The sequence below is a fragment of the Aquitalea sp. FG25 genome (genome assembly GCF_057809375.1).
This window is the reverse complement of the sequence record NZ_JBMDJV010000030.1, coordinates 1-56,835: the sequence shown is the minus strand read 5'-3', so window position 1 is coordinate 56,835 and position 56,835 is coordinate 1. Positions and strand designations below refer to the sequence as shown.

General features: G+C 57.5%; 52 protein-coding genes and 1 pseudogene. 30 read left to right on the top strand and 23 right to left on the bottom strand.

The genetic code is table 11. The features are described from left to right. Both ACODR9_RS21165 and ACODR9_RS21160 read left to right on the top strand, forming a co-directional pair. Positions 1-848 (top strand): MBG domain-containing protein (locus tag ACODR9_RS21165; protein ID WP_488812074.1); only part of this gene is annotated, 848 nt, incomplete at its 5' end. Between the two features lie 155 nt (positions 849-1,003). Further along, on the top strand, positions 1,004-2,611 hold the full coding sequence (locus tag ACODR9_RS21160) for a ShlB/FhaC/HecB family hemolysin secretion/activation protein (protein ID WP_488812072.1): 1,608 nt from the start codon (positions 1,004-1,006) through the stop codon (positions 2,609-2,611). Positions 2,612-2,770: 159 nt separating this feature from the next. Here the strand turns inward: ACODR9_RS21160 and ACODR9_RS21155 are convergent, their stop codons facing one another. The 5 genes from ACODR9_RS21155 to ACODR9_RS21135 all read right to left on the bottom strand — a co-directional run bounded on the left by ACODR9_RS21155 (position 2,771) and on the right by ACODR9_RS21135 (position 9,782). Continuing rightward, the gene (locus ACODR9_RS21155) at positions 2,771-3,577 is read right to left on the bottom strand and encodes an oxidoreductase (RefSeq protein ID WP_488812070.1); all 807 of its coding nucleotides are present in this window, start codon (positions 3,575-3,577) and stop codon (positions 2,771-2,773) included. A 94-nt stretch (positions 3,578-3,671) separates the two neighbouring features. After that, positions 3,672-4,859, bottom strand: a complete 1,188-nt coding sequence (locus tag ACODR9_RS21150) for a thiolase family protein (protein WP_488812068.1) — start codon at positions 4,857-4,859, stop codon at positions 3,672-3,674. Between the two features lie 28 nt (positions 4,860-4,887). After that, on the bottom strand, positions 4,888-7,968 hold the full coding sequence (locus tag ACODR9_RS21145) for an efflux RND transporter permease subunit (protein WP_488812066.1): 3,081 nt from the start codon (positions 7,966-7,968) through the stop codon (positions 4,888-4,890). Next, positions 7,965-9,080 (bottom strand): efflux RND transporter periplasmic adaptor subunit, encoded by a 1,116-nt coding sequence (locus ACODR9_RS21140; protein WP_488812064.1) that lies wholly within the window; start codon positions 9,078-9,080, stop codon positions 7,965-7,967. The genes ACODR9_RS21145 and ACODR9_RS21140 overlap by 4 nt, the downstream gene beginning before the upstream one ends. An 84-nt stretch (positions 9,081-9,164) precedes the next feature. Further along, positions 9,165-9,782, bottom strand: a complete 618-nt coding sequence (locus ACODR9_RS21135) for a TetR/AcrR family transcriptional regulator (protein ID WP_488812062.1) — start codon at positions 9,780-9,782, stop codon at positions 9,165-9,167. 91 nt (positions 9,783-9,873) lie between these two features. Between ACODR9_RS21135 and ACODR9_RS21130 the strand changes: the two genes are divergently transcribed. Further along, positions 9,874-11,334 carry an efflux transporter outer membrane subunit gene (locus tag ACODR9_RS21130; RefSeq protein ID WP_488812060.1) on the top strand — a complete coding sequence of 487 codons (1,461 nt, stop codon included), beginning with the start codon at positions 9,874-9,876 and terminating at the stop codon, positions 11,332-11,334. A 41-nt stretch (positions 11,335-11,375) separates the two neighbouring features. On the opposite strand, the gene ACODR9_RS21125 is transcribed toward ACODR9_RS21130, so the two are convergent. Next, on the bottom strand, positions 11,376-11,936 hold the full coding sequence (locus ACODR9_RS21125) for an Lrp/AsnC family transcriptional regulator (RefSeq protein ID WP_488812058.1): 561 nt from the start codon (positions 11,934-11,936) through the stop codon (positions 11,376-11,378). Between the two features lie 42 nt (positions 11,937-11,978). Here ACODR9_RS21125 and ACODR9_RS21120 point away from each other — a divergent pair, with 42 nt between their 5' ends. Continuing rightward, positions 11,979-13,007 carry a histone deacetylase family protein gene (locus ACODR9_RS21120; RefSeq protein ID WP_488812056.1) on the top strand — a complete coding sequence of 343 codons (1,029 nt, stop codon included), beginning with the start codon at positions 11,979-11,981 and terminating at the stop codon, positions 13,005-13,007. A 3-nt stretch (positions 13,008-13,010) separates the two neighbouring features. Continuing rightward, the gene (locus ACODR9_RS21115; RefSeq protein WP_488812054.1) at positions 13,011-13,142 is read left to right on the top strand and encodes a hypothetical protein; all 132 of its coding nucleotides are present in this window, start codon (positions 13,011-13,013) and stop codon (positions 13,140-13,142) included. A gap of 199 nt (positions 13,143-13,341) precedes the next feature. On the opposite strand, the gene ACODR9_RS21110 is transcribed toward ACODR9_RS21115, so the two are convergent. Continuing rightward, complete coding sequence (locus ACODR9_RS21110) at positions 13,342-14,457, bottom strand: FAD-dependent oxidoreductase (RefSeq protein WP_488812053.1); 1,116 nt, start codon at positions 14,455-14,457, stop codon at positions 13,342-13,344. 23 nt (positions 14,458-14,480) lie between these two features. After that, on the bottom strand, positions 14,481-15,875 hold the full coding sequence (norV, locus tag ACODR9_RS21105; protein WP_488812051.1) for an anaerobic nitric oxide reductase flavorubredoxin: 1,395 nt from the start codon (positions 15,873-15,875) through the stop codon (positions 14,481-14,483). A gap of 260 nt (positions 15,876-16,135) precedes the next feature. Between norV and ACODR9_RS21100 the strand changes: the two genes are divergently transcribed. After that, positions 16,136-16,591: an RrF2 family transcriptional regulator gene (locus tag ACODR9_RS21100; RefSeq protein ID WP_488812049.1), complete on the top strand. Its 456-nt coding sequence runs from the start codon at positions 16,136-16,138 to the stop codon at positions 16,589-16,591. Positions 16,592-16,690: 99 nt separating this feature from the next. Here ACODR9_RS21100 and ACODR9_RS21095 read toward each other — a convergent pair whose 3' ends face one another. Continuing rightward, positions 16,691-17,071 carry a carboxymuconolactone decarboxylase family protein gene (locus ACODR9_RS21095; RefSeq protein ID WP_488812047.1) on the bottom strand — a complete coding sequence of 127 codons (381 nt, stop codon included), beginning with the start codon at positions 17,069-17,071 and terminating at the stop codon, positions 16,691-16,693. A gap of 183 nt (positions 17,072-17,254) precedes the next feature. Between ACODR9_RS21095 and ACODR9_RS21090 the strand changes: the two genes are divergently transcribed. The 14 genes from ACODR9_RS21090 (at position 17,255) to ACODR9_RS21025 (ending at position 30,622) form a co-directional block, all read left to right on the top strand. Further along, positions 17,255-17,842: an amino acid synthesis family protein gene (locus ACODR9_RS21090; protein WP_488812045.1), complete on the top strand. Its 588-nt coding sequence runs from the start codon at positions 17,255-17,257 to the stop codon at positions 17,840-17,842. Next, positions 17,832-18,680 carry an alpha/beta fold hydrolase gene (locus tag ACODR9_RS21085; RefSeq protein ID WP_488812043.1) on the top strand — a complete coding sequence of 283 codons (849 nt, stop codon included), beginning with the start codon at positions 17,832-17,834 and terminating at the stop codon, positions 18,678-18,680. The genes ACODR9_RS21090 and ACODR9_RS21085 overlap by 11 nt, the downstream gene beginning before the upstream one ends. Before the next feature lie 6 nt (positions 18,681-18,686). After that, the gene (locus tag ACODR9_RS21080; protein WP_488812041.1) at positions 18,687-19,619 is read left to right on the top strand and encodes a flavin reductase; all 933 of its coding nucleotides are present in this window, start codon (positions 18,687-18,689) and stop codon (positions 19,617-19,619) included. Between the two features lie 56 nt (positions 19,620-19,675). Continuing rightward, positions 19,676-20,713, top strand: a complete 1,038-nt coding sequence (locus ACODR9_RS21075; RefSeq protein WP_488812039.1) for an LLM class flavin-dependent oxidoreductase — start codon at positions 19,676-19,678, stop codon at positions 20,711-20,713. 26 nt (positions 20,714-20,739) lie between these two features. Further along, positions 20,740-22,212 carry an aldehyde dehydrogenase gene (locus ACODR9_RS21070; protein ID WP_488812037.1) on the top strand — a complete coding sequence of 491 codons (1,473 nt, stop codon included), beginning with the start codon at positions 20,740-20,742 and terminating at the stop codon, positions 22,210-22,212. A 10-nt stretch (positions 22,213-22,222) separates the two neighbouring features. Further along, entirely contained in the window at positions 22,223-22,537 is a 315-nt protein-coding gene (locus ACODR9_RS21065; protein WP_488812035.1) for an NIPSNAP family protein, read from the top strand. A gap of 66 nt (positions 22,538-22,603) precedes the next feature. After that, positions 22,604-23,626: an ABC transporter substrate-binding protein gene (locus tag ACODR9_RS21060; protein WP_488812033.1), complete on the top strand. Its 1,023-nt coding sequence runs from the start codon at positions 22,604-22,606 to the stop codon at positions 23,624-23,626. Between the two features lie 70 nt (positions 23,627-23,696). Next, on the top strand, positions 23,697-24,581 hold the full coding sequence (locus ACODR9_RS21055; RefSeq protein ID WP_488812031.1) for an ABC transporter permease: 885 nt from the start codon (positions 23,697-23,699) through the stop codon (positions 24,579-24,581). 1 nt (position 24,582) lies between these two features. Further along, a complete protein-coding gene (locus ACODR9_RS21050) occupies positions 24,583-25,383 on the top strand; it encodes an ABC transporter permease (RefSeq protein WP_488812029.1) in 801 nt (266 codons plus the stop codon). Continuing rightward, positions 25,380-26,447 (top strand): ABC transporter ATP-binding protein, encoded by a 1,068-nt coding sequence (locus ACODR9_RS21045; RefSeq protein WP_488812027.1) that lies wholly within the window; start codon positions 25,380-25,382, stop codon positions 26,445-26,447. Before ACODR9_RS21050 ends, ACODR9_RS21045 begins: the two co-directional genes overlap by 4 nt. 55 nt (positions 26,448-26,502) lie before the next feature. Beyond that, a complete protein-coding gene (locus ACODR9_RS21040; protein WP_488812025.1) occupies positions 26,503-27,954 on the top strand; it encodes an NAD-dependent succinate-semialdehyde dehydrogenase in 1,452 nt (483 codons plus the stop codon). 12 nt (positions 27,955-27,966) lie between these two features. Next, positions 27,967-28,692, top strand: a complete 726-nt coding sequence (locus ACODR9_RS21035; RefSeq protein ID WP_488812023.1) for a GntR family transcriptional regulator — start codon at positions 27,967-27,969, stop codon at positions 28,690-28,692. A 382-nt stretch (positions 28,693-29,074) separates the two neighbouring features. Continuing rightward, positions 29,075-29,419, top strand: a complete 345-nt coding sequence (locus ACODR9_RS21030) for a hypothetical protein (protein ID WP_488812021.1) — start codon at positions 29,075-29,077, stop codon at positions 29,417-29,419. A gap of 150 nt (positions 29,420-29,569) precedes the next feature. Then, the gene (locus ACODR9_RS21025; RefSeq protein ID WP_488812019.1) at positions 29,570-30,622 is read left to right on the top strand and encodes a sensor domain-containing diguanylate cyclase; all 1,053 of its coding nucleotides are present in this window, start codon (positions 29,570-29,572) and stop codon (positions 30,620-30,622) included. On the opposite strand, the gene ACODR9_RS21020 is transcribed toward ACODR9_RS21025, so the two are convergent. Beyond that, positions 30,619-33,060: a sensor domain-containing diguanylate cyclase gene (locus ACODR9_RS21020; RefSeq protein WP_488812017.1), complete on the bottom strand. Its 2,442-nt coding sequence runs from the start codon at positions 33,058-33,060 to the stop codon at positions 30,619-30,621. The genes ACODR9_RS21025 and ACODR9_RS21020 overlap by 4 nt on opposite strands. A 210-nt stretch (positions 33,061-33,270) precedes the next feature. Here ACODR9_RS21020 and ACODR9_RS21015 point away from each other — a divergent pair, with 210 nt between their 5' ends. Further along, positions 33,271-33,891 (top strand): DJ-1/PfpI family protein, encoded by a 621-nt coding sequence (locus tag ACODR9_RS21015; RefSeq protein ID WP_488812015.1) that lies wholly within the window; start codon positions 33,271-33,273, stop codon positions 33,889-33,891. 34 nt (positions 33,892-33,925) lie between these two features. On the opposite strand, the gene ACODR9_RS21010 is transcribed toward ACODR9_RS21015, so the two are convergent. Then, positions 33,926-34,663, bottom strand: a complete 738-nt coding sequence (locus tag ACODR9_RS21010) for a substrate-binding periplasmic protein (protein WP_488812013.1) — start codon at positions 34,661-34,663, stop codon at positions 33,926-33,928. A 475-nt stretch (positions 34,664-35,138) separates the two neighbouring features. On the opposite strand from ACODR9_RS21010, the gene ccoG reads away from it, so the two are divergent. After that, positions 35,139-36,575 (top strand): cytochrome c oxidase accessory protein CcoG, encoded by a 1,437-nt coding sequence (gene ccoG / locus ACODR9_RS21005; RefSeq protein WP_488812011.1) that lies wholly within the window; start codon positions 35,139-35,141, stop codon positions 36,573-36,575. Positions 36,576-36,587: 12 nt separating this feature from the next. On the opposite strand, the gene ACODR9_RS21000 is transcribed toward ccoG, so the two are convergent. The 5 genes from ACODR9_RS21000 to ACODR9_RS20980 all read right to left on the bottom strand — a co-directional run bounded on the left by ACODR9_RS21000 (position 36,588) and on the right by ACODR9_RS20980 (position 41,872). Further along, the gene (locus ACODR9_RS21000; RefSeq protein WP_488812010.1) at positions 36,588-37,505 is read right to left on the bottom strand and encodes an AraC family transcriptional regulator; all 918 of its coding nucleotides are present in this window, start codon (positions 37,503-37,505) and stop codon (positions 36,588-36,590) included. Between the two features lie 203 nt (positions 37,506-37,708). Continuing rightward, entirely contained in the window at positions 37,709-38,776 is a 1,068-nt protein-coding gene (locus ACODR9_RS20995; RefSeq protein ID WP_488812008.1) for an NAD(P)-dependent alcohol dehydrogenase, read from the bottom strand. A 191-nt stretch (positions 38,777-38,967) separates the two neighbouring features. Further along, positions 38,968-39,852, bottom strand: coding sequence for a copper homeostasis membrane protein CopD (copD, locus tag ACODR9_RS20990; RefSeq protein WP_488812006.1), 885 nt, complete (start codon positions 39,850-39,852; stop codon positions 38,968-38,970). Beyond that, positions 39,849-40,214, bottom strand: coding sequence for a copper homeostasis periplasmic binding protein CopC (gene copC, locus ACODR9_RS20985; protein WP_488812004.1), 366 nt, complete (start codon positions 40,212-40,214; stop codon positions 39,849-39,851). The genes copD and copC overlap by 4 nt, the downstream gene beginning before the upstream one ends. Before the next feature lie 383 nt (positions 40,215-40,597). Beyond that, entirely contained in the window at positions 40,598-41,872 is a 1,275-nt protein-coding gene (locus tag ACODR9_RS20980) for a PepSY-associated TM helix domain-containing protein (protein ID WP_488812002.1), read from the bottom strand. 299 nt (positions 41,873-42,171) lie between these two features. Between ACODR9_RS20980 and ACODR9_RS20975 the strand changes: the two genes are divergently transcribed. From ACODR9_RS20975 to efeB, 5 genes and pseudogenes are all read left to right on the top strand, one after another. Continuing rightward, positions 42,172-44,355 (top strand): TonB-dependent siderophore receptor, encoded by a 2,184-nt coding sequence (locus ACODR9_RS20975; RefSeq protein ID WP_488812000.1) that lies wholly within the window; start codon positions 42,172-42,174, stop codon positions 44,353-44,355. 201 nt (positions 44,356-44,556) lie between these two features. Further along, on the top strand, positions 44,557-45,402 hold the full coding sequence (efeU, locus tag ACODR9_RS20970) for an iron uptake transporter permease EfeU (RefSeq protein ID WP_488811998.1): 846 nt from the start codon (positions 44,557-44,559) through the stop codon (positions 45,400-45,402). A 35-nt stretch (positions 45,403-45,437) separates the two neighbouring features. After that, entirely contained in the window at positions 45,438-46,346 is a 909-nt protein-coding gene (efeO, locus tag ACODR9_RS20965) for an iron uptake system protein EfeO (RefSeq protein WP_488811996.1), read from the top strand. Between the two features lie 109 nt (positions 46,347-46,455). After that, positions 46,456-46,809, top strand: a pseudogene (locus ACODR9_RS20960) (cupredoxin domain-containing protein); the annotation flags it as partial. 46 nt (positions 46,810-46,855) lie between these two features. Next, on the top strand, positions 46,856-48,136 hold the full coding sequence (efeB, locus tag ACODR9_RS20955) for an iron uptake transporter deferrochelatase/peroxidase subunit (protein ID WP_488811994.1): 1,281 nt from the start codon (positions 46,856-46,858) through the stop codon (positions 48,134-48,136). A gap of 51 nt (positions 48,137-48,187) precedes the next feature. Here the strand turns inward: efeB and ACODR9_RS20950 are convergent, their stop codons facing one another. Further along, on the bottom strand, positions 48,188-48,319 hold the full coding sequence (locus ACODR9_RS20950) for a hypothetical protein (protein ID WP_488811992.1): 132 nt from the start codon (positions 48,317-48,319) through the stop codon (positions 48,188-48,190). 176 nt (positions 48,320-48,495) lie between these two features. Between ACODR9_RS20950 and ACODR9_RS20945 the strand changes: the two genes are divergently transcribed. After that, a complete protein-coding gene (locus tag ACODR9_RS20945; RefSeq protein WP_488811990.1) occupies positions 48,496-48,762 on the top strand; it encodes a hypothetical protein in 267 nt (88 codons plus the stop codon). Positions 48,763-49,176: 414 nt separating this feature from the next. On the opposite strand, the gene ACODR9_RS20940 is transcribed toward ACODR9_RS20945, so the two are convergent. Beyond that, entirely contained in the window at positions 49,177-50,805 is a 1,629-nt protein-coding gene (locus ACODR9_RS20940; protein WP_488811988.1) for a methyl-accepting chemotaxis protein, read from the bottom strand. A gap of 458 nt (positions 50,806-51,263) precedes the next feature. On the opposite strand from ACODR9_RS20940, the gene ACODR9_RS20935 reads away from it, so the two are divergent. Next, a complete protein-coding gene (locus ACODR9_RS20935) occupies positions 51,264-52,097 on the top strand; it encodes a shikimate dehydrogenase family protein (protein ID WP_488811986.1) in 834 nt (277 codons plus the stop codon). Between the two features lie 10 nt (positions 52,098-52,107). Beyond that, positions 52,108-52,551: a type II 3-dehydroquinate dehydratase gene (gene aroQ, locus ACODR9_RS20930; protein WP_488811984.1), complete on the top strand. Its 444-nt coding sequence runs from the start codon at positions 52,108-52,110 to the stop codon at positions 52,549-52,551. 259 nt (positions 52,552-52,810) lie between these two features. Here aroQ and ACODR9_RS20925 read toward each other — a convergent pair whose 3' ends face one another. From ACODR9_RS20925 to ACODR9_RS20905, 5 genes are all read right to left on the bottom strand, one after another. Then, on the bottom strand, positions 52,811-53,080 hold the full coding sequence (locus ACODR9_RS20925) for a hypothetical protein (RefSeq protein ID WP_488811982.1): 270 nt from the start codon (positions 53,078-53,080) through the stop codon (positions 52,811-52,813). Between the two features lie 753 nt (positions 53,081-53,833). Next, positions 53,834-54,577: a lysozyme inhibitor LprI family protein gene (locus ACODR9_RS20920; protein ID WP_488811980.1), complete on the bottom strand. Its 744-nt coding sequence runs from the start codon at positions 54,575-54,577 to the stop codon at positions 53,834-53,836. A gap of 161 nt (positions 54,578-54,738) precedes the next feature. Next, positions 54,739-55,485: a hypothetical protein gene (locus ACODR9_RS20915; RefSeq protein WP_488811978.1), complete on the bottom strand. Its 747-nt coding sequence runs from the start codon at positions 55,483-55,485 to the stop codon at positions 54,739-54,741. A 117-nt stretch (positions 55,486-55,602) separates the two neighbouring features. Continuing rightward, the gene (locus ACODR9_RS20910) at positions 55,603-56,364 is read right to left on the bottom strand and encodes a hypothetical protein (RefSeq protein ID WP_488811976.1); all 762 of its coding nucleotides are present in this window, start codon (positions 56,362-56,364) and stop codon (positions 55,603-55,605) included. Further along, on the bottom strand, positions 56,361-56,835 hold a 475-nt coding region (locus ACODR9_RS20905; protein WP_488811974.1), incomplete at its 5' end, for a hypothetical protein. The genes ACODR9_RS20910 and ACODR9_RS20905, both read right to left, overlap by 4 nt.

Below are 56,835 nucleotides of genomic sequence, written 5' to 3'. Positions count from 1 at the left end.
CCATCAACCCGCTGGCCGTCACCCTGAGCGGCAGCCAAACCTATAACGGCACGGCGACAGCACAGGGCAGCAATCTGGCGGTAAGTAACCTGATTGGCGGCGACAGCGTTACCGTGGGCGGCACTGCGGGTATGACCGGCATGTCGGTTGGCAGTCAGCAGCTGACCGCCTTGAGCGGCTTGGCACTGAGCAATGCGGACTACACCTTGTCCGGTGGCTCCGGGAGCCTCACGGTAATGCCGGCTGCACTCACGATTAGCGCAGCGAATCAAACCACTACGCGCGGTACGGCGTATGTGCTGGCCGGCTACACCACTTCTGGGCTGTTCGGTAGCGATAGTGTCACCAGCGTGACGGAAACCTTGGCTGGTGGGGCAACGTCTACGACACCCCTGACGGCGGCTGGCAGCTATGTTATTACCGCCTCCAACGCCATCGGCTCCGGGCTTTCCAACTACAACATTGCCTACCAGCCGGGGACGTTGACCGTAAACGTGTTGCCAACCATCAATGTCCAGCAGCTACCGGCTAACGGCCAGAACAGCAATGCCTCCAATTTCTCGATGCCGGGGCTGCCTTCCAACCTGAGTGTTGCTGGTTTCAATCCGCCAGCACCGTCTAGCACCAGCACGGGTTCTGGTACGGAGTCGGCATCTAGTTCGTCGGCTAGCGGTAGTAATAGCGGTATTGGCAGCGGGGGCGTATCTCCGGGTTTGGTTACGCCCGGATCCAGTGGCGGTTTCAGCGGCAGTTTGCAACTGGCGCGGCAGGCGGGAGAGCAGCTGACAGGCTCACCGTATCCGGATAATCGCTATGTTGGTGATGCGATTCAATTCATGACGAAATAAGCGGAAAGATAATAATAATGAATACGATCAGGCCATTGGTTTGGGGAAGCATCTACGCAACCGCAGGGTGTCTGTTGACGGTAACAGTGTCTGAGTTTGCGGCAGCGGCACCTATCGAGCTTAATCCGGCACCAGTACCGCAAATACAGCGGCAAATGATTCTGCCGCCTAACGTTGTGCCGGGGTCTGAAGATGAAACCCCGCTGGGGGCGACATTGACGGGTATCGTGGTGCTAGGGGCTGAGGATATGTCCGTTGCGGATGCGGGGGGTGGCATCGATACCAGCCGTGTTGCGCGGCTGAATACGCCGGATGGCAAGGCGCTGCTCATGCCTTGGCTTGGGCGTCCGCTATCCAGAAAGCTGATTGCCGAAATCGAGGCATCCATCGCGCGTTATTACCGGCAACGTGGCTTCCCGTTTGTCTCCTTGTCGACACCGCCGCAGAATATTGGTAACGGTGTACTGCAAATCCGCGTACTGGAATTTATGGACGGGAAGGTGTCGGTACAAGGTGCCGCCGATGCCAGCACAGCGCATTTGCGCAGCTTGATTCGCCAGCAGCCGGGTGCGCCGATCGATACCTATCAGCTTACGGCGGACCTGGACTGGCTCAATCGCTATCCCTTCCGCCAAGCGCAAGCGGTATTTACGCCTGCGGCCAGCTTTGGGCGTTCTGATCTGGATATCCAGATTACCGAAACCAAACCATGGCGAGCCTTCCTCGGTTATGCCAACTCCGGCACGGAAACCACCGGGATGGATCGCTATTTTGCCGGGGCGATGGTGGGCGGCTTATTAACGCCCGATTCGGTATTGTCATATCAGTACACCACTTCGCACGATGGCGTAGATATCGACGGGCATTTTGGTGGCGAGTATGCGCATAACCGTTACCTCAGCCATGGCCTGCATCTGGATCTGCCATTTGCACCGCGCCAGAAAATCGAATTAACGTTTAACCATGTTGAAACCAATACCGATTCCGAGTCGTTTTTGGTGCGCAACTTGACCGACGAACTATCGGTTGGACATCGTTTCAGCCTCTCCAATATTTCACGTCTGCCGGGTGACCTGGCTTACGGTGTGGAGGTGAAGCGCGAGTCACAAAAAGTTTATTTTGGCTACACGGATGTACTCGATAGCAAAGTAGAGACCAATCAGATTTATCTGAACTGGAACGCACTGTGGCAAGGGGCGGATAGCAAGACCGGCGTTGATGCAACATTGCATATCAGCCCGGGCGGCTTGAACGCGAATAACACGGATCAGGCCATGAGTACGTTTACACGCGGCAGAGTAAGCAATTCCGACTACCAGTACCTCAATGTGCATCTGACCCAGCTTAGCCGCCTGCCCAAGTCGTGGAGTGTGCGTAATGAGCTGATTATGCAGTTATCCAGCAATGCGCTACCCAATACCGAGCAAGCCGGTATCGGTGGCGAGGGGCTGGTGCGTGGTTATCTGCTGGATGATGGTGCCTACGATTCGATCTTCGTAAGCCGTAACGAGCTGCATCTGCCAACCTTCAATATGTTTGGTGACAACAGCTTGTTGATGCCCTATCTATTCGTGGATGGAGGCTATGGCCGCAACCATCACAATGCAGGCTCACAGCATGCCTTGTCCGCTGGTATCGGTATGGACTATCAATTGGGCAGCACATTAAGCGCGTCTGCCTCGGTTGCTCACAATTTTTGGCAGGCCAGCCAGACGCACAGTGGGGATAACGCAGTGGAAGTCAGGCTGACGGTGGGTTTTTAGCCTTAGGCATGAAGGCTGACCGAGGACGCTAAACCGCTTAGATATTGCCTTGCGTCCATGGGCTTCTGCCTAGCTTCGGTATGTGCGGCCCCGCAATGACAAGCCCCTCAATGGCAAGCCCGTTGAGGGGCTTGTCATTGGGAGAGGGCAGCGGACGATTCAGGCCAGTCCAAACGTTTTGCGCAGGCCCTTCTCGACTGGGCCTGCAGGCATGAAACGGCGTAGCTTGGCCAACAGCGACGCTTCACCCTTGGGCGTATGGCGCATTTTCCACACACCTAAGGCGGCATTAACAATGGTGCTGGCGACCCCATCGGGCGCGGGGGCTTTGTGGACATTGTTTTGAATGGCCTGGGAAACGACGCCAAGTTCTTTGCTGTAGTCAGGGATTCTGGACGCCGTCTGCGGCGCATTGATATCCAGGTTGGTTTTGGTAAAAGAAGGCTCGACCAAGGCCACGCGGATGCCAAATTGGCGCACCTCGTGATCCAGTGTCTCGGACAGCCCTTCAACCGCATGCTTGGACGCTGAATAAAGCGCCATATAGGGTGCGGGCAGAAAGCCCAATACCGAACTGACGTTGACGATGCGTCCGGAGCCTTGCTTGCGCATATGGGGCAGTACCGCCTTGGAAACCCGCATAAGACCAAAGAGATTGGTATCAAACAAGGTTTGCGCTTCGGCAATCGAAGTTTCTTCCAGCGCGCCCAGCAGGGTCACGCCGGCACTGTTGACCAGCACGTCGATGCGCTTGGCCAGATTGATAACGGTTTGAATCCCTTGCAGAACAGATGCTTCGTCGCGGATATCCATTTCGATGAGCGTTACACCGGGGATGGCCCGCGCTGTTGTAATGTTCCGGACCGTGCCGAATACACGGCAACCTCGTTGGGTAAACTGCTCCGCAGTTGCGCGGCCTATGCCCGATGACACACCAGTAATGATGACAACCCTGGGATTCGACATGATGGTTTTTCCGTGTGTGGTGAATGCTTGGCTAATCTGTGGGCTAGATAAATGGCCCTGCCCCTGAAGCGAGGCAGGGCAAATGAAGTTGTGCTCAGTCCAGTGTCTCAAGCGCCAGGGCGATGCCTTGACCGCCGCCGATGCACAAGGTCACGATGCCGCGCCGCAGCTGGTCTCGGCGCATGGAGTGAATCAGCCGTGTCGTCAAAATTGCGCCGGTGGCACCGATAGCGTGGCCATGCGCAATGGACCCACCTTCGACATTGACAATGTCCTCGGCAAAGCCAAGTTGCTGTAAGCACACCAACGCAACGGCGGCAAAGGCTTCATTAATCTCCACGCGATCCACATCGGATGTCTTCCAGCCCGCACGTTCCATGGCAAGCTTGACCGCAGGTATCGGCCCCATGCCAAACATGCCGGGTTCAACCGCAGCAACCGCATAGGATGCCAAGCGTACCGATGGCTGTAGACCATGTGTTTCAGCAAAGCTGCGTTCTGCAATCACCATGGCAGAGGCTGCACTGTTGAGTCCTGGCGCATTCCCCGCCGTGATCGTGCCATCGGGGCGGAATGCCGGTTTAAGGCGGCGCAGTGTCTCGATCGTCGTTTCCGGCCGATTGCTTTCGTCCCCGGCAAAAACGACAGTTCCTTTTCGACTCTGCAATTCGACCGGAATGATTTCATCTTCAAATTTTCCGGCAGCTTGCGCCGCTGCAAAGCGCAGCTGAGAGCGTAAGGCCCACTGGTCCTGCTGCTCGCGACTGATCTGGAAACGGCTCACCAGATCTTCAGTATGCCAACCCGAATGTTGACCACTGAATGCATCGTTCAGTCCGTCATTCAACATGCTGTCAATGACCTGGCCGTTGCCCATGCGATAGCCCCAGCGCCCACCCGGAATCAAGTAGGGTGCTTGATCCATATTCTCCATTCCGCCAGCAATCGCGCAGTTTCCATAACCAGCCAGTATTTCGAGCGCGGCAGAGACAATCGCCTGGGCACCAGAACCACAAACACGATTCACGGTGAAAGCCGGGACATCAACCGGTAAGCCTGCATGAATAGCAGCCTGCCGGGCAGGATTCATCCTGGCACCGGCTTGAATGACATTACCCATCACCACAGCATCAACTGCTTGAGGCGAGAGGCCGGAGCGCTGCAAGCTTGCCTTAACGGCCGCCGCGCCAAGTAGCGTTGCGGGGGTGTCTTTCAAGCTGCCGCCATAGTTGCCGATGGCGGTACGTACCGGCTTGCAGATGACAATTTCTCTTTGCTTCATTTCACTTCTCCTTGTGCATCAAGTGGCATCAAGCGGCGAATCGGCTATTTGATTGAACGGGTTTGATCTTGAACCAGATCGAATACATGGCCGGCAGGAATACCAAGGTCAGGATGGTCCCGGCCAAGGTGCCGCCAATCAGGGTGTAAGCCAGCGTTCCCCAAAACACCGAATGGGTGAGCGGGATGAAGGCAAAAATGGCTGCCAGCGCAGTCAGAATGACTGGCCGTGCCCGCTGCACCGTGGCTTCGACAACTGCGCGGAACGGGTCCAGCCCGGCCTTTTCGTTTTCACGAATCTGGCCAATCAAAATCAGCGTGTTGCGCATCAGGATGCCGGACAGGGCAATCAGGCCCACCAGCGCATTGATGCCGAAGGGTTGCTGGAACAGCAGCAGCGTCGGCACCACACCGATAAGCCCCAGCGGACTGGTGAGGAAAACCATCACCATCCCGGCGATAGAGCGAACCTGCAGAATGATGATGAGCAGGGTGAGGGCGATCATGATCGGAAACAGCGGCAGCATGGCAGTGCTGGCCTTGCCGGATTCCTCAATGGAGCCCGCTTCGACGATGTGGTAACCACTGGGCAGCATTGCCATGATGGGTTGCAGCTGCTTGGTCATTGCTGTTGATACGTCTGGCGGCTGCAAGCCTTCGGCAATGTCACCCCGCACCGTGATGGTTGGCGTACGGTCGCGGCGCCGCAGGATGGGATCCTCCATGCGCACCTCGACCTTGCCGACCTGAGACAGGGGAATGCGCTGCCCGGCCGCGCCAGCCAGCGTGAAGCCGGCAATCTTTGCCGGATCAAGACGGATATCACCGGCAGCCCGGCCAACCACCGGCACGGAACGGATATCTTCACGCACCTCGGTCAGTGGCGCTCCCGAGAGCAGAAACTGCAATTGCGTTGCCACTGCGCTTGAACTCAGACCGACCGACTGCAGCCGATCCTGATCAAGCACAAAATGCAGCGTGGGTACGCGCGTGCCCCAATCGGTGTTGACGGTACGCATCATCGGGCTGGCATGCATTACCCCTGCTACTTGCGCAGCAATCTCGCGCAGCTTGTCCGGGTCTGGCCCCGTTACGCGATAGGCGACCGGGAATGGCGAGGGAGGACCAAACACGATCTGGGTGACACGTACTCTTGCCTCCGGAGCCAGGCCCTCGGCTGCCGCCTCGCGCAGTCGGAACTTGAGGGCTTCGCGTTCCTTGTCATTGCCGGTCAGCACCACGATTTTGGCAAACGACGGGTCAGGCAATTCCGGCGACATTGCCAGGAAGAAGCGGGGAGCGCCTTGTCCAATATAGGAGGTCACCACTTTTGCTTCTTTCTGTTTGGCCAGCCACGCTTCCACCTTTGCTGTTGCAGCACTGGTTTGCTGGATCGAAGTGCCATAGGGCATCTGCACTTCAACCAGCACTTCTGGCCGGTCGGAAGTCGGAAAAAACTGCTTCTTCACCATGCCCATGCCGACGATGGCCAGCGTAAACATCCCGATCACTGCGCCGGCAACCCACCATTTGCTGGCGATGACGCGCCCCAGCAGCTGCCGGAAGCGGTTGTAGCGCGGGGTGTTGTAAAGCGCCTCATGTCCTCCTGCCACCTTGTTGAAGTCTGGCAACAGCTTGACCCCGAGATAGGGCGTGAAGACCACGGCCACCACCCACGACGCAATCAGCGCAATCCCGACGATCCAGAACATATTGCTGGTATATTCACCCGCCGTTGAGCGTGCAAACCCGTTTGGCATGAAGCCGATTGCGGTAACCAAGGTCCCGGAAAGCATGGGTGCTGCGGTATGACTCCAGGCATAGGCCGACGCGGCAATACGGTCGTACCCTTCCTCCATCTTCACCACCATCATCTCAATTGCGATGATGGCGTCATCCACCAGCAAGCCCAACGCCAGGATCAGCGAGCCCAGGGTAATGCGGTCAAAGTTCTTGCCGGAAGCGGCCATGACGACAAACACGGCAGCCAGCGTCAGCGGAACCGCCGCAGCCACCACAATACCGACGCGCCAGCCCATGCTGACAAAGCACACCACCATCACCACCAGCAAGGCGACGAAGAACTTCACCATGAACTCGTCCACTGCCGAATGGATATTCACCGCCTGGTCGGTCACTTTCGACAAGCTCATTCCCTTGGGGAGTTCGGCATTAATCCTGGTGACTTCGGCCTCAAGTGCTGTGCCCAGATCAAGCCCATTCCAGTCGTCGCGCATCACCACGCCGAGCAACAACGCCGGTTCACCGCCATTGCGGACCAGGAAGGTGGCGGGGTCTTCATAACCCCGTGCCACGGTGGCCACATCGGACAGCTTCAGCGTGCGCCCCTGTACCACAATCGGGGTCTGCCGAATCTTCTCCAGCTTGTCCAACGCCCCATCGATACGAACAAACACCTCGGGGCCTTTGGTCTCAATCGACCCGGCTGGCGTCAGCACGTTCTGGCTGTTCAGCGCGGCAAATATGTCCTGCGGCGTCACCCCCAGCGTTGCCAGACGATCATGCGAGAACGAGACGAAAATACGTTCCGGCTGCTCGCCGATGATATTGACCTTCTTGACCCCGGCGACATGCAGCAGTTGCTGTCGCAGCGCCTCTGCATCGCGCACCAGCAGTCTTTGCGGCTCGCCCTTGGCTTTGAGGGCAAACAGGGCAAACGTCACGTCTGCATATTCATCGTTGACCATGGGGCCAATGACGCCTGCGGGCAGCTTCTTGGCTTCGTCACTAATCTTTTTACGGGCCTGATAGAACTCCTCCTGAACTTCCGCTGGTGGCGCGCTATCGAGCAGGGAAACCATGGTGAAAGCCAAGCCGGGGCGGGTGAAGGTTTCGGTGCGGTCATACCACCGAAGCTCCTGCATGCGTTTTTCCAGGGGGTCAGCTACCTGATCCTGCATCTCCTGCGCCGTTGCGCCCGGCCAGGCGGTCACAATCGTCATTTGCTTGATGGTAAATGGCGGATCTTCCGCCCGGCCTAGCTTGAAAAAGGCCAGGACGCCTGCGGCAGAAATCAGCAGGATCAGGAATAAGGTGATGGCGCGCTCCCGTACGGCGAGCGCAGATAGATTGAAACGGCCCTCGCTCATGGGCGGTCTCCTTCGGCAGCGCTATTGAAGACCTGCTTGGCCAGCCGAACCTGTTCGCCTTCACGCAGCAGATGGGCTCCGAGCGCGACGATCTTGTCGCCTGGTGCGAGCTTGCCGCTTACGCGGGCATGGTCATCTTCAATGCGCTGGACCACGACGGGCCGCCAGGAGACCTTGGCCGGTTTGCCATTAATGACCCAGACGCCAGGCCCTTTCCCCGCGTCGAACAAGGCAGCGATGGGTACCCGCATGCCCGCCGTGTCAAGCGCATGTCCATCTGGAATCTGGATGGAAACGGTTGCGCCCAAGGGCGCAGTGGCCAGCTCGCCATCCAGCACATAGCGTGCTTCGAAGGTACGGGTCAGGCGATCGGCAGCCTCTGAGAGCTGGCGTAGCTTGGCGGGAACACGGCGGGTATCCGATCCATACAGCGCGGCTTGGCCGATGGAGCCAACCGCCGGACGCAAGGTTTCCGGCAATTGGATGACCGCCTCGCGCCGGCCGGCATGAGCCAGCCGCACGACCACCTGCCCGGCATTCACCACCTGGCCGGGCTCGGCCAGCGTTTCCATCACCACGCCATCGCCATCCGCCAGCAGGTCGGCATAACGACTGGCATTACGGGCCACATCGGCCTGGGCTTCTGCAGCGCTCAACTGGGCTTTGGCTGCATCCGCTGCGGCTTTGACCTGGTCGTAAGCAGAGGCCGAGATGGCACCACTGCCACGCAGCTCACGGTAGCGCGCTTCGTCCTGTGCGGTCTGCTGCGCCCGTGCCCGCGCGGCGCTCACCGCCTCCTGCTGGGCATTGGCGGCCAGCCGCAGATCGACCGGGTCAATCCGCATCAGCAGTTGGCCGCGTTTGACGGTTTGTCCTGCGTCTACCAGGCGTTCCAGCACCTTGCCGGAAACCCTGAAGCCGAGATCACTTTGAACGCGGGCAGCTACGGTGCCCGTGAATGCGCGGGAATCTGCCGTGCTGGCCTGCACAAGAGCAGTACGCACCAATGGCGTGCTGCTGCGGGGGTCGGTCTGTGCTTTTTCGCCGCAAGCGACCAGGGCAAACGGCAAGGCACAGATGACGGTAGAGATGGTAAGGCGATGCCGAAGCATGAAAGTCCCTTTGACGAAGTGATCGGGACTTTCAGTATTATTCTTGTGACCAATTTAGTCAATGGTCACTATTGGGGTGTGGCTTCACGGCGACAGGCTGCGTAGTACCAGGCTGGAAAGCTGTGCCGGGGCTTCTTCGGTGTAATCAAAGTTGTATTGCAATATCAAGGGGTGCAGATAAGGCCGCATCACCAGGAAAATTGCCGTGGTGGTTTCATCCAGTGGCGTCTTGCGTTCAAAGTCGCCGCTGAGTCGGCCTTGTTGCACGATATCTTGCAGCAAGCTGCGGATGCGCTCCTCGTAGACAATGGTGGCCTGCCAGCGCTCGCCGGCTGCGGATGCCGCGATTTCGAATAGCTTGCGATCCTGAAAAAACAGCCTGAGGCTTGATTCCACAATGGTTTTAAACATGCGCCGCAGCTTTTCTGGCGGGCCTTCCACGGCGTCAATCGCCGCTTTGACATCGTTTTCAATTTCGCGCAGGCACTGACTGCAAATCATCTCGCCAATGGCCTGCTTGGATTCGAAGAACTTGTAGATATAGGCCTTGGAAAAGCCAATGGCTTTGGCCAGATCAGACACCGTGGTCTTTTCGTAGCCATAGCGGCTGAAGTGCTCGGTGGCGGCGGTCACAATCTGATCGCGTACTTCATGATCAGCCGGACCGCGCGCCGTGGTGGGGGAGGGGCGTGTATTTTTCATGGCTAGTAGCTTACAGACGTGCCCAAAAATTGACAATGAGTGACCAATATGTATTATGGTCACTAAAGTTCATTTTACTTTGGAGTCGCCCGTGCTAGCAAAACACCCTCTCGCCTTGCTTGTTGCCGCCAGTTTGTTGACCGGCTGCGCCGTTGGCCCCGATTACGTCCGGCCCAACCCGACGCTGCCGCAGCAGTATCTGGGTGCTGCCGCAGTCGCGCAGCGACAGGCAGCCACCCATGCCGACCTGGCCGCATGGTGGGCGGGCTTTGGTGATGTGCAACTGAGTCGATACATTACGCTGGCGCTGGAGCAGAACCTCGATCTGGCACAAGCCTCGGCACGGGTGGTGCAAGCACGGGCGGGCTTGGGGGTGGCCAATGCGGCGCTGTTGCCCGCCGGTAATATCAGCGGACAAGCCGCCAGAGCTTACCAATCGGTTGAAACGCCATTAGGGCAAGTCTTGAATGCGCAGCCTGGGTTCAACCGTTATGGCAATGCCTACGAGGCTGATCTCGGTGCCAGCTGGGAGCTGGATTTGTTTGGCGGCTTGCGCCGTGGCCGTGAAGCGGCGCTGGCCGAGTATCAGGCTTCGCAGGCCGGTGCAACTGCCACCCGCTTGGCGGTAGCGGCCCAGACTGCCGATATCTATATCAGCATTCGCGGCTTGCAAACCCGCTTGGCTATTGCGCGTCAACAGGTTGAAAAGCAGCAAGCCCTGCTTGATACCATCCAGCTGCTGTATAGCAAAGGCTTGGCCGCTGAACTGCAGGTGAACCAGGAAGAGGGGGCGCTGGCGCAGGTCCAGTCTTCGGTGCCGGTGCTCGAAACCGGTCTGGACGCCGCCATGAATGCCATGGATGTGATGCTGGGCTCGCCCCCCGGCACCCATCGCGCCGAGCTGGCCGCCGGGAGTGCCATCCCGACCGTTCCTCACATTAGCGCCAGCGGATCACCGGCTGAATTGTTACGGCGGCGGCCAGACCTGATTGTGGCCGAGCGCCGCTTGGCGGCATCCCATGCGCGCATTGGCGTGGCGATTGCCGAGTACTACCCCAAGCTGTCATTAAGTGGGCTGATGGGTAGTGCCACGGCAGTATCTGCAGGCAATTTGTTTACCGGCGGTGCCAGCCAGGCCTCTGGCGTACTGGGGCTGCGTTGGCGCCTGTTCGATTTTGGCCGCATCAACGCGCAGATTGACCAAGCCAAGGGGCAGGAGGCCGAAATGCTGGCCGCCTATCGACTTGCCGTGCTGCACGCAACAGAGGATGTCGAAAACGCATTCTCAGCCTTGCTTAAACGCGAGGAGCAGTCTGCCGTCCTGGCACGGGGGGTCGATTCGCTGGGCCGCGCCCGGTCCGCTTCGTTTGCTGCGTATCAACAAGGGGTGGTCAGCCTGATAGAAGTTTTGCAAGCCGATGAAAGCCTGCTGCGCGCCAGCGACGCACAAGCGCAGGCCAAAACCGAAGCCGCACGCGCAGCGGTTGCTGCTTTCAAGGCGCTAGGTGGTGGTTGGCAGCCACCGGACGCAGACGTGCTGGCAAGCAAGTAACAAATAGGCGCGTGGCCAGGCTATGCACGCGCAGTCGCTGCTCAGCTGTCCAGCGGCAGCCGTGAATTGAACTTTATTTCTTTCAGTGCCAGGTTTGAATGAATTGCGCTGATGCCGGGAATGGCCCGCAGTTCTTCGATGAAATTGCTGTAATCGTCCAGGTCACTGGCAAGCACCACCAGCAGGTAGTCCGCTTCGCCAGTGATTTTGTGACAGGACAGCACTTGTGCATGGTCCTGGATGATTGCTTCAAACCGGTTGGGCTGTTTGTCACCAATATTGCCAAAGCTCAGGCTGACAAACGCCATCACGTCCAGCCCCAGCTTGCGCCGGTCCAGATTCGCCTGATAACCCAGGATATAACCATCCTCTTCCAAGCGCTTAAGTCGTCGCCAGCAGGGCGTTACACTTAGTGACAGCTGCTCCGCCAGCTTGGGGGTGGACATCGCCCCATCGCTTTGCAGATGTTTCAGGATGGCTAGATCTACAGCATCCAATGGTGTTATGGGTTTGTTCTTCTTCATATATGGATGAAAAGTGATTTTTCTTTTCTTATATTGCCCAATTTTGGACAAGAAAAGCAAAATAATTACTTTCGCCAATCTGCATAATTTGCATCAGGACAACAGCCAAGTGATGTCAAGATGCTTACCTTTCACAACCCCGATCATCATCTGCACCATGCCTCCGAACTCAAGGACGGCAAGGTGTCTCCCTGTTTTGAACTCCCTCACCGCGCAGACACCATACTCGCCCGCGTACGCCAAACCGGCCTGGGTGACATTGCCTTGCCTGCCCACTACGCCAAGGAACGTTATGCCCGGGTGCATAGCGAGCGGTACGTGCATTTTCTGGAAACGGCCTGGCAGGAGTGGACCGCACTGGGCCATCAGCACGATGCTTTGCCGCTGGTCTGGCCGGTGCGCGATTTACGCAGTGATATAGAGCCTGAGCATATCGACGGCAAGCTGGGTTTTTATGCCATGGACGCTGGCGTTGCCATTACGGCGGGTACGTGGCAGGCAGTCCGCCGCAGTGCCGATACCGCACTAAGTGGCATGGATTACTTGCTGCAGGGCAATGGCAGTGCATTTGCACTCTGCCGCCCACCTGGCCATCACGCTGCGGCGGAATACATGGGCGGCTACTGCTACCTCAACAACGCTGCAATTGCTGCGCAATCCTGCCTGGATCAAGGCGGGAAAAAGGTGGCCATTCTGGATGTGGATTTCCATCACGGCAACGGTACGCAGAGCATTTTCTACAATCGCTCCGACGTGCTGTTCGTTTCATTACATGGCGACCCGCGTTGCTCCTATCCCTATTTCTCCGGCCATCGCGATGAAACCGGCAACGGTGCAGGCCAAGGGTTCAACCTCAATTACCCCCTGCCGCACGGTACCGACTGGGAAAGCTATGCGGTGTCCCTGCGTGATGCCTGCCAGCGCATTCGCGCTTACCAGCCTGATGCCCTCGTGATTTCCCTTGGGGTGGATACCTTTGAAAACGACCCGATCAGTCATTTCAAGCTGAGCAGCCAGGACTATTTCAAGCTGGGAGCAGCGCTTGCTTCTGTCGGCGCGCCAACGCTGTTTGTGATGGAGGGAGGCTATATGGTTGATGAAATTGGCATCAACGCGGTCAATGTGTTGCAGGGTTTCGAGGGGGATTGATGAATGAATGCATGTGCATCCGGACTCATGGCCCCCGATAGTCTGGCAAGCCCATTTCAGATGCGCTATCTCGATATCGCCGACATTCGCAGCCTGCTGCGCCGCAAAGGCGCGGAAAACGTGCTGTTGGAATGAGTGGCCTAGATTGAGTCTGATTATCGCAGCTGGCAGGATTTTCAGAAGTGCGCCCGTGTTGCCACTCACTCGCAGCAGGGCGTCATTGAGCTGATGCCGGTATCTGACCGCCAGGGTATGGCTTCTAGTATGTGAATGGCCACCCCGCCAACACCTTGCAGCAGATGCTGACGGGGGAGTCCGGCCAATGGCAAATACCCTAAGGCATCAAGCTGGGTAGCAGGCTGAAACCGTTACGACTACCGGTGGTGACGTAGCCAACCAGCTTGTTATCACGATGGGCGAGTGCCGTCAGCCCATCATCACCTTCGTTGATCTGCCAATCCAGATTGTTACCCTGGGTAAGCCCCGCCAGTTGGATGGGGTAGCGCGGTGTTTTTACTGCCACCGGCAGCGGACCAAAATGTACCGGCGTCGGTTTGCCCGCCAGGGTACTGGCCAGGGCATTGGCCGATAGTGTGATCGGCTGCAGGTAGGGGAGGATCTGCCCCTCGATTTCGGCGCAATCCCCCAGGGCGTAGACATGCGCTTGCGAGGTGCGCAGATAGGCATCGACCACGATGCCGCGCTGTATGGCCAGCCCTGCCGTCAGATCGAGCCTGGGCTTAAGGCCCGCCGTGCAGATGACGGCGTCCACCGAGAGTTTTAGCCCGTCGGCCATGGTCACGCTATAGCCCTTTGCCAGCTTGTCTATCCGCGCTACGACCGTACCAAAGCGCAAAGTCACCTGGTCCATGACGCTGTGCAGGCGCTGGCTCACCGGCTCGGGCACCAGCCGCTCAAGCAGGCGGCTGCCGATATCTACCAGGGTGACACGCTTGTGCTGTGCGATATCGTGCGCGATTTCCGTGCCGATCAGGCCGCCCCCGATCACCAGCACATGTTCACTCTGGTTAAGAGCGTCGAAGTAGCGCCGGTATTGCTCCAGATTGTTCAACGTCAGGATGTCTTGGGCACCGTCCCCTGCAATCGGCGGCACAAATGGCTCGGCACCAACTGCCAGAACGAGGTCGCTGTACGGGATTTGCGCTGCGCCCGCAGTTACTGTCTGGGCTGCAAAATCAAGCGCAGTAACGCGGGTATGCGGCCGCACCATGATCTTCAGTTCGGCAGCCATGCCGGTGGCACTGTTCTGGATCAGCTGGGCGGCATCGGTCTGGCGACTGAAGCCGTGGCTTAACTGTGGCTTGGGGTAGTACTCGCCACCGTCCTCGGTAAGCATAACCACCGGCGTGCTGGTGTCGTGTTGACGGAAGGCCCTGGCCAGGGTGTAGCCGGCATGGCCGCTACCAATGATAACAAGAGGCTTTTTCATCGAATTTCTCCTGAATGGGGGCCTTATGCCGTGACAAAGTCGCTTTTACCCATAAAGCACACCGGGCAAAGAAAGGTTTCCGGGACGTCCTGCCAGGTCGTGCCGGCAGCGACACCCTGGGCCGCATCGCCCTGTTGCGGGTCGTAGATCCACGAGCAGGTTTTGCAGCGCATCTTGTCGCTCCCCGCGCAGCTGCCCGCCGTATTTGCCGTACTCTGTCCGGTACTTGCCAATTGTTCGATGAATGTTTCGCCAAAGCGCACGCCCTGGGTGAGCGCATCGTCGGTAGGGCGCCATTCGGCAGTGATTCCGGGATTGAGCACACGAAAACCGGCATCGTCCAGGCGTCTGGCAATACGTTCCACCGCGCCGCCGTTCCAGCCGTGCGTGCCGAACGATGCTGCGGCCTTGTTCTTGAAGCGTAAGCCGGTCATTTCCTCAAGCAGGGCGGCCACGTGCGGCAACATCACATTGTTGACGGTCGGGCTGCCAACCAAAATGGCCTTGGACTTGAATACGTGGGTGAGTACGTCGTTTTTGTCGCTGTTGGACAGGTTGAACAGCTTGATCACAACCTCTGGGTCCGCCTTGCGTATGCCTGCGGCAATGGCTTCGGCCATCATGAGGGTTCCGTTCCACATGGTGTCGTAAACCAGGGTGATCTGGTTCTCCTGGTAATTGTCGGCCCATTGCAGGTATTGCTCGACAATCTGGGTGGGGTTGTCGCGCCAGATAATGCCGTGGCTGGTGGCGATCATGTCGATGGGCAGGTTCAGTTCCAGAACCTCATGAATCTTCTGGGTTACCAGCGGGCTGAATGGGGTAAGAATATTGGCGTAATACTTGATGCATTCTTCTTGCAGTTCGATCGGATCGCACTGGTCGTTAAACATCTGGGCGCTGGCGTAGTGCTGGCCGAAGGCATCGTTGCTGAACAGCACGGCGTCGTCGGTCAAGTAGGTGGCCATGCTGTCTGGCCAGTGCAGCATTGGCATTTCGACAAACACCAGTTGTTTGCCGTTGCCCAGGTCCAGGCTGTCGCCGGTTTTGACGATCTGGAAATTCCAGTCCTGGTGATAATGGCCGCGCAGCGACTTTTCACCATTGGCCGTACAGTAAATCGGGGTATTGGGGATGCGCGCCATCAGTGCCGGCAGGGCGCCACTGTGGTCGATCTCGCCATGGTTGGCGATGATGTAATCGATGGCCCCCAGGTCAACTTCCTTGGCCAGATTGGCAACAAATTTCTCGGCATAGGGCGCCCAGACGGTATCGATCAGGGCAATTTTTTCTTCTTTAATCAAGTAGCTGTTATAACTGGATCCGCGATGCGTGCTGTATTCGCTGCCGTGAAATTCGCGTAGTTCCCAGTCTTGTTTGCCAACCCACTGGATGTTGTTTTTAACAATGAAGGCCATGCTGGAAAGCTCCTTGCTCGATAAGATTCGTGTGAAATGAATCTTATCGAGCAAAACATTCATAGTAAATGAATCTTATCGATATCATTGATTGGCTTGATGTTGGTCAAGCGCAGAGTGGATGCGCAGCGCTGCAAGGCATGGCCGGGCAGTGAAATGGTGTGAGCACGGCTACAGGCAGGGGGCCGTCAGGTTAGAATGAATGCCCAATCCGTCTGCAGGTGTGCGGATGTGAACAACCCCATGAGACCCTCCAGATCGTGCGACTGACGGCTTTTACCGACTACTGCTTGCGTGTGATGATGTACAGCGCACTCGCGGGCAATCGCCTGGTGACTATCAACGAGATAGCCCAGGCTTATAATATTTCTGCCAGTCATCTGACCAAAGTGGTGTTTTTTCTCGGCCAGCATGGCTACTTGCTGACGGTGCGCGGCAAAGGAGGGGGGGTACGCCTGACTGATGAGCCGCGCCAAGTCAACTTGGGCCAATTGGTGCGGGCGGCGGAAACCGACAACGTCATGGTGGAGTGTTTCGACCCGCAGCACTCCCAGTGCCGCATCGCCTCGGTATGCCGTCTGATGAATGTGCTGCAAGGGGCGCAGGAAGCTTTCTACGCCGAGTTGTCCCGCCACACCCTGGCAGACCTGCTGGTGCCGTCGGCAGGGTTGGGGCATGCCTTGGGCATTGAAATCCGGGAAATAAAAATGTCCTGATGTGTTGCTCAGTAACAGTCATGCCAGCTGCCCTGACCTGATGGAATGCCAGCAGGCCAGGGTTTCAACATGGCATCATCCAGACCGCCGCATTCCGGCCTAATCTGCAGCGGGCTCGGCAAATACTTCCCGGGCAATACGCATGGCATCTACCGCTGCGGGTACGCCGCAGTAGATGGCAATTTGCAGGATGGCCTCTACCACTTCTTCTTTGCTGCAGCCGTTGTTCAGCGCACCGCGCACATGCAGTTTCAGCTCGTGCGGGCGGTTCAATGCGGCAATCATGCCAAGGTTGATCAGGCTGCGCGTTTTGCGTGGCAGTCCTTCTCGCGCCCACACCGTGCCCCAGCAATATTCAGTCACCAGCTGCTGTAGCGGCATGCTCAGTGCATCGGCATTGCCCAATGCCTGATTGACATAGTCCTCTCCTAGTACGGCCTTGCGGATTTGCAGGCCCTGTTCATACGTTTCCTTGCTCATGCTGTGCTCCTTCATGGTGGTAGATCGTGCTGGAAGACAAGTGCGGTGGCAGATTGTCTCTTTTTGTTTGTATTATGGTATACCAACATACAATTACCTTGATATCGGATTTTTGTTGGTATACCGTAATACCATCATATCTAAATCGATGGCCATTGCAGCCAGACAACAGGAGACAGGACGATGGATGCCGGTATTCGCAAGGTGGTGACCTATGTTGAGGAAACGCTGATCGAGGGAGGGAAGGCGGCACCTGTGCCGTTGAAGATGTTTGCCGCTGCGGTTGTCCTCAAGAACCCCTGGCATGGCCGTGGCTTTGTGGAGGATCTGAAGCCGGAGATTCATGCCATTGCGCCGGTGCTGGGTGAACTGCTGACTGGCGAAATCCTGCGCATGGCAGGCTCTGGTGCCGTGATTGAAGGCTATGGCAAGGCGGCGGTGGTGGGTACGGCAGGGGAGATCGAGCATGCCTCGGCGCTGATCCACACCCTGCGCTTTGGCAATTTCTATCGCAAGGCGGTAGGGGCCAAGAGCTACCTGAGCTTTACCAATGTGCGTGGCGGGTCCAATTGCGCCATCTCCATCCCGATGATGCACAAGGATGACGAGGGCATGCGCTCGCATTACCTGACCATCCAGTTTTCCATCAACGATGCCCCGGCCGCTGATGAAATCGTGGTGGCGCTGGGGGCATCCATCGGCGGCCGTCCGCATCACCGCATTGGCAACCGTTACCAGGACCTGCAGGAGCTTGGCAGCAATGAAGCCTGAACATGCCCCTCTGATACCGCTGATGGCTGGCACGGTTGACGGTACCGCATTCAGCGTTCATGGCACGGGCGAACCGCTGGTGCTGGTGCACGGCGTGGGGATGGGCAAGGAAATCTGGACGCCGCAGATTGCCGCTTTCAGCCGCGATTATCAGGTGATTGTCTACGACATGCTGGGGCATGGTGACAGTGCGCTGCCTGCCGCCGATGTCACGCTGCGCGACTATGCAGACCAACTGGCGGGCTTGCTGAATCATCTGGGCATTGCTGCCGCCAATGTGGTGGGGCATTCGATGGGGGCGCTGGTGGCGCTGGAATTTGCCCTGGCTCATCCGGAGAGGGTATTGCGACTGGCTGCCTTAAATGCGGTGTTCATGCGCTCGGCAGCGCAGCGTGCGGCGGTGCAGGAGCGTGCGGCAGCGCTGGCGCATACCGGGGTGAGTGCCACGGTGGACTCCACGCTGGATCGCTGGTTTGGCAAACCGGTGCCTGCCGAACTGGCGCCGTCGGCCAGCATGGTGAAGCACTTTCTGAATACGGTGAATCCGCAAGGTTATGCCCGTACCTACCAGTTGTTTGCCAGTGCCGATGCGGTACATGCAGCTGGGCTGCCATCGCTGGCCATGCCTGCGCTGTTCATGACTGGTGAGTGCGATCCCAACTCCAGCCCGGACATGTCACGTGCCATGGCGGCGCTGGCACCGCAGGGGCAGCTCGATATCGTGGCGGCAGAGCGTCACATGATGAATGTGACTGCCCCGGAAAGAGTCAACCGGCGCTTGCGCATTTTCCTGGAAACCACCCGCGTCGGGGTGACTGGCTGTCATTCGCAGGAGTGAAGAATCATGTCGAACACGATTGATGCAATAGAGTTTCGCAAGACCCTGGGTGCATTTGTCACCGGGGTAACGGTGGTCAGTACCCTCCAGCAAGACGGCACACCACGCGGCTTTACCGCCAACTCGTTTACGTCAGTATCGCTGGACCCGGCGCTGGTGCTGATTTGCATTGGTAAATCCGCTGCCAGTTACCCGGTGTTTTCTGCCGCTGCACATTTTTCCATCAGTATTCTGGCGGAGGATCAGAAGCAGGTTTCCAGCCTGTTTGCCTCCAAGGCTGCAGACAAGTTTGAGCAAGTGGCCTGGCATCCTGGCCTGACCGGCAGCCCGGTCATTGATGGGTCCGCCGCCTGGTTTGATTGTGAAACCCATCAAGTGGTGGAAGCGGGCGATCACATCATTCTGATTGGCCGCGTAGTGGACTTTGCCAATACCACGGCCAGCCCGCTGGGTTACGGGCGCGGTGCCTACCTCACCTTCAGCCTGTCGCAAGATGCGCTGGCCGCCGCCGGGCCGCGTGCCCGCGTGGGGGCCATTCTGGAATGCCAGGGTGGGGTGGTGCTGCTGAAAACAGACAAGGGTTACGCGCTACCAAGCGGAACAAGGCTGGAACCGGCATCCGATAGTCGGAGCTTGCGTGGCGTGCTGCTGCAACTGGGGCTGGATGCACAGCTGGATTTCCTGTTTGCAGTATACGAAGACAGTGCTGCCGAAGCCGGTGCCGTCAATGTCTTCTATCGGGGCCGGGTGACGGGAGAGCTGCCTGCCGCAAGCGGATTACAGCTGCTGGCACTGGACAGTATCCCATGGGATCAACTGCCCGATGAGGCGGAGCGGGCCATGCTGCAGCGCTTTGTGCGCGAGCGCACCGAAGACGCCTTCGGGATTTACATGGGTGATGCCCAGCGTGGTTCGGTCAAGTCACTGGCAAGGGCATGAGACGTCGCAATAGCAAAAAATAGCTTCAATTCGAAAGCAATGAGGAGAGTGACATCATGAAGTTTTCGCTGTTTCTGCACATGGAGCGCTACGACGCTGCCAAGCCGCACAAAGAGTTGTTTGATGAAATGACTGCCCTGGTGAAAGTGGCCGAGGAGGGCGGTTTCGAAACCGCCTGGATTGGTGAGCACCATGGCATGGAATTCACCATTGCGCCCAATCCCTTTGTCAATCTGGCTTACCTGGCCGCCAAAACCAGCAAAATCCGCCTGGGCACCGGCACGGTAGTGGCACCGTTCTGGCACCCCATCAAGCTGGCCGGTGAAATCGGCATGACCGACCTGGCCAGCAATGGCCGGCTGGATGTGGGCATTGCGCGTGGTGCTTACTCTTTCGAATACGAACGCATGTTTCCGGGCCTGGATGCCTGGGGAGCCGGTGGCCGTTTGCGCGAGATGATTCCCTGCCTGCAACAATTGCTCGCCGGTGATTACGCCCATCAGGGCGAATACTGGAGCTTCCCCAAAACCACGCCGGTACCGCGTCCGCTGCAACAGCCGCATCCGCCGCTGTGGGTGGCCGCGCGTGACCCCAATTCCCATGACTTTGCCGTATCGCAAGGCTGCAATGTGCAAGTGACTTCGCTGGCCGCCGGTGACGGGGAAGTCGCCAGCCTGATGGAGCGCTTTAATGCCGCCTGCGCCAATCACCCGGAGGTGCCGCGTCCGCAAATCATGATGCTGATGCACACTTTTGTGGGCGAAAACGCGGCCGAAGTGGATGCCGGTGTGGAGGATATGCGCCGCTTCTACTGCTACTTCAGCAAATGGTTCAAGAACGAAAAGCCCATCAATCAGGGCTTTATCGAGTCGCTCAACGACGAAGATCTGGCCATGTTCCCCAACTACGCGCCGGAGCTGATTCGCAACAATCTGGTAATCGGTACGCCAGAGGACGTGATTGCGCGGCTGAAGGGCTACGAGGCACTGGGCTACGACCAGTACAGCTTCTGGATCGACAGCCATATGGATTTCGAGCGCAAGCTCAAGTCGCTGGAGCTGTTTATCAAGCAGGTGATGCCGGCATTTGCCTGATTGGACGATTGCAAGGAGCGGTCAATATGTTGCGCAGCTTTCAGCAGTATATCGACGGGGTGTTTGACGATGGCGACACCCGTTTTGACAGCATTAATCCAGCCAATGGCACGGTCTGGGCCAGCATGCCCGCAGCCAGTGCCAAGGATGTGGACCGGGCGGTACAGGCCGCTCACCGCGCCTTTCTGGACCCGGCCTGGGCAGGCCTCACGGCAAGCCAGCGCGGCAAGCTGCTGTACAAGCTGGCCGACCTGGTCGCTGAGCATGCCGACCAGCTGGCCGAGCTGGAAACCGCGGATACCGGCAAGATCATCCGCGAAACACGCAGCCAGATTGGCTATGTGGCCGAGTATTACCGCTATTACGCCGGTCTGGCCGACAAGATTCAGGGTGCCTGCCTGCCGGTAGATAAGCCGGATATGGAAGCCTTCTTGCGCCGCGAACCTATTGGCGTGGTTGCTGCCATCGTGCCGTGGAATTCCCAGCTGTTTCTGTCTGCCGTCAAGCTGGGCCCGGCACTGGCGGCGGGCTGCACCGTGGTGCTGAAAGCCTCGGAAGAGGGCCCGGCCCCCTTGCTGGAGTTCGCCCGGCTGATCCATCAAGCCGGTTTCCCGCCCGGTGTGGTGAATGTGCTGACCGGCTTCGGCCAGGACTGCGGCCAGGTGCTGACCAGCCACCCGCTGGTGGCGCGCATTGCCTTTACCGGCGGCCCGGCAACCGCCCGCCACATCGTACGTAACTCGGCAGAGAACCTTGCCTATACCACGCTGGAACTGGGCGGAAAATCCCCGGTGCTGGTGTTTGATGATGTCGATGTGGACAGCGTCAGCAACGCCATTGTGGCCGGTATTTTTGCCGCCAGCGGGCAAAGCTGTGTGGCGGGGTCACGCTTGCTGGTGCAGCGCGGGGTCAAAGACCGTTTGCTGGCCAGGCTACAGGCCAAGGCCGAGGCCATCCGTATTGGCGATCCGCAGGACAGTGCCACCGAAATGGGCCCGCTGGCCACCCGTCGCCAGCGCGAGCATATCGAAAAAGTGGTTGCCGCCAGCGTGCAGGCAGGTGCCGCGCTGCTGACTGGCGGCAGTGTGCCAGCCGGGCGGGAAGATGGCTTTTACTACCTGCCCACCATTCTGAGCTGCCCGGACGCGCAGATTCCCAGTGTCACCACGGAGCTGTTCGGCCCGGTGCTTAGCGTGGTGACTTTCGATAGCGAGGCCGAAGCCATCGCCCTGGCCAATGACAGTGTCTACGGCCTGGCTGCCGGGGTATTCACCCGCGACCTGAGCCGGGGCCATCGGCTGACCCGCGCCCTGCGCGCCGGCATTGTCTGGGTGAATACCTACCGGGCGGTGTCACCCATCGTACCGTTTGGTGGCTATGGCCAAAGCGGCCTGGGCCGGGAAGGCGGCATGGAGTCGGTGCTGGATTACACCCGTACCAAGTCGGTGTGGATTCGTACTTCGGACGAGCCGATTGCCGACCCCTTCGTGATGCGCTGAGGAGCACACCATGTATTACGAAATTCGCACCTATCGCATCAAGACCGGGGCGCTGCCTGCCTATCTGAAGCTGGTGGAGGAAGAGGGCATTGCCTTGCAAAAGCAGTATCTGGGTGAGCTGGTGGGCTATTTCTACTCGGAAATCGGCCCCTTGAACCAGATTGTGCACATCTGGGCTTATCCCAGTCTGGATGAGCGCGAAGCGCGGCGTACCGCCTTGGCAGCTGATGCGGCCTGGCTGGCCTTTGCCCCGAAAATCCAGGCTTTGCTGGAAGAAATGGAAAGCAAGATCATGAAAGCGGCTGCCTTTTCCCCGTTGCAGTAGGTCGCTCAATCGGCATTACCACGCAAGAGAAACAGAAGCACAGACTTCTACATAGGAGATGACATCATGAACGCAGCAAAACAGATCGGTACCCGTATCGCCCTGCTGGCCAGCATCAGCCTGTTGGCCGCCGCCCCCGCCATGGCGGAAAACCTGGTGTTTACCAGCTGGGGCGGTTCCACCCAGCAGGCGCAACAGAAAAACTGGGCACAGCCTTTCAGCGCCGCCAGTGGCATTGCCGTTGCCATGGATGGCCCCACCGATTACGGCAAGTTCAAGGCCATGGTGGAAAGCGGCAATGTCAGCTGGGATGTGGTGGACGTGGAAGGCGATTTTGCCTATCGCGCCGCCAAGGATGGCCTGCTGGAACCACTGGATCAATCCAAGCTGAAGGGAATTGACCCGCGCTTTATCTCTGCCAACTCGGTGGGCAGTTTTTATTACTCCTTTGTGCTGGGCTACAACAAGCAAACCGTGAAGGGGACTGCCCCTGCCTCCTGGAGTGACTTGTTCGACCTCAAGCGTTATCCCGGCAAGCGCACGCTGTACAAGTGGTCGGCACCGGGTGTACTGGAGCTGGCCTTGCTGGCCGATGGCGTACCGGCCAACAAGCTGTATCCGCTGGACATCGACCGCGCTTTCAAGAAGCTGGACACCATCAAGAGCCAGATTGTCTGGTGGACCGGTGGCGCGCAGTCACAGCAATTGCTTGCTTCCGGTGAGGCCAGCATCGGCATGTTCTGGAATGGCCGCATCAATGCCTTGCAGCACAGTGGCGCACCGGTTGGCATGTCGTGGAAGCAAAACCTGACCGCCGCCGACATGCTGGTGATTCCAAAGGGCAGCAAGAACAAGGCCGCTGCCATGCAGTTCCTGGCCTATGCCACCAGTGCCGAGGCGCAAGCGAAATTTGCCACGGAAACCGGCTATGCCCCGGTCAATCTGCAATCCAAAACCAAGATGACCCCGGCTGCGGTCAAGACGCTGCCCGACCAGTACACCGCCAGCCAGATCAATCTGGACATGCGCTACTGGGCCGAGCACCGCGATGAAATTGCCAAGCGCTGGTATGCCTGGCAGACCCAGTAAGGCAGGAGTGCCGTGGCCTTGCCGCAGAGCAGGGCCACGGCCTGTATCGCGATTGTCTTGAGGAGTTGTCATGCCCACTGCTTTGAGTTCGGTTGCCGTACCGGCGCGCCGTCGATTCCGGCTGAGTGCCCAGACGCGGGGCATCAAGTTGATGCTGCCGGTGTTGTTGCTGTTGACGCTGTTTTTCCTGGTGCCGGTTGTTACTTTGCTGCTGCGCAGCATCATGGAGCCGACACCCGGCTTGCAGAATTACGCGGAACTGCTTGGTTCGCAAACCTATGTACGGGTGTTTTTCAATACCTTCATGGTGGCTGGTGTGGTCACCCTGATTACCTTGCTGCTTGGCTTTCCCACCGCCTGGCTGCTGGCCATCCTGCCGCAGCGCTGGTCGCGGCTGATGTTTGCGGTACTGCTGTTGTCGATGTGGACCAATCTGCTGGCACGCACTTATGCCTGGATGGTGCTGTTACAGCAAACCGGCTTGATTAACCGGGTGCTGATGGCCATCGGGGTAATCGATCAGCCGCTGACGCTGGTGAATAACCTGGTTGGCGTCACCATTGGCATGACCTACATCATGCTGCCTTTCATGGTGCTGCCCCTGCATGCCACGCTGCGCGCCATCGACCCCTCCACCCTGCGCGCCGCTGCGGTTTGTGGTGCCAGCCGCTGGCAGTCCTTGCGTCTGGTGCTGTTGCCACTGGCCTTGCCCGGCATTGCCTCCGGGGCCTTGATGGTATTCGTGATGTCGCTGGGTTATTACGTGACGCCCGCGCTGTTGGGCGGCACCAGCTACATGATGCTGGCCGAGCTGATCGCCCAACTGGTGCAGTCCTTGCTCAACTGGGGCCTTGCCGGTGCCGCTGCCTTTGTGCTGCTGGTGGTGACCCTGGGCTTGTATGCGGTGCAGCTGCGCTATCTGGGCGCTGGCCGTAGCGGAATGGGAGGGCGCTGACATGTTGCTGGATTACGACCGTTTGGGCGGCTGGCGCTGGGGCCTGGTGGGCGTAGGCACCGTCGTCATGCTGTTTCTGTTGCTGCCTATCGTGTTTATTGCCGCGCTGTCGTTCGGCGATTCGCAATGGCTGGTATTTCCGCCGCCGGGCTGGACCATGCAGTGGTATCAGCAACTGCTGACTGACCCGGTATGGGTGAATGCGCTGCTGACCAGTGCCAAGGTGGGCGTCCTTGTCACGGTACTGTCTGTCGTCCTGGGCTTGTTGGCGGCACTGGGCTTGGCACGCAGCCGTTTCTTTGGCAAGAGTGCATTGCAGGCGTTTTTCCTGACCCCCATGGTGCTGCCGGTGGTGGTGCTGGCGGTGGCCCTGTATGCCTTTTTCCTCAAGCTGGGCCTGACCGGCACGCTGACCGGTTTTGTGATTGGCCACCTGATCATCGCCTTGCCGTTTTCCATCATCACCATCGGCAATTCGCTGCAAAGCTTCGACTCCGCGCTGGAAGACGCCGCCATGATCTGTGGTGCCGGGCCTCTGGAAGTGAAGTGGCGGGTAACCTTGCCTGCCATCCGGCTGGGCATGTTTGCCGCCGCCATTTTTTCCTTCCTGATTTCCTGGGATGAAGTGGTGCTGTCCATCTTCATGGCCAGCCCCAGCTTGCAAACCCTGCCGGTCCTGATCTGGAGCACGCTGCGTCAGGATCTGACCCCGGTCATCGCCGCCGCATCCACCTTGCTGGTTGCCTTTACGGTAGTCCTGATGCTGCTGGCTTCCCTTTTGAAGAAAGGCTCACGCCAATGACAACTCCTTTCCTGCAGATTCGTGGCCTGCGCAAAACCTACGATCAGGTAGTGGCCATCGACCATGTCTCCCTGGACATCAAACAGGGTGAGTTCATGACCTTTCTCGGGCCGTCCGGCTCGGGCAAGAGCACCACGCTATATATTGTGGCCGGCTTTCAGGAGCCGACCGAAGGCCAGGTGCTGCTGAACGGCAAATCCTTGCTGGATGTCGCCCCCAATCAGCGCAACATCGGCATGGTGTTTCAGCGCTATACCCTGTTTCCGCACCTGACGGTGGGCGAAAACGTGGCCTTCCCCTTGCGGGTGCGCAGGCGTCCGGAAGCGGAGGTCAAGGCCAAAGTGACAAAAATGTTGGAGCTGGTGCATCTGGCGGACTACCGCGATCGCCTGCCCGGCCAGCTGTCCGGTGGGCAGCAGCAACGCGTGGCCATTGCCCGCGCCCTGGCGTACGACCCGCCGCTACTGCTGATGGATGAGCCGCTGTCGGCACTGGACAAGAAGCTGCGTGAGGAAATCCAGTTCGAGCTGCGCCGTATCCATCAGGAAACCGGGGTGACCATTCTGTATGTGACGCACGACCAGGAAGAAGCGCTGCGCCTGTCCGACCGCATTGCGGTGTTCAGCCAGGGGCGTATCGAGCAGGTGGGCACCGGCGAGGAGCTGTACGAGCATCCGACTTCGCGCTTTGTCGCCGGTTTCATCGGTAATTCCAACTTCCTGCCGGTCAAGGTGGAGCAAATGGGCGCAGGCCGCGCCCGCGCCATCTTTCCCAATGGCCAGGCAGTGGAAGGCGATGCCAGGGCCTTTGCCGCCGGTAGCGAGGGCACGCTGATGGTGCGTCCGGAGCAGATGCGGATTCGGCCACACGCAACGTCCGCCCAGGGCCTGGCCGTGACCGTACGCGATATGACCTATCTGGGCGACAGCATGCACTTTGCCGTGCAAACCCCCTGGGAACAGGAGCTGGCCGTGCGCATGGCGGTACGCGATGGCCAGGGCCTGTGTATCGGCTCCTCCGCTGTACTGGAGTGGGATACCCAGCACGGGCATGTGTTTGCCTGATGATATTCAGCGTCAATCAAGGTGGCGGACGTAGTTCGTCGCTGAAGGGTGAAGCATGAGTCAATTGCATGAAACCGGACTGTTGGTGCAGCACTGCTATATCAATGGGCAGTGGCTGGACGCAGCAGAACGCTTGCCAGTGTTCAATCCGGCCACCGGCCAGCAAATTGCCAGCGTGCCGCGCATGGGCGTGACGGAAACCCGGCAGGCCATTGCAGCGGCCGAGCACGCCGGTGCAGGCTGGCGGGCCTTAACCGGCAAGCAGCGGGCGCAGTATCTGCGGCGCTGGTTTGATCTGGTATTGCAGCATGAGGACGCCCTGGCCCGGATATTGACTGCCGAAATGGGCAAGCCACTGGCCGAAGCGCGGGAGGAAATTGCCTACGGTGCCAGTTATATCGAGTGGTTTGCCGAAGAGGCCAAGCGGATTCATGGCGATGTGATTCCCGCGCCCGCTGCAGACCGCCGCCTGCTCACCCTCAAGCAGGCGGTGGGGGTGGTGGCGGCAATTACACCCTGGAACTTCCCAAATGCCATGCTGGCACGTAAGATCGCCCCGGCGCTGGCGGCTGGCTGTACGGTGGTGGCCAAACCGGCGGAGCTGACGCCCTTGTCCGCACTGGCACTGGCCCGGCTGGCCGAGCAGGCGGGCATTCCGCCGGGCGTCATCAATGTGCTGACCGGCGACCCTGTCGCCATCGGCGGCGAACTCACCCGCCACCCGCAGGTACGCAAGCTGACCTTTACCGGCTCGACTGAAGTGGGTCGCCTGCTGCTGCGCCAGTGTGCCGATACGGTGAAGAAAGTCAGCATGGAGCTGGGTGGCAATGCGCCCTTCATCGTGTTTGACGATGCCGATCTGGACGCAGCGGTTGAAGGTGCCATGGTGTCCAAATACCGCAATGCCGGGCAGACCTGTGTCTGTGCCAACCGGCTGTATGTGCAGGATGGCATTTACGATGCCTTTGTGGCCCGCTTGCGGGAGCGGGTGGCGACTTTGCAAGTGGGTAATGGCATGGACGCCGGTGTGACGATCGGTCCTTTGATTGACCACAAGGCACTGAGCAAGGTGGAGGCGCACATTACCGATGCCCTGGCACGCGGTGCCACGGTGGTGATTGGCGGACAGCGCCATCCGCTGGGTGGCAGCTTTTTTCAGCCCACCATCTTGCGCGATGTGACTTCTGCCATGCGCGTGGCGCAGGAAGAAACCTTTGGCCCTTTGGCACCGGTGTTCCGCTTTCAGGATGAACAGGATGTCATCCGGCAGGCCAATGCCAGCGAGTTTGGCTTGGCCGCCTATGTGTTCAGTCGTGACCATGCCCGCATCTGGCGGGTGGCAGATGCGCTGGAAGTGGGCATGGTTGGAATCAATACCGGCCTGATTTCAACCGAAGCAGCTCCCTTTGGCGGGATCAAGCAGTCCGGCAGTGGTCGGGAAGGCTCCCGCTATGGGATTGAGGATTACCTCGAAATAAAATACCTGTGTATGGGTGGAATTGAATAAAGGAGATGACCGATGTCATCCAAAGACGGTAGCTCGCTGAAAATAGATCGTAGCGTCAAGACACTGCGTGAACTGACGCTGGAAAAAATGCGTGACGCCATCCTCAGTGCCTACTTCAAGCCCGGTGAGCGTCTGGTGGAGCGTACATTGTGTGACGAACTGGGGGTGAGTCGCTCCATCGTGCGCGAAGTGCTGCGCCATCTGGAAACCGAAGGCCTGGTGGAATCCATTCCGCATCAGGGCCCGGTGGTGGCTACGCTGGACGCGGACAAGGCCGCGCAGATCTACGAAATCCGCGCCTTGCTGGAAGGCCATGCAGCCCGGCTGTGTGCCGAGCGGGCAGACAGTGCACTGCTGGAGCGGCTGGCCGTGATCAACAGCCAGATTCAGGCGGCCTTTTGCGCGGATGACTTCCATGGCGTGCTGGAGCAGACATCCGCATTTTATGAATTGATGTTCCAGGGCAGTGGCCAGACCATGGCCTGGGAAGTCGTGCAGTCGCTCAATGCCCGCATCAACCGGCTGCGTGCCATGACCATCAGTTCGGCAGGACGGGCAGCCGAAGCGGCAGAGGAAATGCGCTTGCTGGTTGAAGCGCTGCTCAAGCGCGATGCGCAAGCTGCGCATGATGCCTCGGTGGCGCACGTAAGACGTGTGGCAAGCATTGCCGCAAACAAGCTGGCTGAAGCCAGTAGTGAAGCAGAAGAGCAAAGCGGCAAGCTGGCCCAGGCCTTGTAGACATCAGACCTGCAGCCGTATTGGCGGCAGTTTTGTGGCGCAGGGGCGCCGGTGTTGAGCTGCCGGTGCCGAGTGCAAGGCTGGTTTGGGGGCATGGTGGTTGCGGCTGGGTTGCCTGCGGGCAGCCGCCTTGTGCGCTTGTGCCGCCAGCCGCTGACCGTGGCTGGTAGCCCTTGCAGGCCAGCCAGCATCCGCAGGCAGAAAGTGGCGCGGCGGAACGCATGCCCCGGTGCGGCAAGATATCGACGGCACTTCATGATTCAATATTTTTACTGTTATGGAAATATGGATTTAACTCACCTTCTGTAAGGCGGATGTTTGTCGCGGATGGGTTTTGACAGCACCATGACGTGGTGCTAATAATTAACAAAACACATTCAAAATGCGCTCCGTTATGTATAAAACGATTACAAATGCAATTGAAAAATACATGCCGCCAGCAGCCAGCGTGATCGGATATGGCAATGGTCATCGCACCTGGCTGTTCAATGTGAGCTGGCCTACCGAGGCCAATGCCGATCAAACCGGCATGCGGTATATCGTTTTCATCCGGATAGAACATGATGTGATCGAAGATGGCGTGCGTTTTGAGCTGGAAAATTTGGAGTACAAGATCGAGCAGTTTCTGAAGTTCCAGTTTGAACATTTCATGCCAAACAGTAATCCTTACCGTCCGGCTGGCTCACCCCATGCGCTGTGGACGGTAAGCTGCTCAGTGCTGGACTGACCGCGCAAAACCCCGTGCTGGCAGGGTGATGGTTGGTCTGGGCAATGCCTTCTCGGCAAGTGGGTATTGCTGTCTATGCAAAATGCAAAATGCCAAACTGTCTCCTATACTCGCTCTGTACCACGCGCATGGCGAAGGCAGAGTGATTGCATGGATCTCATCTTTACACAGCTGTCCTCCTCGCTGTCCACGGCGCAGACGATAGAACAATTGGTGCGGCCCATTCTCGATATGCTGGGTAGCGTAACAGGGATGGAGTCCACCTATCTCACCAGCATCGATCTGGATTTGCAGACTCAGTACGTCAGCTTTGCCAACAACAAGGACAAACTGCAGATTCCGGAAGGCTTGACCGTGCCCTGGCAGGACACCCTGTGCCGCCGGGCATTGGAGTCCGGCACGCTGGCCACGGATTGCGTGTCCCTGCTGTGGGGGGATTCGCAGGCGGCCAGCAATCTGGGCATCCGCTCCTATGTCAGTGCGCCGATTCGCAGCAGCAGTGGCGATGTGCTGGGCACGCTTTGTGCCGCAAGTACCGGACAGCATGCTGTTTCTGCGCAGGTGAAAGCGCTGTGCCAGTTGTTTGCCAGCATTGTCAGCAATTTTATCGAGCGGGAAATCCTGGTTGAGCAACTGCAAGTAGCCAACGCACAGCTGGCCTCATATGCGCTGGTGGATTTGCTGACTGGGCTGCCTAACCGGCGTGCCATGTTTGACGAGCTGGAACACCTGTTCGCCCTGGGGCGGCGTAACCATCACACCATTCTGGTCGGGGTGGTCGATCTGGATGGCTTCAAGTTGATCAATGACCAGTTTGGCCACCAGGGCGGTGATCATTTTTTGCAAGCGATGGCACAGCGGCTGAGCACGGGTTTGCGTGCTGGCGACCGGCTTGGCCGGCTTGGTGGTGATGAATTCCTGTTTATCGGGCCCGGCCCGGTGCGGGCCTCCTATGTGTTGGAAGGGCAGGCAGCTGCCGTGCAGGAGGACCCGACAGGGGTGGCGCAGCGCATGCGCCAGCGCCTGTTTGATGCGACAACGGGTTGTTTCTGTCTGGCCGAGCAGTCGGTCAGCTATGCCGGGGCCAGTGTCGGGGTGGTGGCTGTTGTACCGGACACGCTCAGCATCGAGGAGGCCATTTCACTGGCAGACCGGCAGATGTATGCCGTCAAGAACGCCCGCAAGGGCGTATCGCTGAATTAACCACCATGCATTGGCGGCTGGCTTGGTGTGCTGTGCGCGCCAGGGGCTGTCGCTGGTGTTGTCCGATCGGCGCTTCTTATGCAATTGCGGCCATTGTGTTTGGCGGTGTACAGGGCGTCGTCAGCCAGTTTCAGGGCCAGTCCTTCGGCAATATCTTCCAGCTGTGCCGTTGCCAGGCCGATGCTCATGGTGATGTTGCCCACGCCGGGCATGGGTTCGGCTTCGACGGCTTGTCTTAGCTTTTCGGCAACCCGGATGGCATTTTCGGTTGAGGTGTCTGGCAACAGCAGCAGGAATTCCTCGCCGCCATAACGCGCCACAAAGTCAGTAGCGCGCACTGTATGCACCAGCAGCGGGCCTAACAGGCGTAGCACAGCGTCGCCGGTTTCGTGACCGTAGTTGTCATTGATTTTCTTGAAATGGTCGACATCTGCCATCAGGATGGTATAGACATGGCCGCTGCGCTTCATGCGCAGAAACTCCTCACGCAGGCGTTCATTCAGCGCCAAGCGATTGTGCAGCCCGGTCAGGGCATCGCGGCGTGCCAGTTTTTCCAGCTCGCGGTTGGCCGCGATCAGCGCGGAAACATCTTTCACCACCAGCAGTAGCAGCTTCTCACCGTCATGCGGTAGTGGAATCAGCGTGACAATGGAGTCCACCACCTTGCCAAAGCTGCTGGTGGTGCTCAGCAGCAGCTGGACTTCCTGCCCCGCCAGTGCCTGCAAGGCCGCCGCATGGCAGCCGGATACTTTCCAGGATTCGAGATGGTGGAAGTTTTGCTGCAGCAGGTTTTCCACCGAGGTGCCAATGATTTCCGCTGCCGCCTTGTTGGCCAGGATGCACTGGCCGTCCTCCCGGTACAGCAGCAGGCCGTTGCCCGTGGCGTGGATGATGGCCTGGCTTAGCGCTTCTTGTTTATGCAGGGCAATTTCCAGCTCCCGCTGCTCGGTAACGTCCATGACGGCAGTACGGGACATGACAAAACGTCCGTCGGCATCAAGCACTGCCGACGAGCTGGTGCGTACAGAAATCTGCCGCCCGTTCTTGCAGATCAGCTGGATATTCAGCGGCGGCAGCTGTTCTCCTGTCAGCATGTGTTGCTGGCGCTCCAGGAAAGCTGCATCACAATCTGCAGGCAGCAATTGGCGGATCGACATCTTGCCGATGACCTCATCCCGCGTATAGCCAAGCCAGTGCAGTTCGCGGTCATTCATCTGGACGATGACGCCGTCCCGGTCGATGGAGTGGTAGCCAACCGGGGCATGGTTGTAGAGATCGGCCAGCTCCTGCGTGCGTTCTGAGACTTTCTGTTCCAGGGAGCGGTAGCTTTCTTCCAGTGCATGCCTGCGTGCCAGCAGGGTAACCGACATGCGTTGTAAGGCCTGGGCCAGATTGTTGATTTCGCGGGTAGTGCTGCTGACATGAAAGCCAGCCTGTTCATTGCCGCTGCTGACATGCTGGGCCGCATCGGCCAGTTGCTCCAGTGGCCGGCAGAAATTGCTTACCAGGCGGTATACCAGCCCCATGAACAGGATGGTGGCAACCAGACCAGCCACCAGCAGGGTGATATGCATGGCATGCACCGTTGCCAGGGCTTGAGACATGGGCTGCCGCGCCAACACATGCCAGCCCGGATTGCTTGCTGTCAGCGGCCTGACAGTGGATTGTGCGGTAAGAAAACGTCCTTCCTTTCCCCAGCTGACTTCGCCTTCTTCGTGGTTGGCAGGCAGATTTGCCGGGACGGAGATCTGACCGATGGCAGCAAAGGGATAAAGAATTTGCCCGTTGTTACCGATGATGAAAATTTCCACGCCATTGGCCACCCCCTCGTCGCCAATGGCACCGGCAATCACATCGCCCACCCAGGACCAGTTGGCATGACTGCCCAGCACGCCGCGCAACTTGCCATCCATCCCCAGAATGGGTGAGGAAAAATCCACAAAGCGCAGGGGCTCTCTGGAGTTGGGATTGCTCAGCTTCTTGGCCAGCAAGACAGCCTCATGCACATCCCCGATATAGCTTCCTTGCTTGCCGGCAGCAAACCAGAGGCGGTTACTGACATTTTCGCCTTCCAGCAGCCCGTTGACTGCCGACAATACCGTGCCATCGGCGGCGGCAACGCCAAGCCAGTCATAGTAGCGGTAGCTGTTCTTGACCAGGGTAAGCTGCTCCCGCAGCGCGCTGCCACGCAGGTCACCCTGGGTTAGCAGGCTGGTTTTGCTTAGCAAGGCGATTTCGCGGTCGCGTTCGCGCAGGTTTTCCGCCAGTGCATACGATACGGCGCGTACCCGGTTTTGCAGCGATTCGTGCTGATCCTGGGTAATGCGTGAGCTGGCAACCTGGCTGAGAAAAAACACAATGGCAGCACCAAGTGCCAGCGAAATGCCACCAACCGCCAGGGTTAGCCGCATGCGGAAGGTCATCAGGGGAGAAAGCATGATCCAGTACTCAGAGACAATACCGGAAGCCTAATCCATCAAGTATGAAATGACCATTGGGGTGAACTACCGATATCGCATTCAATCAATGCAATTGGCATTTTGCTTGTGCGCAATGCGGCCCCGCTGGCGGGCGGCATGATTTCTTTGATGTCATGCCACAAGTGTCTTAGGCTGTTGACGGAAATATTTACGCTCACGGAGGACGACATGCATATCGCTATTCTGACTTTTGATGGCTTCAACGAACTGGATTCGCTGATTGCACTGGGTATTCTCAATCGGGTGAAAAAGCCGGGGTGGAAGGTATCCATTGCCAGCCCGACCGCGCGGGTGACGTCCATGAATGGTGTCGTGCTGGAGTCTCATCTTGATCTGGCCGGGGCCAGTCTGGCCGATGCGGTGATTGTCGGTAGCGGCATGAAAACCCGGGAGGTGGCGGCGGATGCCGGCTTGATGGCACAGCTGCAACTAGACCCCGCCCGGCAACTGCTGGGGGCGCAGTGCTCCGGCACCCTGCTATTGGCAAAGCTGGGTTTGCTGGGCGGCCTGCCTGCCTGTACCGATCTGATGACCAAGCCCTGGGTTGAGGAGGCCGGTGTCAGCGTGCTGAACCAGCCCTTTTTCGCACAAGGCAATGTGGCCAGTGCTGGTGGCTGTCTGGCTTCGCAATATCTGGCTTTTTGGCTGATTGCCCGCTTGGCGGGGCTGGATGCCGCGGAAAACGCACTGCATTATGTCGCCCCGGTGGGCGAGAAGGAGCAGTACCTGGCACGCGCGCTGGAAAATGTGATGCCGTTTCTGGAACGGTCCGACTTGGCTGTACGTTGATTCCAGCGCAGTTGTGATGCCTGGCTGGCGCGCATTAGGGGAAGTATCTGCTGGTGATCTGGCTGATGAAACCGTCCTGCTTCATGCGGCTGATGGCATCGGCAATTTTGGCGGCATCCTCGCGTGGGAAGGACAAGCCTGATGCAATCCAGTTCTGGTCGCTGTACATCCGTGCGCCAACCACGGGTGATGAGCCGGTTTGCCGCTGATATATCGGCTTGAAGGTGTTGGCGGCACCAAAGAAACTGGCCACGCGGCCTGCCTTCAGCATCTTGGCCATTTCTTCAAGTGGGCTTTCTGCTAGTTGCTCGGTTTTTATTCCCTGGCGCAGCAGCCAGGCGCGCACGCTGGAGCCAGCACGAATCCCGATCAAACCGGCCGCAGTGGCTTGCTCCAGGCTATTGAGTGGCGGGCTGCCATCCCGAGTGATGAAGCCGAAGTCTGTGGTGTTGGTCACGGCAATCCAGCGAAACAGCGCTTCCCGTTCCGGGGTGCGGGCAAAGTAGACTATCAGGGCGCTGGAACTGCCAGTTACTTCCTGCATGGCCCGTTTCCACGGGCGTATCTTTACATTGGGAACGAAACCGGCGCGGCGTATGGCCTCGCTGCCGATTTCTATCATCATGCCGCCCTGTGACTCGCTTATTTGATTGCACATGGGGGGCAGGTGATCGCACTCCAGGTCGATGACGCGGGCTGCGTCCTGCGCCTGGATGCTCAGGGAAAACAGCATGATGCTGCTGGCAAGCAGCCTGACTGGTGGTGCGGACATTGCTCCTGATTCCTGCGGCAAGAAAACCGGTGATTAATACTGCCCTTTATACATAGCGGAGCCAGATGGAAATGCTAGTGTATTGTTCTGGGCGGCCAGCCTGCTGGCTTTGCGCGCCAGCAATCGGTGTTGCCCTGCCTTTGGCGGGTACGGTCAGGCAGGGATAGATTGGGTTTTATGTTGTATTTGAAATACACATTTTTAGGTGTGGCATTGCCAAGCCTGGGCGATAATGCTGAGAAATGCCCGGTTTTGCATTGAATATATGCGGATATGCAGACATTTGCTGCATGATGGCGCTTTTCTGCCATTGGCTGGCGGTGCTGGGCGGTGCGTAGTCCTGCTTGTCATTTCTGACAGCAAATAATATCGTAATACGATATTTATGGGCGCGTGGCTGGCATGCGCCCAGATGTTGTGCCGCTGGCGCAATGCCCGCTGCATCTCGTCCTTCGCCCCGCCCACCAAGGAAAGTATGTCCGGTTCATTCAGGAAAATCCCCATCGAGGTCGCCCCCGCCAAACCTGCCGCCGAGCAGGAAGTGGTGTCGCTGTATGCCGCGCAGAAGAAAATCTACCCGCGCAGTGTCCATGGCCGTTTCAACAACTGGCGCGTTGTTTTTGTCGTACTGACCCAACTGGTGTTTCTGGGCCTGCCCTGGCTGCGCTGGGACGGGCGGCAGGCGGTTAATTTTGATCTGGTGGAACGCAAGTTCTACCTGCTGGGCCTGATCATCTGGCCGCAGGACTTTATCTATCTGGCGGCCTTGCTGATCATCTCGGCCTTCGGCCTGTTTTTGTGGACCACCATTGCCGGCCGCCTGTGGTGTGGTTATTCCTGCCCGCAGACGGTGTATACCGAAATCATGCTGTGGATAGAGCAGTGGACCGAGGGCAACCACAGCCAGCGCAGCAAGCTGGACAAACAAGGCTGGAGCGTACGCAAGCTGCGCATCAAGCTGTTCAAGCACAGCCTGATGCTGGCCTTCTCCCTGCTGACCGGCTTTACCCTGGTGGGCTATTTCACCCCGATTCATGATTTGCTGGCAGCCTTGCCGCGCTTTGATTACGGGCCGTGGGAGCTGTTCTGGATCTTCTTCTATGCGGCCTGCACTTATTTGCTGGCCGGGGTAATGCGCGAGCAGGTATGCCAGTACATGTGTCCGTATGCCCGCTTTCAAAGCGTGATGTTCGATGCCGATACCCTGGTGATTTCCTATGATGCCGCCCGTGGCGAACCACGCGGCGCACGCAAGAAAGGCAGCAATCCGCAGGAGCAGGGGCTGGGTTCCTGTATCAATTGCAATATCTGCGTGCAGGTGTGTCCGGCAGGCATTGATATCCGCAATGGCCTGCAGCATGAGTGCATTGGCTGCGCCGCGTGCATTGATGCCTGCGATGAGGTGATGGACAAAATGGCCTACCCGCGCGGCCTGATTCGCTACACCACCGAAAGCGCCCTTGAGGGCCTGTATCCAGACAGCGCCATCCTGTCGCGGCTGCGGCGTCCGCGTGTTGTGCTGTATGCCTTGCTGTTGCTGGTGGCCACCAGTGCGGCGGGTATTTCGTTTGCCCTGCGCAAACCATTCAAGGTGGATGTCATCCGCGACCGGGCTTCGCTGGTGCAGGAAACCAGTGATGGCCGGCTGGAAAACAGCTATATGCTGAATATCATCAATACCACCAGCCAGGATCAGGTGTTCAGCGTCAGCGTGAGCGGCCTGCCCGAGATGGCTATTTCCTCGCCGCAGCGCTTGTCTATCAAGTCTGCCGACAGCAAGAGCCTGGCGGTGCGGGTGGTGGTGGATCCGCAATATGCCGATCGGGGCAGCCATCCCATCCTGTTCCGGGTGCAGTCAGTGGGCAACCCGGCGCTGATGGTCGAGGAAAAATCCAGCTTTATCGGCGAGTGAGGGCGGGGGATGTCAACTGTGCTGCTGCGCCAGCTGGCTGATATCCCGCTTGGGCGGCAGGCCGAACAGGCGCAGGTATTCGCGGCTGAACTGCGAGGGGCTTTCATAACCCACGCGGAAGGCGGCGGTGGCCGCTTCCAGCTTGTCGCTCAGCATCAGGCGCCGGGCTTCATTCAGCCGCAGCCATTTCACGTATTGCAGCGGACTCATGGTGGTGAGCTGGCGGAAATGGTGGTGCAGGCTGGAGCTGCTCATCTGCACCCGCGCTGCCAGCTCGTCAATGCGCAGCGGCTCGGTGTAGTGGGTTTTCAGCCAGTCGATGGCACGGGCAATGCGCTGGCTGTGGCTGCCGGTGGCCAGAATCTGCCACAGGCGCGAAGCCTGGTCGCTCATCAGCAGGCGGTAGTGGATTTCCCGCTTGATCAGCGGTGCCATCACGCTGATATGTTGCGGCTGGTCCAGCAAGGCCAGCAGGCGGCTGAAGGCATCCAGCAGCTCTGGCGTCACCGTGCCCAGCGCCATGCTGGGCTGGCTGGCTTGCCCGGCTGGCGGGCAAATGCCGCCCTGGGCAATCAGCTCGGCCATGATGCGCAAATCCAGCCGCAGCACCAGCCCCATGCAGGGCTGCGCCGGGCTGGCAGTGAGCACTTGCGAACTGGCTGGCAGATCGATGGAGTTAAGCAGAAAGTGTTGGGCGTTGTAGGGGTAGCGGTCGTCGCCCACCAGCATTTGCTTTTCTCCCTGCACCACCAGCACCACGCTGGGCTCCACCATGCAGCAGCAGGGTTGTGACTGATGCTCGCGCCGGAAGAACCCCAGGTCGGCAATGTCGGTACTTTTGTCTTCTTCGCCGTGGGTCTGTGCGGTAATGATCTGACGCAACTGGTTTAGCGTGTGGCTGCCGGTTGCGGCGGGCGGGGGGCTGGACATGGGGCGGTTTCCTGATTAAGCCCTCTTAGCCTACTGGCTGGACCGGCTGCTGTCTGCCTGATTTTCGCTACGCCGCAGAATCAGGCAAGCATTGCGGTCTATCGGGCAAGCAGGCCGCAGCGGGGCCATTCAGCGCTGAAGGTGCCTGGCGCAACAAGGCCGCCGCTAGCACGGTGAAAGCCTTGTTGTATAAGGGGCGGTACTTAGTTGGCGTTTTTCAGTGAGGCCATGTCGATGACGAAGCGATATTTGACATCACTGGCCAGCATGCGCTCATAAGCCTGGTTGATGTCCTGCATGCGGATCAGCTCGATATCCGCGCCAATGCCGTGCTGACCGCAGAAGTCCAGCATCTGCTGGGTGGCGGCAATGCCGCCTATCATCGAGCCTGCCACGCTGCGTCCACCCATGATCATCACCACCGAATCCAAGGCCGGTTCCAATGGCCCCAGATAGCCGATCAGCACCAGCTTGCCCTTGTGGCTGAGTGTGGGCAGGTAGGGGTTGAGGTCGTGGGCGTAGGGTACGGTGTCCACGATCAGCTGAAACTGATTGGCCACGGCCGCCATCTGTGCGGCATCGCTGCTGAGCACCACCTTGCTGGCACCCAGGCGCAGCGCATCGGCTTCCTTGCCTGCCGAGCGGGTGATCAGGGTGACTTCTGCCCCCAGTGCGTGGGCCAGTTTGATGGCCATATGGCCCAAGCCGCCCAGACCCACCACGGCCACCTTGCTGCCCGGGCCGATGCCGGCTTCCTGCAAGGGGGCCCAGGTGGTGATGCCCGCGCATAGCAGGGGTGCGGCTGCGGCCATGTCCAGGGTGTCCGGCACGCGCAGGACAAAGTTCTGGTTCACGACGATTTTTTCCGAATAGCCACCTTGGGTAATGCCGCCTTCCTCGCTGGCATCCGGCCAGCCATAGGTATAGGTGGCACCGCTGTGGCAATGCTGCTCGAAGCCATCGTTGCAGGCCGCGCAATGACCGCAGGCATTCACCATGCAGCCCACGCCTACGGTATCGCCCAGGCGGTAGCGGCTTACCTTGCTGCCAACGGCAACAACCTTGCCGATGATTTCATGGCCGGGGACGATGGGGTAGACCGTCCAGTTCCAGTCATTGCGCGCGGTATGCAGGTCGGAGTGGCATACCCCGCAGTAATGGATATCGATTTCCACATCGTGATCGCGCAGCTGGCGGCGCTTGATCGGATAAGGCCCCAGCGGTGCGGTGGCCGAGGTGGCGGCATAGGCGTTGATTTTGCGTTCTGTCATGGGATTTCCTTGAAGATCGGCACCGGCAGTCACCGGCGCAGCGGCTGCCTTGTCCGGATGACAGGGCAGGCGACAGGTGTTTTTCAGCCATGCAGTGTAGGAAGAGACGGGGATGGGGCGGTATCACAGTCCTGCGCTGTTCTTGCCTGATTCTGCAAACCAGCACAGGTTTTGCTGCCCGCTGGCAATATTCAGTGCGGGTCCAGGGTACCCAGACAGGCCAGCAAGGCGAGTGCCAGCAGGCTGAGGGCAATCTGCACCCGCACTGCGCGGCGAAAACAGGGCAGGGCGCGGGCGTCAGCGGCCATGCGCGGTACCAGATGGTAGCGGTTGTATAGCGCCAGCAGCGTCATGCCGGCCACCATCAGCAGCTTCAGACCCAGCAGGACGGCATAGGGAGAAAGATGATCCGGCAGCAGGCTGCCGTTGATGAGGTAAAGATTAGCCAGGCCGCTGGCAATCACCACCAGCACCACGCCGTGGCCGGTGATGGAAAAGCGCAGCATGATCTGCCGCAGCGCGGCTTGCAGTTCCGGCGCAGGCTGCCGCACCAGTTGCAGCAGCAGTGGCAGCGCACCCAGCCAGGCTCCGGTGCTAAACAGGTGCAGCAAATCATTTAGCTTGTGCGCAAGGCCCAGCCCGCCGCCATGCATGGCGGCATGGCCGCTGAGGGTAAGGCTGGCCAGCAGCCCGGCACAGCACAGGGCAGTGCGGCCGGGAGAAGATACCCCGCCCCGCTGGCGACCCGTCAGCCACAGGGCAAGGGCGGCAAGCAGTTGCCAGCACCATGCCCGGCCCATGCCGGTATCGCCAGCCACGCTTAGCAGGGTAGCGGGCTGCCAGCTGTCAGCCCAGCCATCGGCCAGAATGGCACTGTGCAGAGGTAAGCTGCACAGGGTGGCCAGCAGGATGGCCAATCTGGCGCGCTGGTAAGCCAGGGCCTGTTCCTGCCAGATGTGCATGCGCAAGCCGGCAGGCACCAGCGCCAGCAAAAACAGCGCACTGCCCCATAGCCACAGCACCGCGCCATCGGTCAGCCAGCGGCACAGCCACAGCAGGTAGTCTGCTGTACTCACTTGCCCACGCTGAAGTGGTAACTACCCTTGGTTTTATGGCCATCCACCGACAGCACATGCCATTCCAGCTGATAGCTGCCTGCGGGCAGGGGCTGGGCCGGTTTCACCACCAGGGTTTTTCCGCCATTGCTCAGCGCGGCATCGCCCAGGGTGATGTCCTGTTTTTCGGCATTGCTTAATTTAACGCCGCTGAATTTCACATCCAGCGCTTCGCTAAAGCTCAGGCTCAGGCTGGCCGGGGTGCTGACCACGCTATTGGCTGCCGGGGAGGCAGTCTGCAGATGAGCATGCGCCCAGGCGGACGTGGTGGTAAGCAGGCTGGCAGCAACAATCAGCATGGATGAACGGAAAAAATGCAGCATGACAACTCCTGTCGGGTCAAAAAGCATGAATGATGCGGCATGGCGCCAGCCGAAGAGGCAGGATGCTAACGCATCGGCCACTGCTCTGGTAGTCACACCGGGGGTGGGATTGCAGAAAACTGATCTGGAGCAAGCCGACGCAGGCATCAGGCCTGTGCTGCCTGCACGGCAAGCGGAAAACGGCCATTTTAGGCAAGTGGCCACGCTGCTGCCTGTGGCAAATTGTCGCAGCCGGGTATTCAAGTAGCGCATGGCAGGCCATTGAGCGGTTTGCCCCCTCGCGGCCCCCTGTTTGCCAAACTTAAGCATCCCTGTTCTGCAGGGGGGATTGATCTGGATGGTTTCAAACACATCAATGCCTGAGACGGCCATCAGGGGGGCGATCATCTGCTGTGCACCATACCTTCCACCGCGCTGCGTGCCGCCTTTTTCCGCCCCTGCCGTTTTTTCCACCAGACGGCCACGCCGCTCACGCTGAGCGATGCCACCACCAGCCCCAGCAGCATGATGAAGATCTGGTAGGGCAGGCCACCGATGGCGGCCATGTGCAGGCTCACCAGCCAGCTGTGAATGGTATCGCCGCTGGCCGTGCCGGTGGGCAGCCAGGCATCCTTGGCGCTACCGCTATCGCCATCAAAGTACACCAGGGTGCTGCCCCAGCGGCGGCTTACATCCAGGCTGCTGCGGCTGCTGAAACCATACAGGCCGGTGCGGCTGTCATAAAACAGGTCGTCTTCTTCCAGAATGGTAAAGCCCTTGCTGGCGGCCAGCCGGGTCATCAGTTCGCGGCCCCGGCTGCGGGCGGCTTGCCAGTCCAGGCGTGGCGGCTGCTGGCTGGCACGGCTTGGGGCGGCCTCATCCGGCGCGATCTGGGTGGTAAACAGCGTTGCCATCACCGGCTTGTACACAGACGGCAGGTTGAATGACACGCTACTCCAGGCCAGCACCAACAGCATGGCCCACAGCCAGAGCGATGCCGCACGGTGCCAGTCGAACACCAGCTTGTAGCTGCCACCGCTGCGGCGGATTTTCCAGGACACCGCCCAGCGTTGCCGCCAGCTCTTGCGCGTTTGCTGTCCATTGGCCGGTACCGGCCTGGCGGCTTTGCGTTGCGGGGCCGGGAAGGTGAGCCAGGCACCGGCAAAGCAGTCAGCAGTCCACAGCAGGGCGATGATGCCGAAGATGGTGGTGGCCAGATCGCCCAGCGCCAGTGAGGAGTGCAGGCGGTAGATGAAGGGAATCAGGTTCTTGCTGCCCTGGCTGATATCACCCCATTTGCGCGCGCCCTGAATCCTGCCGCTGTACGGATCGACAAACACCTGATCATTGGCGGGTTCGGATAGCGTGCCGTCGGCTTTGGGGTGGCCGGACAGCCAAAAAATCATGCTGCGTCCTGCTGGCTGCCCCAGTGGCACCATGGCCGCCACCGCATCCGGAAAGGCGGCGGCTACCGTCTGGCGCAGCTGCAGCGGGTCCAGCGGCCTGTCACCCGGCCCGGCGGCTGTGGTGAAGAACAGTTCCGGGTTCAGCCAGTGATCCAGTTCTTCGTTCCACGCCAGGATGGCACCGGTAAGCCCGGCCAGCAGCAGAAAGCTTGCCATGGTGAGGCCAAGCCAACGATGAATGAGGACAGCGCTTTGTCGGAAATGCGGTTTCATGCCTGGTGCAATCGTCTTGGGTAGGGGTGGGCGGGTGGCAGAGACAAGCTGGCTCGGCAGGCAGGCGGCCCCCCTGATGGGTGAGGGGGCGGGTTCTGCGGTGTGCAGTTTATATGCAAATACGAATCATTACTATCCTGTTTGGAATTTTCCGCTGCTGTTCAAGCTAATGCCTGTTGCTGCGATGTAAAGACGATTGACAAGGCGCGGACGTTTTATTGAGAATGTAAATCAGAATTATTATCATTAACAAAAACAGACGGCTCGTTCTGATTTTTAACACTCTGGATTCCCACATCATGCAAGTTCACCGGCCTGCTGCCGTCCATGCTTCTGTCACCCCCGGTTTTACCCTGCGTCCGCTTTGCCTGGCTGTCATGCTGGCAGCGACGGGGGTTGCCAGTCAGGCTTATGCCGACGATGCGGCCACAGCAACCGCAGCAAAGCCCGCCGATGTTGCCGTGCTGCCGGCAGTGACGGTATCTGCCGAAGTACCCACTACCCAACTGCCGACGGAAAAGCAGGGTACCTACACCATCAGGCACAGCGATTCCGCCACCCGGCTGAACCTGAGCCCGCGTGAAACCCCGCAGGCCATGTCGGTGGTGACGCATGCCAAGATGGAAGATTTCAACCTCAATACCATCAACGACGTACTGGCCAATACCACCGGGGTGACGGTGGAAAAGGTGGAAACCAACCGTACTTATTACACTGCGCGCGGTTTTGACATCACCAATTTCCAGATGGACGGCATTGGTGTGCCAATGACCTACAGCCTGCAGTACGGCGACATCGACATGGCCATGTTTGATCGGGTTGAAATCGTACGTGGTGCCAATGGCTTGTCCAGCTCCACCGGTAATCCGTCTGCCACCGTCAATTTCATCCGCAAACGTCCGACTGATGATTTCCAGGCTTCCGCCGGCCTGACCATTGGCTCCTGGAATACCAAGCGGCTGGACGTGGATGTATCCGGCCCGCTGAACGAAGCGGGAACAGTGACTGGCCGGGTGGTGGCTGCGCATGAGGATGGCCATTCCTATCTGGACCGCTACCAACCGTCCCGCGATGTGTTTTACGGCGTACTGGAAAACAAGCTGAGCGACAAAACCGTGCTGACGCTGGGCTACAGCTACCAGAAGGAAGACGGCAAGGGGGCGATGTGGGGTGCGCTGCCGATGTCCTACACCGACGGCTCCAGCACCAATTACCCGGTGGGTACCAGCACGGCGGCTGACTGGTCTTATCTGGACACGACAGAACAGCGTGTGTTTGCCGAACTGGCCCATGCGCTGGACAACGGCTGGCAGTGGAAGAGCACGCTGGGTTACAACCAGTTTGATACCGATAGCGCACTGTTTTATGTCTATGGCACGCCCAACAAGAGTACCGGTGGCGGCCTGTACGCCTATCCCTCGCTTTATGACAGCAGTAACAAGCAGGTGTATTTCGACAGCAATCTGGGTGGCAAGTACACGCTGGGCGAGCGTCAGCACGACTTTAACGTTGGGGTAAACCTGTCACGCTCGCGTATGACGGACGTCAGCCATTACGGTCAAGGCATTGGTACCGAGCTGTTTGGCAACAGTGCATTCAACGGCAGCTATGCCATGCCCAGCTTTGATGCCAGCGTGGATGGCAGCAGCTATGTGGACACCCGCAAAACCGTGTATGCCGCCACCCGGCTGAATCTGGCCGATCCGGTAAAACTGCTGCTGGGGGCCAATTACACCCAGGCCAGCTCCAGTGGCTACAGCTATGGCGTGGCCCATGCGCTGGACCAATCTGCCACTTCGCCCTATGTCGGCCTGGTGGTGGACTTGACCGAGCAGATTTCCGCCTATGGCAGCGTGGCCAAGATTTTTAACCCGCAAACCGAGACCGACGCCAGCGGTGCCACGTTGGCAGCGGCGCGCGGCACCGGCAAGGAAATCGGCCTGAAGGGTGAATTCCTGCAGCGCCGCCTTAACACGGCTTTGTCCCTGTTTGAAGTGCAGCAGGACAATATTGCCGAGCAGGCTGGCTATGTGGGTAGCAAGGCGTACTACCGTGGGATTACCGCCAAGTCCAAAGGGGTGGAGTTTGATGTTTCCGGCGAGCTGGCCCACAACTGGCAGGCCAGCCTGGGCGTGGTGGCGCAGCAGATTACCGCTAACAACGGTGAAGACGTACGCCTGTATGTGCCGCGCCGTCAGGTACGGCTGTCCACCACCTGGCGCGTGCCGCAGCTGGAGCAGCTAAAAGTGGGTGCCAGCCTCAATTATCAGAGCGAAACCCGCTACAGCAGCAGTTCGGCAGCCTATCAGGGCGGTTATTCGGTATGGAACCTGATGGCCAGCTATGACGTGGACAAGCACCTTACCGTGGCCGCCAATCTGTACAACGTGCTGAACCGCAAATACCTGACCAGCGTGTACTGGGATCAGTCCTACTATGCTGCCCCGGTGAATGCCAGCGTATCGGTGAAGTGGAAATACTGAGTTTCATTCCGCTACGGAGCCCTGAGCCCCATGTGGGCTGCCTGCCAGCCGGCCTTGGGTCGGCTGGCATTTTTCCTTGCCGGTCGGGCAGGGCTGCTGGCTTTGTTAAGGAGTATTGCGCAGCGGGTGGCGTGACAAGGTTTTTCGTTGACAGTTCAAATGCGAATGCGCATGATTCTCATTTTCAGAGTATTCACTATCATGCTCATCCCATTTCTTATCATGTTGCGCGAAGGCATGGAGGCCGCGCTGATTGTCGGCATCATCGCCAGCTATTTGCGCCAGTCCGGCCAGCAGCGCTGGATGCCTGCCGTGTGGCTGGGCGTTGTGCTGGCCTGCCTGCTTAGCCTGGGTGTGGGTTTTGCCCTGGAAATGACCGAGCAGGAATTCCCGCAAAAACAGCAGGAGCTGTTTGAAGCCGTGGTTGCGCTGATTGCCGTGGGCATTCTCACCTCCATGGTGTTCTGGATGAAGCAGGCCGCCCGCGCCATCAAGGGGCAGTTGCATGACTCCATCGATGCCGCACTCAGCCGGGGCCGGGGTCAGGCCTATGCGCTGATCGGCATGGCCTTTTTTGCCGTGGCACGCGAAGGGCTGGAGTCGGTGTTTTTCCTGCTGGCGGCGTTTCAGCAGCAGGCAGAAAACCCGCTGGCCTGGCTGGCGGCCCTGCTGGGGCTGGCCGTTGCCGTGGCCATTGGCTGGGGTATTTATCAGGGCGGGGTGCGCATTGATCTGCGCCGTTTCTTCCGCCTCACCGGCATGTTCATCATCCTGGTGGCAGCCGGGCTGCTGGCCGGTGCTGTCAAGGCCCTGCATGAAGCCGGGGTATGGAACCAGTTGCAAACCGTGGTGTTTGACCTCAGCCACGTGCTGCCTATCGACACCCCGCTGGGGGTGATCCTGTCTGGGATGTTCGGCTACAACGACACCCCCACCGTCAGCGAACTGCTGGCCTGGGTGCTGTATCTGCTCCCGGCGCTATTTCTGTTCATGCGCGGCAGCAAGCCTGCCGCCAGCGCATCCCGTGCCACTTTGCACTCCCATTGAAATCACCGCTCACCAATCCTGAAGGAAAATCACTGATGGCAAACCATTCCCTGTTCAAGTTGTCCGTTGTGGCGCTGCTGGTGTCCACCCTGGCCGCCTGCGGCAAATCCGAGGATGCCCCTGCAGCCCAGCCTGACAGTGCACCGGTTGCCGCCGCTTCTGCCGCAGCGGCAGCGGCCCCCGCCGTGGATTACAGCGCCCAGCTGGCAGCGCCTATTGCTGACTACAAGCAATACGTGAGCACCGAACTGGAAGGCCTGCTAAGCCAGTCCAAGGCTTTTGCCGCCGCCATCAAGGCTGGCGAGCTGAAGAAAGCACAGGGTCTGTACGCCATTACCCGCCAGCATTACGAGCGGATTGAGCCGATTGCCGAGCTGTTCTCCGACATGGACGCGGCGATTGATGCACGGGAAGACGACTTCAAGCAAAAAGCCGCCGACCCCAAATTCACCGGCTTCCATCGTCTGGAAAAAGCCTTGTTTGGTGACCACACCACCAAGGGGCAGGCCGAGTTTGCTGACAAGCTGGTGGCCGATATTACCGAGCTGAACAAGCGCGTGGCCACGCTGGACATTCCGCCGGCCAAGATGGTGGGCGGTGCTGCCGGCCTGATCGAGGAAGTAGCGGCTACCAAGGTAAGCGGGGAAGAGGACCGTTACAGCCATACCGACCTGTGGGACTTCCAGGCCAATGTGGACGGCGCGCAAAAAATTGTCGAACTGCTGCGCCCGCTGCTGCAAAACGCCAGCCCGGAGCTGCTGGCCAAGGTGGATGACAACTTCAAAACGGTGGACGGCTTGCTGGACAAATACCGCAGCGCGGACAAAAAAGGCTTTGTCAGCTACGACAAGGTGACCGACGCCGACCGCACCGCGATGAAGGGCCCGATTACGGCCCTGGCTGAAGATCTGTCCAAGCTGCGTGGCGTGCTGGGCCTGGATTGATTCCCTGCATGCCGTCCCGTGCCCGCTACTTGGGCAGGGCGGCTTTTTCAGACAGCCGGTGCGGCGACAGCTCGCCCGGCTGCATTGCGCACGCATTCAGGAAACCCGCATGTTCAAAGCCATCGTCCCTTGCCTGCTGCTGGCCCTGCTGGCCGCCTGCAGCAAGGAAAAGCCCGCCAGCGCTGCCAGTGCTGCCCCGGCGATTCCCATTGTCAACGTCGGTGTGACGGATGAAGCCTGCGAGCCGATGCAGCTTACCGTCAAGCGTGGCAAGACCCAGTTTCTGATCAAGAACAACAGTGCCCGTGCGGTGGAGTGGGAAATCCTCAAGGGCGTGTACGTGGTGGAGGAGCGCGAGAACATCGCCCCCGGCTTTAGCCAGAAGCTGACCGCCAAACTCGAACCCGGCAAATACGAAATGACCTGCGGACTGCTGAGCAATCCGCACGGGGTATTGATTGTTGAATGAACACGCTGCCCGGCAGCACCACACAGACAGACCTTACGCCATGACAGAACAAGACAAGCCCGCCAGCGCTCCAGCTGCCACCATCGCCAACCCGCAGCGCCGCAGCCTGTTGCGCGGTGCCGGCTTGTTTGGCGGCGGCCTGCTGGCGGGCGGGCTGGGAGCCGGGGCCTGGTTTGGCAGGCTGGCCCGCCCGGCGGATCCGGCTCAGGCCATCATCCCGTATCGCGGCCTGCACCAGGCCGGTATTACCACCGCAGCGCCACAGGAAGCCATTTTCATCGCCTTCGATGTGCTGGCCCGTGACCGCCAGGGCCTGCAGCAAACCCTGCAGCTGCTGACCGAACGCATTGCTTTCCTGACCCGTGGCGGCCCGGCTGCTGTCAGCCCGCCCAAGCTGCCGCCGCCGGATTCCGGCCTGCTGGGCGATACCGTGTCGCCGGACGGGCTCACCATCACCGTGGCCGTGGGGGCTGCGCTGTTTGATGGCCGCTTTGGCCTGCAGCCCCAGCGGCCACGGCATCTGAGCCAGATGCAGGCTTTCCCCAACGATGCGCTGGATGCCGCCTGGTGTGACGGCGACCTGCTGCTGCAATGCTGCGCCAATGCCCGTGAGACGGTGATTCACGCGGTGCGAGACATTATCAAGCATTGCCCGGACAAGCTGGCGGCGCGCTGGAAAATGGATGGCTTCCTGCCAGCCGGTGCGGTACGTAATAGCAGCACCCCCATCAATCTGTTTGGTTTCAAGGATGGTACGGGCAACCCTGAGACCGCAGACGCCGCCCAGATGAATGCGCTGGTATGGGTGGATGACAAGGACAAGGAGCCAGGCTGGGCCAAGGGCGGCAGCTATATTGCTATCCGCCTGATCCGCTTCACGCTGGAGCAGTGGGACCGTACCCCGCTGGGCGAGCAGCAGGCCATTTTTGGCCGCGACAAGCGTAGTGGTGCGCCGCTGGGTCAGCAGCACGAATTTGACGACCCGGCTTTTGCGGCAGACCCGCATGGCCACCATGTACCGCTGGATTCCCACATGCGCCGTGCCGAACCACGCCAGCATGGCCGCCACGATGCCAAACTGCTGCGCCGCAGCTATAGCTATTCGCTGGGCCTGACCAAATCCGGCCAACTGGACATGGGGCTGGTATTCATCTGCTTCCAGTCCAATCTGCAAACCGGCTTTATCGACACCCAAAAACGGCTGGATGGCGAACCGCTGGAGGAATACATCAAGCCTTTTGGCGGTGGTTATTTCTTTGCACTGCCCGGCGTGGAGGGGAATGCGTATCTGGGTCAGTCCTTGCTGAACGCGGCAACTTGAGCAAAACCAACCGGGCAGTATTGCCCTGCCCGGTAGCGGAAGGCAGAACGCTTAATTGCTGTTCTGCCTTCTTTTTTTCATGGCAATGAGGATGACGATAATACTGATGGCAATGGTGATGATAATGGTGGCCAGGCTCATGATGCCAATCTCGTCGGATAATAGCAGCTTGAATAATTCCATTATGGTTTCCTTTGTTTAAATAATGAAGATTACGTAGCGGTCTGTCTGGGTATTTTGATAATGGTCAAATTAAAACTGATGTCTGTATTGCTGTTATTTTTATTTTTGTTCATTTACTTTCCGGAATGAATATGGTGTTGGCTGCTTTGCTCATTTATCGCGCGCACCAATGGTAAATGGGCAGCGTCTCTGGTGCTTGTTTTCAAACGTTTTGCCATGGCGTCGGCACTGGAATGGGCACTGGAAAGGGTATTGCAGATATTATTTTATTGCGGTGGTTTCCGGTATTTCCGCGCTGCAATCCGCTGGATATGCATGATCAGCCTGCATTTTCTTTTTGTGGTTTTCAGTCGCTGCAGGCGGGTGTGTTTCTGCATGCAATGCAGCAACGCAGGCTGGGTATGCGCGCGGCCACCAGGGTTGATTACTTGCGGGAAATATAATCACGAGCCGCCAGTATCCGACTAAAACGGACACCGCTCAGGCTGAAAAGAGGGGGCAATGGCTGCTGCAGAGGGCGAATAGGGTGTGACTTGCTACAAGCCCGGCCAGGGCTGTCGCCGTTCTGGTGGGAAAGATGGAGTTGGGGTGTATTCAGGGAGGTATTCCGGGGCGCGGGGCAGGCCATGCACGGGCAGGCCCGTAGCCGCAGTTGACGGCGGTGCTGCTGCGCTATTTCCGGAACAGCGTGCGCCTGTCGCCCCCAGTGGTGGCTATTTTATCTGGGCGGCGGTTGCGGCGCATTTCAACACACTGCGGTACAGCGCTGCACTGGCGGGCCGATCTGCTCGACCCGCCGCCAGCTTTGCCAAGGCATCTGGTTGAACAACAGCCCCCGTGGGGGCTGATCAGACCAATCAGATGGTGTAGGCGTCGACAATGCCTTGCAGCTGGCGCGACAAGCTGTCCAACTGCTGGGCCGAGTTGGCAGTATTGCCTGCCGCCGCGCTGCTTTCTTCTGCCATCTGGGCGATACCTTCCACCTGCTGGGCAATGTTGATGGTTGCTACGCTTTGCTCCTTGATGGCATTGGTGATTTCATCCACCAGCGCCGCCGCATGCTGGCTGCCACTGCCGATGGCTACGATGGATTCATTGGCCTCTTCGGCGCCACGCACGCCATCGGCCACATTGGCTTCCACATGTCCCATGGCCTTGACCGCCACTTCGGCACTTTCCAGGATGGCCGTGATGGTGGAGGCAATTTCCTGGGTGGACTGCGCGGTGCGCTCGGCCAGCTTGCGCACTTCGTCCGCCACCACGGCAAAGCCGCGTCCCTGTTCGCCAGCACGTGCCGCCTCGATGGCGGCATTAAGCGCCAGCAGGTTGGTCTGGTCGGCCACGTCACGGATAACCTGCACCACGCGGGAAACCTGCTTGCTCTTATCTTCCAGCCCGCGCAACTGCGATGCGGCGGCATCAACGGTACGCGAGATGTGCTGGATGTCGCTGACGGCCTTGCTGATTGTGGCCTTGCCTTGTTCTGCCAACTTGCCAGAGCTTACCGAAGCGGTATTGGCTTCGCTGGCGCGGTCTGCCACGTGGTTGACGCTGACCGTCATTTCTTCGACGGTGGCGGCCATATTGGACGAGGCACTGCTCTGGTGCTGGGCTGCCGTGGCCACCTGTGTTGCGGTAGAGGCCAGTTCGTTGGACACGCTGGCAATGGTCAATGCGCCCTGTTTCACCGACTGCAGATTGCCTTGCATCGTGTCCAGCAGCTTGTTGAAGGCATCGGCAGTGCTGCCTAGCTCGTCCAGTCGGGTAACGTGAATGCGCTGGGTGAAGTCCAGCTGGTGGGCCACGTGATGCAGGCCATTGCGCAAAGTCTGCATGCGCTGGCGGATTTCACGTACCAGGATGAAGCTAAGGCCACCGGCTACCAGGATGGCCAGCACGATGACGCTGATAAACAGGCCGAGTGCCTGTTGGTAATTGCGCTGGCCTTCTTCGGTCAGCTGCTTGGCCATTTTGTTGTTGTAGGCAACGTGGTCTTCCATTGCTTGGGTAAACTGGTTGGCCAGATTGCGGAACTCGCCGGTTTGCGAGAGTTCCTTGTGCAGGCCCTCCTGATTGCTGGCATCCGCCATGGCCTGGATGGCGTGGGTCTTGTCCAGATAAGCCTTCAGCATGGTCTTGTCGTTTGTCAGCAGCTGCTTGTCCTGCTCGTCCGATATAAAACTGGCCTCGTAGCGGTTAAGCCCAGCTTCCACCTTGCTGGCGTTGTCCTGCAGGCGCTGTGTTGCGGCATTTTTTTCGCCGGCATCGCCCGCCAGCATGTAATCGCGGATATTGACGCGTAGCCGCTCGCCGTAAATGGTTGATTCATATAGCAACTTGATGCTAGGCATCACGTTGGCATTGATGAACTCAACTCTTTCCTGTGCCGCGCGCATATTGCTGTAGGCAAAGCCGGCTACGGTCAGGATGGCGATCAGGCAAATCAGCAGTGTGCCGGTCAGTCTTTGTGCAATGGTCAGCTTCATGCCGGCCTCATTTCTTTGTTGGAATAAGCAAGTATGTTTGCACGCAAAACCAATGTCGGCAAGCATGGGCAGATGAAATCATGCACTGTTCTGATTTAAATTAAATGTTTAATTTTTTGAGTTGAATTTACACATTTTAATGTGAATTGGTCATTGTGGACCCTGCAGATGCATCAGGCTGAAAGTACTATGCCGCCTTGATTGACGCTTGGTTGTCAATTTCTTGCTGAAAATGCCAAATGAGTTATTTTTTTCAAAAAATACATTGAGCATCCTGATGTTGCGGTATGCCAGGCGTGCTAGGTTGCGGCATAGAGATATCAATATTGATATATCAGCTAGAGCGATTTTGCTGTTGGATGCCAGGGTCAAACGGCCCATGATGCAGCCATGTTGCGGGACGGTTTGCTCCCGCCAGATGCATGCGCATCACCACAGCAAAATGATTGGAGACATGCGTGATTAGTGGCAAGACAACGCTGATTGCCCATCTGGGTTACCCCACCGAGAGCTTCAAGGCCCCGATGATTTACAACCCCTGGTTTGACAGCAAGGGCATTGATGCCGTGGTGATGCCCATTGGCGTCAAGCCGGAAGACTATGTGGCAGCACTCGCCAGCATCCGCAAGTTCACCAATCTGTGCGGTGCGCTGGTTACCATGCCGCACAAGGTCACCACCCTGGGCCTGATGGACGAAATCACCCCCACGGCGGCAATTGCCGGTGCCTGCAACGCCATTCTGGTTCGCCCGGACGGCACCCTGCTGGGCGACCAGTTTGACGGTGCCGGTTTTGTGCGTGGCGTGGAGCGCAAGGGTTTTTCCCTCAAGGGCCGCAAGGTGCTGGTGTCGGGTAATGGCGGTGTAGGTTGTGCCATCGCCGCCTCGCTGGCGGCTGCAGGCGTGGCCGAAATGGCCTTGTTCGACAGCAATACCGCCTCGTCCGAAGCACTGGCCGGGCGTCTGCGCCAGCATTATCCGCAGCTGATTGTCACCGTGGGCAGCAACGACCCGGCCGGTTTCGCGCTGATCGTCAACGCCACCCCGCTGGGCATGAAGGATAACGACCCGCTACCGTTTGACATGGACCGCGTCAGCCCGGACACCTTTGTCGGCGAAGTGGTGATGAAAAAGCAAATCACCCCGCTGCTGGCAGCGGCGCAGGCCAAGGGCTGCCCGATCCAGCTGGGTACCGACATGTTGTTTGAAATGATTCCGGCCTATCTGGAATTTTTCGGTTTTGGCAGCACCACGCCGGAAGAGCTGCGTGCCGTGGCCCAGCTGAATGACTAAGGAGCCGACCATGCAGAAAATGCTGATGCTGCACGGTATCAACCACAATATGTTTGGCAAGCGCGACCCGAAGCAGTACGGCACGGTCACGCTGGCCGAGATTGACGCGCGCCTGCAGGCGCTGGGTCGTGAGCTGGGCGTGGAAGTGGAAAGCTTCCAGACCAATCACGAAGGGGAAATGTGCGAGCGCATCCACCAGGCCTATGCCGACGGTGTGGATGCGGTGCTGATCAATGCCGGGGCCTGGACGCATTACAGCTATGGCATTCGCGATGCACTGGCCATCCTCACCGTACCCATCGTAGAAATCCACATGTCCAACATCCACGCCCGCGAACCCTTCCGCCACCTGTCGGTGTTTGCCGAAATTGCCAAAGGGCAGATTTGCGGCTTTGGCACGGAAAGCTATCTGCTGGGCCTGCGTGCCGCCGTGGCAGCCACTGCCGCGCAGTAAGTTTTCTCTGTAGTAATCCGAAACTGACTCAGTCAGTACTGTGCGGAGGAGCTAGGCTCCTCCGCTTTTTTTTGTGGCTATTACCGGTGAGCAAGGGGATGCCCCAACGCTGCCGCCAGCTGCGGCAGACCGGGGAAGATGCTGAATCCGGACCCGTCCGGCGGCCACCGGACCAGCCCGCCGCTGTCCGAACGGCGGTAATGGAAAAACCGCTGCTCAAAGACCACCTGCTCAATAACATCTTCTTTGACACCTGCGTCTACCACCAGCCGGGCATCGACTCAACGCTGCGTTCGGTATTTCTGTCGTTACCTAGCACACCCTGCGTTTCGGCCAAAACTGCGCGTTTGCCGTTACTGATGACTGCCACAAAGCACTCTCCTGTGTGCCAGCCAGTTTCAGGGTCGAAAACACCACAGGATTGAGTAGCTCGCATACCCTTCCATCCCGAGCCATGGAAGGATGCAACATCTGCAGGGACGCCCGGTCCTGCGGTGGTTATCCACTTACCATTTTCACGTTCAAACATGGCTTTCTCCCTAGCGATTTTCTCCAGGGAACCAGTCATGCATACTGAATGCAATTAAGGAAGGTCTGATTAAGTGGCTGATTCCAATTTTGATACGTAATAACCCATTGATTCTATTTTTTAAATATTTTTACACCGGTACTTGTTCAGACCATTCTTAGAAGAAATAAGCATTAATTTCTAATGGAGATTGCGTAGATGTATTCATTTGGTTGCATAGTGCTCTGGTAGAGAACATGGCTCATTTCCTCCCCAACATTTTTTCAAATAATTAAATGGTATTGTTCTAAAATTTCTTACCTTCACACTATTTCTACTATATTTTTTTTCTACTGCATTGATTAAGTCAAAATTATCGATATACTCCCCTGATGGTAAAAATTCTATAGTCCTTTTTAATTTTATTTTATTTCCAGTAAGTACATATTCATTTAATGTGCCATCGGTGTGCTGGGCCTGGACATGTATGCAATGCGCGAGCCACTGGCCAAGGCCGGGCTCAGATATCTGGACTGATGTTTGCTGGCGTAAACGTCACTCTCTCTATTGGCCACCCTGCGGGGTGGCGTTTTTTGGCTTACGCAGGGTAAATCCACAGCGGTTTACTCGGAGGAAACACCAGAGAATCGTTGCTGCCACCAGCATCTATGGGTGCATCCCGCCAATGCACTACAAAAATCAGAGCCGTTGGCAGCACTAACAAGCCTTTTCTATCCTGTATGTCTTAATTCACGGGATGAAGCTTGGTCCTGCCTATTTGGTAAACCGTATCGACTCAACGCTAAGTTCGGTATTTCGATCGTTACCGAGTATCCCCTGCGTTTCGGCCAAAACTGCGCGTTTGCCGTTACTGATGACTGCCACAAAGCACTCTCCTAGATGCCGGCCACTTTCAGGGTCGAAAACACCACAGTATTGAGTAGCTCGCATCCCCTTCCATCCCGAGCCATAGAAGGTTGTAACCTCTGCAGGGATACCAGGTCCTGCGGTGGTTAGCCACTTACCATTTTCGAGTTCAAATAGAGCTTCCTTCCTGGCGATTTTTTCCAGGGAACCAGTCATGACACTGAACGCAATGATGTAGTCGCTGATACCCATATCGCGACTGACCAATGCAACGCAGCGTTCATCGGATCGTTGTGGGCAAGGCTTCCTGATTTGGAGATTTTCGAGGTACTTAAATGAAATGCCGAGGTCACGATCAGTATAGGTTTTCCAGCCAGCTGGCTTGACTTTCTTCATTGCCGTCAAGCGATCCGAGTAGGACTGTGTAACACAAGCGACATTGTGGCATTTGTTGCGTTCCTTTATCCAGTTGCGCTGAGACTGGATAAGTTTATCCGGGTTCGCAGCCTGCTCAAGTGTGGATCGATAGGTATTTCTCATCTCCTCATCCAGTTGTCCAAGCGCGGTATGGTCACAAATAAGATGCTCCACTTTTATTTTTGCCTTATCGCATTCGAAACTCGCTGCGTATGCTGGCAGTGCGCTGAGCATCAAGAGTGCCATAAGGGTGCGTATAATAATTTATTTTGACATTTTTAGGTGCTCCTCAAAATTGGCGACGAACAAAACTTAAATCAATATTTCGTGAGTAATTATCAATTTTTTCGCGAAACGGTTTTTAAATATACATCGCTGAGTGTTTTAATTTTCTTTTATTTTAATTGCGAAAACAGCATTTGGCATTTTTTATTGCTATCAGGGCTATTAAAAATAACTTGTTTCCAGTGTGTGGTTTCAAATACGCCAGGGTAGGCGCCTTTCTTGCAGGAAATAGCGCTAGATTTTAATGCGAGATATTTGCCATTCGGTGAGAAAAATGCCTTGTCAGTGCTAAGGGCATTGACAAATGAATGTTTATCTAATTCTATCGAGTCTGTGCGATTTTCATTGTAAAATGGTTTCTTTTTAATTGTAATAATTTCGTATAAATTTTTCATGTCTACCAGTGCGGCCATGAACGTAAATTTGTCATTTCTTTCAGGTGCATATGGCCACCCAAATAATGGGTCCACATATAAAACTATTAGATTGTTTTGCTCGTTGATGTCTTCAATATTATAATAATCAGGATTAATATTTAATTGACCGATTGTGTCAGTGTTTAAATTGCAAGATTTGATATCTCTCCAATTTAAAAATAGCTTATTATTTAAAATAACAAATTTTTTGTCGGATGATATTTTTGCGGAAGTCAAAAATATTGTCTTGGGGAATGTGCAAACATTTCCATTGTAAATGATATTCAGATTGACATCTTCTCCGGAAGATAACTCAGTTTTTTTTAAAATCAAAGTATCTAGACCGTCAATAGAAATGGTTGCTGCATGAGAAATATTAATCAAAGCACAATGTATTGCTAACAAAAAAAATGATTTAATAAGTCGAAATGCATCATGCATTTTATTTCTCCTTGAGCGCAAGGCCAAATTTCTTGGCATATATTTCCGCTTTAAAATTTTTTGGTGCGTCGATAGCGTCCCGATTTCGTGCAGGGTATATTTTTATGAAAATTTACGTCACTTCAGTTGTGGAAATAGTGCCCTGCATTTTTTATTGCTATCTGGCCCATTAAAAATCACCTGCTTCCAGTGCGTGGTTTCAAATACGCCAGGGTAGGCACCTTTCTTGCAAGAGATGGCGCTGGATTTTAATGCGAGATATTTGCCATCAGGTGAGAAAAATGCCTTGTCATTATGTCCTGCAAAAAGAGAACGATCCAAATCTACATTGGAATTTCTATCGGGTGAGAAAAATTGTTTGTGATTTATTTTTAATGGATCTGGAAGCATGCCGTATCCATATATTTCTTCATTAACAATTATTCCTGCAAGATAGTCAAATTTACTTTTCTTTTCATACATCAATCCAAAAATTGGGTCAATATATAGCAAAATTAAATTGCGTGCATTGTTGACATCCATTACTCGTGCGTATTGAAGTGTATTGGTGGCTTTTTGGAAATATGCATCATTTTTGTCGCAGTTTTCAAGGTCGGAAATTTTTATAAATCCACTTCGGTCTAGAATTAGAAACTTCGAGTCGGATGAGATGGATGCTGATGCATGTCCAATCCAATATGGAAATTTTATTCGACATGTGTTTTCTTTGTAAATAATTTCCATTTCTTGGATATTTTCGTTTTGTACGATAATGCTTTGTACTTTGATGTTGGGTTCTGTATTTAAAATTATTGTGGTCTTGGCAGGTGATGGGGTTGATAAGTTGAAAAGTATTGTAAATTGTATTGCCATGCGACTAATTCTCATGGAGTAGGTCATTTGACATTTTCCTTGGCGGCAAAATGAAATCGATCGGTATATTTTATGGAATTGTATGGTTTGGGTGTGGTGATGGTGTCGCCAATAACATACTCAATTCTGAATGTGTGATTTTCACGATCGGGTAGTCCATTCTCTCCACCGTTGATAGCATTTGTAACTGCTTTTATAGTATTAAGGTTTACAATATTCATTTGTGGCTTTGTTTTATCTCTTATGCAGGCTAAATAAAATCCACCGCTATCAATGCAGTTGTACGGGTTGATTGAGATCGCCTCTGGATTTTCAATGGTAGGGAGGATGCTTTTCATGTGAGCTCTGCTTTTCATGGTATATGCTTTTTCATCAAACCATTTTGGAGTAAACGATCCATTTCTAAGCCATCCTCTAAATACCCAATAATCGACATAGTTTGCTAAAAATGTTAGTTGCTTAAAGCCCCGACCTCTGAATTTTTGCGCATCGTCACCA

Coding starts and splice junctions, on each gene's coding strand:
- ACODR9_RS21055 (WP_488812031.1), top strand. CDS start 23,697: ATGCCCACTGCTTTGAGTTCGGTTGCCGTACCGGCGCGCCGTCGATTC.
- efeB (WP_488811994.1), top strand. CDS start 46,856: ATGACAGAACAAGACAAGCCCGCCAGCGCTCCAGCTGCCACCATCGCC.
- ACODR9_RS21020 (WP_488812017.1), bottom strand. CDS start 33,060: ATGCTTTCTCCCCTGATGACCTTCCGCATGCGGCTAACCCTGGCGGTT.
- ACODR9_RS21155 (WP_488812070.1), bottom strand. CDS start 3,577: ATGTCGAATCCCAGGGTTGTCATCATTACTGGTGTGTCATCGGGCATA.
- ccoG (WP_488812011.1), top strand. CDS start 35,139: ATGTCCGGTTCATTCAGGAAAATCCCCATCGAGGTCGCCCCCGCCAAA.
- ACODR9_RS21085 (WP_488812043.1), top strand. CDS start 17,832: ATGAAGCCTGAACATGCCCCTCTGATACCGCTGATGGCTGGCACGGTT.
- ACODR9_RS21050 (WP_488812029.1), top strand. CDS start 24,583: ATGTTGCTGGATTACGACCGTTTGGGCGGCTGGCGCTGGGGCCTGGTG.
- ACODR9_RS20980 (WP_488812002.1), bottom strand. CDS start 41,872: ATGAAACCGCATTTCCGACAAAGCGCTGTCCTCATTCATCGTTGGCTT.
- ACODR9_RS21135 (WP_488812062.1), bottom strand. CDS start 9,782: ATGAAAAATACACGCCCCTCCCCCACCACGGCGCGCGGTCCGGCTGAT.
- ACODR9_RS21030 (WP_488812021.1), top strand. CDS start 29,075: ATGCGCTCCGTTATGTATAAAACGATTACAAATGCAATTGAAAAATAC.
- ACODR9_RS20910 (WP_488811976.1), bottom strand. CDS start 56,364: ATGACCTACTCCATGAGAATTAGTCGCATGGCAATACAATTTACAATA.
- ACODR9_RS21045 (WP_488812027.1), top strand. CDS start 25,380: ATGACAACTCCTTTCCTGCAGATTCGTGGCCTGCGCAAAACCTACGAT.
- ACODR9_RS21040 (WP_488812025.1), top strand. CDS start 26,503: ATGAGTCAATTGCATGAAACCGGACTGTTGGTGCAGCACTGCTATATC.
- aroQ (WP_488811984.1), top strand. CDS start 52,108: ATGCAGAAAATGCTGATGCTGCACGGTATCAACCACAATATGTTTGGC.
- ACODR9_RS21140 (WP_488812064.1), bottom strand. CDS start 9,080: ATGCTTCGGCATCGCCTTACCATCTCTACCGTCATCTGTGCCTTGCCG.
- ACODR9_RS21015 (WP_488812015.1), top strand. CDS start 33,271: ATGCATATCGCTATTCTGACTTTTGATGGCTTCAACGAACTGGATTCG.
- efeU (WP_488811998.1), top strand. CDS start 44,557: ATGCTCATCCCATTTCTTATCATGTTGCGCGAAGGCATGGAGGCCGCG.
- ACODR9_RS21160 (WP_488812072.1), top strand. CDS start 1,004: ATGATTCTGCCGCCTAACGTTGTGCCGGGGTCTGAAGATGAAACCCCG.
- ACODR9_RS20945 (WP_488811990.1), top strand. CDS start 48,496: ATGGGCAGCGTCTCTGGTGCTTGTTTTCAAACGTTTTGCCATGGCGTC.
- ACODR9_RS20915 (WP_488811978.1), bottom strand. CDS start 55,485: ATGCATGATGCATTTCGACTTATTAAATCATTTTTTTTGTTAGCAATA.
- ACODR9_RS21145 (WP_488812066.1), bottom strand. CDS start 7,968: ATGAGCGAGGGCCGTTTCAATCTATCTGCGCTCGCCGTACGGGAGCGC.
- ACODR9_RS21090 (WP_488812045.1), top strand. CDS start 17,255: ATGGATGCCGGTATTCGCAAGGTGGTGACCTATGTTGAGGAAACGCTG.
- ACODR9_RS21060 (WP_488812033.1), top strand. CDS start 22,604: ATGAACGCAGCAAAACAGATCGGTACCCGTATCGCCCTGCTGGCCAGC.
- ACODR9_RS21080 (WP_488812041.1), top strand. CDS start 18,687: ATGTCGAACACGATTGATGCAATAGAGTTTCGCAAGACCCTGGGTGCA.
- ACODR9_RS20950 (WP_488811992.1), bottom strand. CDS start 48,319: ATGGAATTATTCAAGCTGCTATTATCCGACGAGATTGGCATCATGAGC.
- ACODR9_RS20995 (WP_488812008.1), bottom strand. CDS start 38,776: ATGACAGAACGCAAAATCAACGCCTATGCCGCCACCTCGGCCACCGCA.
- ACODR9_RS21075 (WP_488812039.1), top strand. CDS start 19,676: ATGAAGTTTTCGCTGTTTCTGCACATGGAGCGCTACGACGCTGCCAAG.
- ACODR9_RS21065 (WP_488812035.1), top strand. CDS start 22,223: ATGTATTACGAAATTCGCACCTATCGCATCAAGACCGGGGCGCTGCCT.
- ACODR9_RS21000 (WP_488812010.1), bottom strand. CDS start 37,505: ATGTCCAGCCCCCCGCCCGCCGCAACCGGCAGCCACACGCTAAACCAG.
- ACODR9_RS21070 (WP_488812037.1), top strand. CDS start 20,740: ATGTTGCGCAGCTTTCAGCAGTATATCGACGGGGTGTTTGACGATGGC.
- ACODR9_RS21095 (WP_488812047.1), bottom strand. CDS start 17,071: ATGAGCAAGGAAACGTATGAACAGGGCCTGCAAATCCGCAAGGCCGTA.
- ACODR9_RS21110 (WP_488812053.1), bottom strand. CDS start 14,457: ATGAAAAAGCCTCTTGTTATCATTGGTAGCGGCCATGCCGGCTACACC.
- ACODR9_RS20940 (WP_488811988.1), bottom strand. CDS start 50,805: ATGAAGCTGACCATTGCACAAAGACTGACCGGCACACTGCTGATTTGC.
- norV (WP_488812051.1), bottom strand. CDS start 15,875: ATGGCCTTCATTGTTAAAAACAACATCCAGTGGGTTGGCAAACAAGAC.
- copC (WP_488812004.1), bottom strand. CDS start 40,214: ATGCTGCATTTTTTCCGTTCATCCATGCTGATTGTTGCTGCCAGCCTG.
- ACODR9_RS20925 (WP_488811982.1), bottom strand. CDS start 53,080: ATGTTTGAACGTGAAAATGGTAAGTGGATAACCACCGCAGGACCGGGC.
- ACODR9_RS21035 (WP_488812023.1), top strand. CDS start 27,967: ATGTCATCCAAAGACGGTAGCTCGCTGAAAATAGATCGTAGCGTCAAG.
- ACODR9_RS21120 (WP_488812056.1), top strand. CDS start 11,979: ATGCTTACCTTTCACAACCCCGATCATCATCTGCACCATGCCTCCGAA.
- ACODR9_RS20975 (WP_488812000.1), top strand. CDS start 42,172: ATGCAAGTTCACCGGCCTGCTGCCGTCCATGCTTCTGTCACCCCCGGT.
- ACODR9_RS21010 (WP_488812013.1), bottom strand. CDS start 34,663: ATGTCCGCACCACCAGTCAGGCTGCTTGCCAGCAGCATCATGCTGTTT.
- ACODR9_RS21115 (WP_488812054.1), top strand. CDS start 13,011: ATGAATGCATGTGCATCCGGACTCATGGCCCCCGATAGTCTGGCAAGC.
- ACODR9_RS21025 (WP_488812019.1), top strand. CDS start 29,570: ATGGATCTCATCTTTACACAGCTGTCCTCCTCGCTGTCCACGGCGCAG.
- ACODR9_RS21150 (WP_488812068.1), bottom strand. CDS start 4,859: ATGAAGCAAAGAGAAATTGTCATCTGCAAGCCGGTACGTACCGCCATC.
- efeO (WP_488811996.1), top strand. CDS start 45,438: ATGGCAAACCATTCCCTGTTCAAGTTGTCCGTTGTGGCGCTGCTGGTG.
- ACODR9_RS20920 (WP_488811980.1), bottom strand. CDS start 54,577: ATGCTCAGCGCACTGCCAGCATACGCAGCGAGTTTCGAATGCGATAAG.